Consider the following 55195-nt stretch of genomic DNA (forward strand, 5'->3'; position numbering starts at 1 on the left):
GCGACGCCCTGCGGTTCGAGATTGTCCCAGATGCACTGCGCGACTTCCGCCGTCAGCCGCTCCTGGATCTGCAGGCGGCGGGCATAGCCGTGGAGGACGCGCGCGAGCTTTGAAATACCGACGACCTTGTTGTTCGGCAGGTATGCGATCGCGGCCTTGCCGGTGATCGGCGCCATATGGTGTTCGCAATGCGACTGGAACGGAATGTCCTTGAGCAGCACGATTTCGTCATAGCCGCCCACTTCCTCAAACACGCGGCTGAGATGGATCGACGGGTCTTCCTGGTAGCCCTGGCAATATTCCAGCCATGCGCGACCGACCCGCTTGGGCGTATCGATCAGGCCTTCGCGTGCAGGATCGTCTCCCGCCCACTTGATAAGTGTACGGATCGCATCCTGCACGTCGTCGGGCACGTCGGGTTTGTTCAAGGGATTCTCCGGGTCAAACTCGTCGTGATCATGCACGTTCATATAGTTCATGGCCAATGTCTTTCTAGGCTGAAGAAACCAGGGCCTTCCCCGGCTTTTTCAATGTCCAACGCAATCCCGGACAGTTAACCGCCTGAGAGCAATACGGTTCCTTCACCGATCATCATTCGATCCTCGGCACATGCGCGCGACGATGGATGCCGGGCGAAATAAAGGCGCCTCCGACCACCGGGCCGGGGGCGCCTATCGAACAGGAGTACCGGCCTATTCCTTGGCGTTTTCTTCCTTTTCGGGCGTGATTTCGGCGGCTTGCTTTTCTGCGCTCTTACGCTCGTCGAACACCCTGGTCATTTGCCTGTCCCATTGCGCATCAATCTGGTCCTCGAAATCAGGGAAGTGATCTTCCTCTTCTTCGTCGATATGATGGCGGTAGCGGTGATCGAATTCCTTGAACTTGAGCAACCAGCCGGGGGAACTCATGTCTGTTGCGGCAAGATCGTTTAGCATTTCGTCGATTTCATGGTGCTCGGCAACCGAATGCCGGGTCTCGTCGGTCACCTCGGGCACGGCGAGCATTTCGGAATAGACCGCCTGCTCTTCGGCAGCCGCATGGCTCTTCAACTCCTTGGTCAGCTCCTCGAAGAGCTGACGGCGTTCTTCCGAATCGCCAGTGGTCTTGGCGATCTTGTCCAGCAGGTCGCGCTGGCGATCGTGATCGGTCTTGATGCGTTGGAGTACGGTGGCTGTCTCGGTCATTGCGGGCCCCTCGAATATCTTGCCTTATCAACGGGCATGTCATGCCCGTGTTCCCCGGTCTTGCCTCGCCTGCGACCAATCGCCACACCGGACAGATGATCCGTTCGGACCACAGCCCCGCCGATTTCGAAGCGACCGCGCGTCGCGTTCTGGCGCGCTTGCCGGCGGAATTTCGCGAGCAACTGGACAACATCGCATTGCGGATCGAGGAATTCGCCAGCAGCGAGCAGCTCGCTTCGGTCGGGCTGGAGGATCGCTGGGAGCTGAGCGGGCTCTATGAGGGCATACCGCTGACCGAGCAATCTTCATGGTCGAGCGGCGATATGCCGCCCATGATCAGCCTTTTCCGCCAACCGCTGCTGCTCGAAATGCGCGAGACCGGAGTCGAGTTCGAAGTGTTGGTACGGCACGTGGTTATCCACGAGGCCGGGCATCACTTCGGCTTTTCGGACGAGGATATGCACGCGCTCGAGGAACAGGCGGAGGACTGACCTCCAGACCAAGAAAGCCCACCCCCTGGAGGGATGGGCTTTCTTGGCGCGCCAGGAAGGATTCGAACCTCCGACCGCCTGATTCGTAGTCAGGTACTCTATCCAGCTGAGCTACTGGCGCACGAGAGAGGCGGCACATAAGGGGAGCGACGCGGCTTGGCAACCTCTGTTTACCGCATCGCACCCAAATCTTTACCCGTTCATGAAGAGCCGCAACGCCAGCGCGATATCGAGCGGCGGCTTATCCAGCGCGGCGATCTCTTCCGGCGAGAACCAGCCGATCGCTTCCCCTTCCAGGGCAGCCGGTTCACCCATCCATTGCTCGATTCTGTAAAGCAGGATGACAATCGCCGATCGGCCCGGAATTTTCGGCTCTTCGGCAAATGCAACTGGTACGCAATGCCGCGCGTCGATCTCGATCCCCAGCTCCTCGCGCAATTCGCGAACAAGCGATTCTATCGGGATTTCCGAAGGTTCGACCTTCCCGCCAGGGAATTCCCACAGTCCTCCATGATGCTTGTGCAGGGGCCGACGATGCATCAACCAGCGCCCGTCCACGCCCTTCAGAGCCCCGGCGACCACCGGTATCCAGCCCGCGCCGCTGTCGGAATTTTTTCCATCTCCGGTGCCGCTCTCAACCATTTCTTAATCCCCTGACACGATACCTCGACCTGTCAGGAACGAAATGACAGGTGACTCCATGAGTTTGACGACATTCCTTAAGCACATTGGAACGGACGACAAAGGCGCCACCGCTGTCGAATACGGCCTGATCGTAGCATTGATCGTGCTCGCGATGATCGGAGCTCTTCAAGGCGTTGCCGAGGAGACCGAGAGAACTTGGAGCGAGGTCGAGACTGCGTCTGTGGATGCGATGACCAATTAAGGTTTTTGAAAGGGTCCGAATTAGGAATTTCTCAAGAGCTGCAGATTACATCCACGAATGTCTGTTCGTTTGTTTGGACGGACAACGGGTACCGAAGACTGAAACCAGGAGACTAAAAATGAAATTCTTCAACAAGCTGGCTCGTGACGAGCAGGGTGCAACCGCCATCGAATACGGCCTGATCGCTGCTCTCATCGCAGTTGCTGCAATCACCGCCATGCAGAGCCTCGGCAGCACCCTTTCGGATACTTTCTCCGAAGTCGACACGCAGATGGCTAACTAATTAGTTTAGCGACTTGCAGAAGGAAGCGGCGGGGTTTTGCCCCGCCGCTTTTTTTGTGCCCGCAGCACATTTGCGATGCGGGACCCTCTGTTTGAAGACTGCCGCCGCGGCTAGCGCGCCCGCACCACCAGTTTCACTTTTTGTCCGGCACGCAAGATGTCGCTCGAACCGAGCGCATTGAGAACCCGGAACCGTTCTTCCTGCGCATTGTCATAGGCCATGCGCCGCGCAAGCGAAGCGATGGTATCGCCGCGCTGAACGGTCACCACATCGATGCGCCTCGGGACGATTGCGTTGGCCTCAGCCTGGCTGATCCGGCGCATCGACTGGAACATCAAGGAAAACGGGTTGGTCCGGCCCGCGGGCGAAATGGCCTGGAAGTGATACGCGCGATTGTTCGAAAACTCATAGGCGAACACCACCACATCGACCTGGCTGCCACCGTTGTTTACCCGCGCTGTGCCGTAGGCCGCGCGCAATCCGTTCACAGTCGTGCGCTGGATGCTCGAAGGCGCGAGCGTCTGCCCCTGCCCGGCCAGGGCGTTGAATTGCTGGCGGATATAGCTGTCGAGATCGCCGTTATAGGGCGCCAAAGTAAGCTGTGCCTTGCCGCTCTGCCCATTGATGCTGACCGCACGAGTGCCGTTGACCATGTAAAAGCCCTGCGGCGCGGTGAACGACAGCATCAATTCGGGGTGAATGAACCGGCTGCCCTCGACCACGCCCTGCTCCGGATCGTCGCCGTAGATCATTCCGTCGATGCGGGTGAGGAAAGTGTCGCGATTGGTCACGGAGCCCGGCAGTCCGGCGGCTGTGTTGCGCGCGGTCTGTACTCTGGTTGCCGGATCGGGATGGGTCATCGCCCATTCGGGGATCGTTGCATTGCCGCGCCCCTGCAGCCGGGCATCGAGCGTGTTCTGGGCAGCGAGACTGGCAAGCACGGTGCTCATCGCGTTGGGATCGTAACCCGCACGGGTGAGGTAGGTTATCCCGAGCTGGTCGGCCTCGAGCTCCTGCTTGCGCGAGAATCGCAGGGTGAGGAGCTGCGATCCCTGCAGGAACCCGCGCGAAATCGTGTTGCCCAGGCTCGAATCGCCCAGCAGCAACGAGCTGCCGATCGCGCCAAGCACGCCGAGGATCGAATTGCGCTGCGCCGCCTGTTGCCGACGCTGCGAATGGCGTGCGGCAACATGGCCGACTTCGTGCCCGAGCACGCCCGCCAGTTCCGCTTCGTTGTTCATCAGCGAGACCAGTTGCCGGGTGGAGTAGATATACCCTCCGGGGACCGCGAAGGCATTGTTGACCGGGCTGTTGAGCAGGCTGACGGTGAAGCTGTCGCGCGCGTTACCGAGGCCGGATTGCACCGCGATGTTCTTGCCCACCTGCTCGACATAGGCAGCTTGCGGACCCGTCATCGCTCCGCCGAATTCGGCGAGGAATTGCGGGTGATATTGCGCACCTTGCTGCGCTTCGGCCTGTGTGATCGGGGTGGAAGCGGAGGGAATCGATCCGCCGGCACCCATGCAGCCGCTCAGCGCCAGGGCAAGCGGGGCTGCACCGATGGCAAGGTGTTTGCGCGAAATCGTCGGCATGTCGTCTCTCCTCAGTCCGGCCGCCGCACCCCACCGCCAGCGGCTGTCTCAATATGCGAAGGGCAACTATCGGCCAAGCGTCCGCCAACGGCAAGCCCCTCTAGCGCAACACAAATTGTTGGAGAGAATTCAGCCGCCCAGCTCGAGGAACCGCTCCTCGCGGGTGCGGATAAGCGATTCGCTCGGAAGCTGGGCAAGTGCGTCGAGCTCTTCGCTGATCGCGTTGCCGAGCGCTATCGCTGTCGCCACCGGATCGCGATGGGCGCCGCCTGCCGGTTCCTTGACGATCCGGTCGATCACGTTGAGGCGCTTGAGATGCTGCGCGGTGACCTTCATTGCCTGAGCCGCTTCGGCGGCCTTCTCCGACGTGCGCCACAGGATCGAAGCACACCCTTCAGGCGAGATCACCGAATAGACCGAATGTTCGAGCATAAGCACGCGTTCGGCGCTGGCGAGCGCCACCGCACCTCCGGACCCGCCCTCGCCCACGATCGCGGAGACCATCGGCACCGGCAGCGCGAGACACGCCTCGGTCGAGCGGGCGATGGCTTCCGCCTGACCGCGCTCTTCGGCCTCGATCCCCGGAAACGCGCCCGAAGTATCGACCAGCGTCACAACCGGGAGGCCGAAGCGGCCCGCAAGGTCCATCAGCCGGATCGCCTTGCGGTAACCTTCGGGCTTGCCCATGCCGAAATTGTGTTTGAGGCGGCTCTGCGTGTCGTGGCCCTTTTCGTGCCCGATGAGCATCAACCGGCGGCCATTCAGGGTGGCGAAGCCGCCCATGATCGCGAGGTCGTCGCCGAAATAGCGATCCCCGCCAAGCGGCATGAAATCCTCGAACGCATGCTGCACGTAGTCGCGGAAATGCGGCCGGGCCGGATGCCGCGCTACCTGCGTCTTCTGCCACGGGGTGAGCGAGGCATAGGTGCTGGCGAGCAATTCGGCGCTCTTGGCTTCAAGCCGTGCGATCTCGCTGGAGATATCGACCGCATCGTCATCGCTCGCGTCGCGCAGCTGTGCGATGCGCTCTTCGAGCTGTGCGACGGGTTTCTCGAAATCGAGATAAGCAATCATCGGTCCGCGCTAGTCCGATGCGCGGCGTTGGGCAAGAGGATGACGCGTATTAACCAGCGACACGAGTCGTGCCTCATCGACATGGGTGTATATTTGCGTCGTCGCGATATCGGCGTGCCCCAACAGCGTCTGGAGCACGCGCAGGTCGGCCCCGCCCTCCAGCAGATGCGTCGCGAAGGCATGGCGCAGAACATGTGGGCTGATCCCGTCCGGATCGAGCCCGGCCCGCACCGCCAGCTCCTTGAGCAGCTGGTACAGCCGCACGCGGGAGAGATGCTTGCCGTTCCGCGAAGGGAAAAGGAAACGCGAGGCCGGTTCTCTCGGGCGCACCTTGAGCCATGCCTGAAGCGCCTCGCGCGCGCGATCGCTGAGCGGAACCATGCGCGCCTGGCCGCCCTTGCCCATGACAGTGATCAGCGGTGCGTCGCGCGGCACCGAACTCAAGGGCAGCGAAACAAGCTCGGTGGCGCGCAACCCCGAGCCGTAGAGCATCTCGATCAGCGCCAGCTGGCGCACACGGGCCGGTTTGCCGCTGCCCGCTTCGAGTTCGGCGCGCTCCAGCAATGCCTCGACTTCGCCGTGCGAGAGCACCTTGGGCAACGGACGTCGGGTCCGCGGATTGGGAAGCGCGCCGGACGGATCGTCGCTGCGCCAACCCTCGTCCACTGCAAAACCAAAGAATTGCCTCAGCGCCGATGCCTTGCGCGCAACTGTCGAAGGAGCGAGCGCGCTCCATTCCCCTGCGAGCTTTGCAATCCGGGCACGCGGTGCTTTCGCGAGGTCGCCGACCAGCTCTTCGGCACCCGCCAGGTCGCGGCGATAGGCCGCGAGCGTGTTCGCCGCCGCGCCACGCTCCGCCGCCAGCATGTCGAGAAACGCCTGCGTCGCCGCAGACATCAGGCCCGCGTGACCGCTTCCGCCGCGATCATCCGTGCTTCGGCTTCCAATCCCACACGGCGCAGGGCCGAGGTGATGTGATACAGATGTAGCGGGGTCATCTGCGACCAGTCATCGCCCTGCATTCCCAGCCCCGCCAGAAGCGCAACCAGTGCAGCGTTGTTGACCTCGGCAGCGCGCTCGATGGTCCGGGTCCAGCGGGTCTGGCGTCCGAAATCGACATCGAGCCGCCCTCCGAAAGCTTCGCGATCGTTCGCATCGATACGATCCAGACCGGCAAGTCCCGCCAACAGAAACGCGGAGGCACGCATGTCTTCGCTGTCGTCATTGTCGACAAACGTATCGAGAGCCTGCTGGTCGGCATTGCCGCTACCTGGCACGGCAACGGCCAGGAGGGCCCAGCCCAGACTGCCGTCCGCCATCACACCGCGCCAAGTCGCCGCATCGCGATCCAGTCCGGCGGTGAGCATCGAAGAGATCAATCCGCCGGCGAAGCCCGCATAGTCTTCGGAGGCGGGAACACGTGCGGCTGCATAGGCGGTTGTAACCTTGCCCGCATAATCGCCGGTTTCACCCCACAATTGCTGCATCGCGTTGATCCGCAGGCCGGGCTCGTCGGCGACATAGGCATCGCGCAGGAAAGCGGCACGGGCCGCCGCATCGCCGCCGATCGAATTGTCGGCATAGATCATGCTGTAGAAATCGACCATCGCGCTCGACGACAGGATTCCCTCGCTCGCTGCGCGCTGGGCGAGAGGCTCCCGGGTGGACAGCGCCACCATCGGTGCCGAAGTCGTCGCATAGGCATAATAAGCCCGATCGCCGCCTTCGAATGCGGCCTCGAGAAGGCCGTCCGGGATCGGCTCGCCCACTGCATTGGCCAAGGCAAAGCGCCACGGGTTCATATCCTCGACATCGTCCCATTCGATATCGACCGCCCGTCGCCCGCGTCCGGCCGCTCCGGCATAGCGCTGCGCCAAGAGGATATCGATCGGCGGTGCGATTTCTTCGCCAAGCGCCCGATCGAGCTGGTTTCCGGCGAGTGCGCCTTCACCGGCATAGGCGTTGCAGATCGCCTGGAGCATGATCCACTGCGCATCGTCGCGCACCGATCCCTGGAGCCGGACAGCCGGGCAGGCCCCGGTCAGGTCATTTGCGCCGATATAGGCGGTCAACGCCTCGCTGGTCAGCGCGGTGTCCCAATTGCCGGTATCGACATCCTGGACGAGCGCGCGGGCCACCGCGAACTCGCCCATGCGGTTGAGCACGGCTGCGCGCAGGCTCGCGAATTCGACCGGGCTCATACCGTCCGGCGCTCTCATCCGGCTCGCCAACGCCCGGCGCATCAGGATGTGGCCCCAACGCGAAACCATCGGGCGCTTCGTCCCGGCAAGGACCGCCCGCACGAGGCCCGCAGGTTGTCTTGCGAGCGAACCAGCAGGCAGCCCGCCCTCGCCGGCCGCCAGGACACCCACGCGTTCCATCGAGCGGCGCGCTGCGGGAGGAATATCGTATTTCGGCTTCAGTCCGAGCAGATCGTCGATCTCGTCGGTGGTCATCGCCTCGAGCTCTTCGAGCGTCGGAACGCCTTCGAGTTCTTCGCCCGAAATCGTCGGAACCGGCGGGAGATCGCTCGGAAGTGGTTGCACCACCGGCGCTCCCGGAGCCGCCGGTGTGCCTGGCGCGGCAGGGGCCGCAGTCGGCAAGGCACTCGGCGCGGCACTGGGCGTCGGAGCGGGCGCAGGATCGTCGAAGCCGGGTGGCAAGAGCGATTCCGGCTGGTCCTGCGCGGTTGCGAGACCGCTCACCAACATGCCCCCGGCCGCGCCAGCAAGGCCCAGCGCTCCAGCGCTCGCTAGCCACAAGGATCGCCGCATCATTCGTTCTCCGCCGTCACGCCCGGCACCTCGACCGCCTGCACGATCGGTCGGATCGGTTCCTCACCGCCGTCGATCCATGCGAGCACCAGCACCGCCAAAACAGCCAACCCGGCATAGATCGGCGCGCGTTTGCGCAAGCCGCTGTCCCCAGGCTGCCGTCCCCGTGCAGGAATTACGCGTGACAAGTTTGACATATTGCGCGCGCTCTACCCCATCTATAGGCCTTGCGGCAATGACTGCCGAAGCCTCTTTGAACGATCGCGACATCGCCCGGATCGCGGCCCGGATCGACCGCCCTGTCGTGCTTGTCGGGCTGATGGGTGCGGGCAAGTCGACCGTGGGCCGCCGCCTCGCCGCCATGTTGGGCCGCAGTTTTGTCGATGCCGACGACGAAATCGAGGAAGCCGCACAGCGCAAGGTCTCCGAGATCTTCGAGGAATTCGGCGAGGACTATTTCCGCGACGGCGAGCGGCGGGTGATCGCGCGGTTGATCGAGGAAAACGGGGGCGTGATTGCGACCGGCGGCGGCGCTTTCGTCGATCCCGAAACTCGGGCCCTGATCCTCGACCGGGCGATCGCGGTATGGATCGATTGCGACATCGATACGCTGGTCGAACGCACCTCGCGGCGCAACCACCGGCCGCTGCTCAAGACCGGCGACCCGAGGGAAATCCTGACCCGGTTGCTTGACGAACGGGGCAAGTTTTACAGCCAGGCGCAGATCCGCGTGTTGAGCGAGGACGGACCGCACAAGGACACTGCGCGTGCGATAATCGAGGCGATAGACCGATGGCTGTAATCCCCGTCGCGCTGGGCGGGCGCAGTTATGACGTCACGATCGAGCCCGGCTGCGTCCTGAAGGGATTCGCGGCCAAGGCGCGCCCCTATTTCGAGCAATATCATCCACAGGACGGGGCGAAGCATCGCAAGGTGCCGTTCGTCGGCGATACGAACACATATCGCCTGTTTCGAGAGCCGATCGAACAGAGCCTGGAAGCCGAGAATTTCGCCGCTGAATGGTTCGTGGTCGAACCGGGCGAAGGCGCGAAAAGCTGGGCGGTGCTGGAAAAGCTCTGCGACTGGCTGCTCGGTCTTGGTGTGACGCGTTCGGACCACGTGTTCGCCGTGGGCGGCGGGATCGTCGGCGACCTCGTGGGTTTCGCTTGCGCTATCACCAAGCGCGGCTGCGGCTTCGTGCAGGTGCCGACCACCCTGCTGGCGCAGGTCGACAGCTCGGTCGGCGGGAAGACCGCGATCAACACCCGCGCGGGCAAAAACCTGATCGGCGCATTCCACCAGCCGTCGGCTGTCCTGATAGACCCGCTGGTTCTCGACACGCTGCCGCCGCGCGAGATGCGCGCGGGTTACGCCGAGGTGCTCAAATACGGCCTGCTGGGTGATACCGCGTTCTTCGACTGGCTCGAAGCGAATGGCGGCAAGGTGCTGGCGCGCGAGCCGGACGACCTCGCCCACGCGATCGCCACCAGCATCCGCGCCAAGGCCCGGATCGTCGCCGAGGATGAGCGCGAAACCAGCGGGGTGCGTGCGCTGCTCAATCTCGGCCATACCTTCGGACATGCACTGGAAGCGGAAACCGGCTTTTCGGATAAGCTGCTGCATGGCGAGGCAGTCGCCACCGGCATGGTGCTCGCAGCGCGCTACTCCGCGCGGCGCGGCGATATGTCGCATGACGATGCCGAACGCACGGCAAAGGCAATCGGCGAGGCGGGACTTCCCGCCGAAATCGCGGCCATGGGGCTGGCATGCGACGGCGCGCGGCTCGTCGACCACATGCGGCATGACAAGAAGATGGAAGGAGGCACTCTGCCCTTCCTGCTGCTGAACGGGATCGGCAAAGCCTATCTTGCGCGCGACGTCGACCTGGAAGACGTCGCCGCCTTCCTCGACGAGCAGTTGCAGGCACACTGACATGACCCGTTTCATCGACCTCTCGATCCCGATCACCAACGAGGTGATTTCCGATCCCGAGGTGATGCGGCCCAAGATCACTTACATGACCCACGAAAACACGTGGGAGCAGATCGCCATGTTCTTTCCCGGGCTCGAAAAGAAAGACCTGCCCGATGGCGAAGGCTGGGCGGTCGAGATGCTCGAACTGTCGACTCACAACGGCACCCATATGGACGCGCCGTGGCATTATCATTCGACCACCGGCGCAGGCGATCCCGGAGGCGCTCGCCCGGCTCCGAGCATCGACGAGGCCCCGCTCGACCGGTTTTTCCGCCCCGGCGTAAGGCTCGATTTCTCGCACCTGCCGCACGGGCACGTGGTGAGCGCGGCGGAAGTCGAGGAGGCATTTGAGGCGATCGGATACGACCTCCAACCGCTCGATATCGTGCTGGTGCAGTCGGGAGCGGTCTACGGAACCGAGAATTTCACCGATCAGGGCGTCGGTTTGGGCGCGGAAGCAACTCTGTGGCTGACCGAGCACGGCGTCGAAGTGGTCGGGACCGATGCATGGAGCTGGGACGCGCCGTTCAGCCACACTGCGAAGCGCTGGGCCGAAACCCGCGATCCCTCGATCATCTGGGAAGGCCACAAGGCCGGGCGTATCCGCCCCTATTACCAGATCGAAAAGCTGACGAACCTGGAAAGCCTGCCCGCGCATGGTTTCACATTCAGCTGCTTTCCCGTGAAGATCGAGCGCGCCAGCGCCGGCTGGATTCGCGCTGTGGCGATGGTCGATTGATGGCCGGAAGCCTGATTGTCCTGAATGGTGTGAGCAGTGCCGGCAAGACGACACTGGCTCATGCGATCCAAACCATCTCTGGTGACGTGTGGCTGCATGTTGCGCTGGACAGCTTCATCGCCATGTTGCCGGACCAGCGCGAAATCGAACAGGACTGGTTCCCTGTCGTGAATGTGAAAGTGGACGGGAAAACTCTCCCGAGAATCTCGACGGGGCACTCGGGCGGCCTACTGTTGGGAGAGATGCGTGGATTTGCGCGGGGTCTGGTCGCGAGCGGGTTGAACGTCGTGGTCGACGATGTGTGCGAAGCCGCCGAGATCGCCGACTACCGCCGGATTTCGGGCTCAAAGCCTATCCTGCTCGTATGCGTGACAGCCCCGACCAATGAATTGGAACAACGGGAAGATGCGCGCGGCGATCGTCTTCACGGTCTTGCCCGCGAACAGAATTCACGGCTCCACAAGGGCATCGAATACGATCTGATTGTCGACACAAGCATCCTCGATCCGATTGATGCCGCCAATCGAATTCTCGAGGCCTTGCCGGTCCGAAACTAACCCGCCTCGCGTTCAGGCAGTTTCGCAACCCTCGAGCCGATGCTGACGAAGGTCGGGCCCTGTGCCGCCTCTTCATCGGCCATCATTGCGTCATGCTCGGCAAACAGAGCTTCGATTTCGGCGCGTTTTTCGAGCAGCGTATGGGCGATGCCCGGCGCGAGGCTTTCGCCGTCGCCGATCTGCCCAAGCGTCGCCGCCAGGTCGCTTACAGTCGCATCACGGGCCGTTTTGAAGAAGTGGCCCTTGCGGTCGAAATAGCCGGTTCCTTTCCTGGCCATTTTCAAGATCCCCCGATCAAGTGATTGCACCCGCCGACGAATCGGCAGGAAAATTGTCCCTAATGCGAGGGGGAATGGCGAGTCCGTAAACCGGTTTATTGCGGAGAAATCGCGATTTTGACGTTTGCATACAATGCGTTGGAAATTTCTTGCAACACGGGGTCGCAGTTTCTTTCCCTGCACATTGCGAATCGGATTCGCCCGAAAAGCCGTTAACCCTATTCGAGCTCGAGAATCACCGCATCGACGGCAAGGCTTTCGCCTTCTTCGGCGTTGATCTTGGCGATCGTGCCTTCCTTCTCGGCGCGCAGGATGTTCTCCATCTTCATCGCCTCGACAGTCGCGAGCGGCTGGCCCGGTTGGACTTCCTCTCCCTCGGCCACGTGCAGCTTCACCAGCATGCCGGGCATCGGGCAGATCAGCATCTTCGAAAGATCGGGCGGCTCTTTTTCGATCATCAGGCTTTCGTGGGGCGCCAGCCGCAGCGGAAGAGCCAGGGCACGATGGGAAGCGCCGCGCGTGGTGATCACCCAGTGGTTGCCGTCGCGCTCGACGATCAGGCCGTAGCGCTCACCACCCCCACCATCGGGCGATGTGGTCGCAACCGCCTCGACCATGCCGGGCAGCCAGTTGCAATTGCCTTCGACCATTTCGCCGTCGACAATCGCGTGCCCATCGCCCAGCACGACTTCGTGACGGGTGTCGCCGAGCTTCACCATCCATTCGCTGGTTACCGGCTGGTTGCCGTCAAGCTGGCCTGAAATGCGGCGGGCGCGCGCCTGCCAGGTGAATTCGTTGCCCGCGCATATCGCAGCCAGCATCCGCCGGAAGTCGTCGGTGACTGGCGCGCCTTCGAAGCCTTCGGGATATTCCTCGGCGATGAAGCCCGTCGTGAGCTCGCCCGAACGGAATCGCTGGTGTTGCATGATCGCGCTGAGGAAATCGACGTTGTGGCCGAGCCCCTTGATGCGGAACGCATCGAGCGCTTCGATCTGGAGATCGGCGGCTTCTTCGCGGGTCGGGGCCCAGGTGATCAGCTTGGCGATCATCGGGTCGTAGAAGATCGACACCTCACCGCCTTCGTAGACCCCGTCGTCGACGCGCACGCTCCCCGCGCCATGCGCAACTCCGCGCCGGGGCTTGCCTGCGATTTCGCCATCATCCGTCCAGCCATCGACCGGCGGCGAGTACTCGACCAGCCGGCCGGTCGAAGGCAGGAACCCGCGATAGGGATCCTCGGCATAGACACGGTTTTCGATCGACCAGCCGTCGATCCCGATGCCGTCCTGCGTCATGTCCAGCTTTTCGCCAGCCGCGACGCGGATCATCTGCTCGACGAGATCGATGCCGGTGATCGCTTCGGTCACCGGGTGCTCGACCTGGAGCCGGGTGTTCATCTCGAGGAAGTAAAAACTCTCCCCGGTCGGGTCTGCACCGCTTACGATCAACTCCACCGTGCCCGCGGAATGATAATCGACCGCCTTGGACAGCGCGACGCACTGTTCGCCCATCGCCTTGCGCATTTCATCGGTGACGAAGGGCGAAGGCGCTTCCTCGACCACCTTCTGGTGGCGGCGCTGGATCGAGCATTCGCGCTCGTTGAGATAGAGCGTGTTGCCGTGCTTGTCGCCGAGGATCTGGATTTCGATGTGGCGCGGGTTTTCGATGAATTTTTCGATGAAGACGCGGTCATCGCCGAACGAGCTCAAGCCTTCGCGCTTGGTCGCCTCGAACCCTTCGCGCACGTCCTTTTCGGACCATGCGAGCCGCATGCCCTTGCCCCCGCCCCCGGCGCTCGCTTTCATCATCACCGGATAGCCGATGTCGTTCGATATCTCGACCGCGTGGTCGGTATCGCGGATCTCGCCGACGAAACCGGGGACCACATTGACCCCCGCTTCCTTCGCCAGCTTCTTCGATTCGATCTTGTCGCCCATCGCCGCGATTGCGCCAGCGGGCGGTCCGATGAAGGTGATCCCTTCTTTCTCGAGCGCCTCGACGAAGCTCGCGCGCTCGGACAGGAAACCATAGCCGGGATGGACCGCCTCGGCCCCCGTTTCCTTGCACGCGGCGATGATCTTTTCGGGGAGCAGGTAACTTTCGGCAGCAGGAGCGGGGCCGATATGCACCGCCTCGTCCGCCATCCGCACGAACGGCGCGCGCGCATCGGCATCCGAATAGACCGCGACGGTTGCGATCCCCATCTTGCGCGCAGTGGTGATGACCCGGCAGGCGATTTCGCCGCGGTTGGCAATCAGGATCTTGGAAAACAAAGCGCGTCTCCGGAGGGTGTATTCTGTTTAGCCATGCCTATGCCGCCAACCGTGCGGGCAGGCAACCTATCGAAATCCCCTGTTCAGGCGGAGGAATCGGCGAGACTTCGCAACTGTTCTGTGCGTTCCTTGGTCAGAGCGGTCTTGCAGGTAGAGACGAGCAGCGGCTCGAGGCTGCCGCCGCGCGCTTCGTAGCCATCCACACGGCAATGCGCGTCGCGATAGGCAATCCACGCGCGCTGCGCTTCGAGCAGGCTGTCGAACCAGCCGGGGCGCTTGTCCCAGTCCATCGCGACGCTTTCGTCCCATCCCGCATCGCGCTCCTTCATCCGCGCCGAGGTTTTCGCCCACTGCCGGTTGAGCTCCGCATCGGCGGCGCGGTATTCCTCCGCTGCGCACCAGTTCATTTCCTGCTGCGCGATCGGATCGTCGCAGTTCCAGCCGGGATTGGGCGGAGCGGACTGGTGGCCTGGATGGGCGAGCACCAGCAGCGGCGCGAGGATCGGAAGCATCACGTGGTCCTTTCGGCGTAAGCGACGAGGCTTGCAGCATAGGCCGGAGCGCCGCGCCGGTCACCCTCCCCGCTGACGAGTGTCTGGACCGCCTTCGACAGCATCGAGACGTTCGCGGGCGAGAGCGTGCCAAGCGCGTCGACATAGATGCCGATCGTGAACAGGATCGCTCCGGTTTCCGGCAGGCGGCGCAAAGTCTGGCGTTCGGATCTCACGAACAGCGTTTCCCCCGCGTTCCCGGGCGTAACATGGGCGAATTGTTCATGCGGTTCACCGTCGGCCAGCCAGCGCCGTTCCCCGGTGGGCGCGATAAACCAGTTGCAGCGGCCATAGATCGCGCCGGGCTTGAGCGTCTCCATGAATGTGTCGACGCCAGTGGCAAGGTGCTCCTCATAGCCAGCGATCGGAGCATGAAGCGCGCGCAGCGGCAGGCCGATCTTGTCTTTGGGATGCCAATCCGAAGGCCAAGCAACCACCGCGCCGATCAGGCGGTAGACCTCCTCGCCCTCATGCTTGGTGAGAAGGCACATGTCTTCATGCGCGGCAAGCGCCGCTTCGGGAAGCGCGCCTGCAACGCCCAGCATCGCAGCCAGTTCGCGCCCCGGAGCCTCTGCCTCAGGCGTCAGTTGCACGCCCTCGGGCCATTCTCTGAAGCCTTCAGCCCTCGCCGACAGATCTGGTTCGGGCTGGAGCCAGTCCTCCTCGCTCAGTCGCACCAGCCCCATCCGGAGCTGCCCTCCCCCGCGCGCCTTCGGGAGCAGTTCGTCGACGGAAAAGCCGAGGGTCATTCCGGCACGGATTTCCCGCCTCGTTCGCAGCGAAGCCCAAGCCCGTATTCCTCAAGCCAATCGGCATCGGTGGGGAGGAGGTATTGCAGCGCTTCCGGCATCAGCCCGTGAAGCGCGTTGGCATGGACGAGATCGCTCCGCCGGTCTGAAAAGCAAAAATCCTGTTTTGACGAAATCGCATCGACAAGGCGGAGAATGCCGGTTTCGGTTGCTCCGCCCTCATCCGCCAGCGACAGGTAAAGCGGCGGCCTGCCTTCAAGCGTTTCAGCAATGCCCTGCGAGAGCGATTGGTTGTCCCACTGAAGCGCGGGCGAAATCGCCGCATAACCGTCGAACTGTCTATCGGCGCCGAGCCACGTTTCGACCACGAAATGCCCTGCTGCGCTCTCTCCGGCGAGGATGGCGGTCCCGTCGGTCCTGTAACGCGCTTCGATCATCGGCTTTACCGTGGAGACCAGCCAGTCGCGAAACTCGGAGCTGCTCCCGGCAGTTGAATAGCGCTCCTGCTCGGCGGGATCTCCTGTCGGCGGCAGGAGTTCGCGCTGCCGGTCTCTGGTCTCGATCCCGACGATGATCGCGTTTCGGCTACGTCCCCAAAGCCGGTTCCAGCGTTCGAGGCCGGTCACCAGCATCAGGTCCTGATCCATGCCGGCATCGAGCGCATAGATGACAGGCCATCGCGTATCGGGTTGCTCGGCATAATCGGGCGGGAGGATAACGTTGACCGCGCGCTCCGCCCCGACCGCTTCGAGCGTGTATTGCTCGCCGATCACGATAGGCTGCGGTTCGGCGGGTGTCAGAGAAGATGCCGCTCCCGCGAGGATGAGCGAAATCACTCCGCCGCCTCGTCCAGACCCTCGCCCAGCGGCGGCATATTGTGTCCGAGTAAAGTCAGGATATCCGCTGCGCATTCGACCACGTTCGAGCCGGGGCCGTAAATGCCCTGCACTCCGGCTTCGCGCAGGAAGTCGTAATCGGTCGCTGGGATCACGCCGCCAGCGGTGACCTTGATATCGGCGCGCCCGGATTCCTTGAGCAGGCGGATCAGCTCGGGGATCAGGGTCTTGTGGCCTGCCGCGAGTGAACTTGCGCCGATTACGTCGACATCGTGTTCCAGCGCCATGTCGCGCGTTTCTTCTGGTGTCTGGAACAGCGGGCCGGAGATCACCTCGAAGCCCATGTCGGAGAACGCGCTCGCGATCACGTTTGCACCGCGATCGTGCCCGTCCTGTCCCATCTTGGCGACCATGATCCGCGGTTTGCGCCCAAGCCGCCGCTCGACCGCCTCGACTCCATCGGTCACCTGCGCCCAGCGCCGGTCGAATTCGTAGGCGCTCTTGTAGACCCCGCTTACCGGCTTGGGCGTGGCATCGTGCCGCCCGAAAGCCTTTTCCATCGCCGACGAAATCTCGCCGAGCGTTGCATCGGCGCGCGCTGCCTCGACCGCCTTGGCGAGCAGGTTCACATCGCCTTTTGCCTTCATTTCGCCGAGCTTCGAAGGCGGGAGCGGAACGCCGCGCTCGTCGCGGCCATCGCCAAGCGCCGCGCGGGCCGCGACGGGGTCGGTCCCCGCCGCCTCCGTCAGCGCCGCAAGCGCCGCCTGCACCTTTTCATCGTCGCGCTCGGCCTTGACCCGCTCGATCCGCTCGATCTGGCCCTTGCGGACCTTGGCGTTGTCGATGTCGAGCGTTTCGATCGGGTCTTCCTTGTCCTTGCGGTATTTGTTGACCCCGACGATCACCGTCTCGCCCTTGTCGACGCTCGTCTGCTTTTCCGCCGCCGCGCGCTCGATCGCGGCCTTGGGCGCGCCGGTGGCGACATAGGCGGTCATCCCGCCTGCTGCGTCGACCTCGGCCATGAGCTTTTTCGATTCCTCGACCAGCGTCGCAGTCAGCGCTTCGATGTAGTGCGAACCGCCCAAAGGATCGACGACATTGGTGATGCCGCTTTCCTCCTGCAGCACCAGCTGCGTGTTGCGCGCGATGCGGGCGGAGAAATCGGTGGGGAGCGCGATCGCTTCGTCGAGCGCGTTGGTGTGGAGGCTCTGCGTGCCGCCCAGCACCGCCGCCATCGCCTCGACAGTGGTGCGGATGACATTGTTGTAGGGGTCCTGCTCCTGCAAACTGACACCGCTCGTCTGGCAATGCGTGCGCAGCATCTTCGACTTGGGGTTCTCGGCCCCCAGCCCGTCCATCACATCGTGCCAGAGCGTGCGCGCGGCGCGCAGCTTGGCAATCTCCATGAAGAAGTTCATGCCGATCCCGAAAAAGAACGACAGCCGCGGTGCGAACTTGTCGAGATCGAGCCCGGTTTCCATCGCCCGCTTGGCGTATTCCTTGCCGTCGGCGATGGTGAAGGCGAGCTCCTGCACGGCGGTCGCCCCGGCCTCGTGCATGTGATAGCCCGATATCGAAATACTATTGAATCTCGGCATGTTATCGCTGGTGTATGCGATGATGTCCGAAACGATCCGCATGCTCGGTTCAGGCGGATAGATATAGGTGTTGCGGACCATGAACTCCTTGAGGATGTCGTTCTGGATGGTCCCCGAGAGCTTGTCCTGCGACACGCCCTGCCGCTCCGCCGCGACGATGTAGAACGCCATGACCGGGATTACGGCACCGTTCATCGTCATCGAGACGCTCATCTGGTCGAGCGGGATCTGGTCGAACAGGATCTCCATGTCGCGCACGGTGTCGATCGCGACTCCCGCCTTGCCGACATCGCCGACGACGCGCGGATGGTCGGAATCGTATCCACGGTGGGTGGCGAGGTCGAAGGCGACACTCAGCCCCTTTTGCCCCGCGGCGAGGTTGCGGCGGTAGAAGGCGTTCGATTCCTCGGCGGTGGAAAAGCCCGCATATTGCCGGATGGTCCACGGACGCCCAGTGTACATGGAAGCGTAGGGCCCGCGCGTGAACGGCGCGAAACCGGGCAGGCCCGGATCGAAACCGGCGTGATCCTCGGCAGTGTAGAGCGGCTTGATGTCAAAGCCTTCGGGCGTCTCCCACGTGAGGTCGCGCCCTTTCACTTCCTTGTCGGCAGCGGCTTTCCAGTCTTCGGGGGTGGGTTTGTCGGTCATGTCGATGCCTATACACCAATCATCACCCCTGCGTAGGCAGGGGTCCAGAGAACGTTTCAATGAGAGGAGAGCTTAGCTGGATTCCCGCCTTCGCGGGAATGACGAAATTTGCTATTTTCCGCTAAATTCAGCCTTGCGCTTTTCAAGGAATGCTTTCCCGCCCTCCCGGGCATCGGCGCTGCGCCCCGCAATATGCTGCGCTTCCGCTTCGGCGAGCAGTACCTGCTGGAGCGAACCGTCGAGCGCGGTCGCGATATTGCGCTTCATCGCCGCGAGCGCGAGCGTGGGGCCGTTGGCAAGCTTGGCCGCAAGCGCTTTCGCCTCGTCCATCAGCAGCTCGTCGTCGACACACTTGTAAATCAGGCCCCATTCCTCGGCCTGTTCGGCGCCGATTTTCTCGCCCAGCATCATCATCCGGGTGGCACGCGCGCGGCCGATCGCGCGGGCGAGCAGCCAGGTCGAGCCGCCATCCGGCACGAGACCGATATTGACGAAAGCCTGCAGGAAATAGGCCGAGCGCCCCGCGATAGTGAAATCGGCAGCCAGCGCGAGGCTGCACCCGACACCTGCCGCCGGACCGTTGACCGCGCAGATCACCGGCACATTCGCGCGGATCAGGTGGCTCACCGCCGGGTTGTAATGGTTGTTGAGCGCCTCGTGGCTGCCGCCCTTGCCGGTCAAAGCGCTGTCGCTGCCTCGCGCAGACAAATCGGCACCCGAACAGAAGCCTTTGCCCTCACCCGTGATCAGGACCGCTCGGGCTTCACCGAGGTCATAGAACGCCTGCCCGATCTCGTCCGCCATTTGCGGAGGCATGGCATTGAGCCGTTCGGGCCGGTTGAGCGTGATCGTGGTCAGCGGGCCGTCTGTTTCGACGCGGATGGTTTCGTAGGACATTTGTTCTCTTTCCGGATTCGCAGGTCAGTTCGACCCCCAAGCAATTCGACCCCAAGTCAATTCGACCCCAAGTCAATTCGACCAATGCGCGCCTTCCCTTGGCGTTTCCATGATCTCTGTAAGCATGCCCTGCATGTCCTTGGGATGGACGAAAAAGATAGGCGTACCGTGGGCGCCGATGCGCGTGGGGCCGAGGATGCGCTTGCCCATCTCTTCGAACTCGGTGCGCGCTTCCCCAATGTCGGGCACCTCGAAGCAGACGTGATGCTGCCCGCCCAACGGGTTCTTCTCAAGGAAGTTTTGGATCGCGCTGTCGGGGCCGAGCGGTTCGATCAGCTCGATCTGGGTGCCGTCCATGCCTGAATGGTTGGGCGTATCGACGAAGCAAACCTTCACCCCCTGCTCGGGGAGGTCGAACGGAGTATGGATCTTCGTCGCGCCCATCACGTCGCGATAATGCGCGATCGAATCCTCGATCGATGGCGTTGCAACGCCGATGTGGTTAAGCCTGCCGAGTTTCATTTGTCGTTTCCTTCATCCCCTGCCCGCCAAGGTTGGTCTAGTGCAACCGCCAGTGCAAGCATCGAAAGGGCCAGCGCATTGCCGTACCACGGCGGGCTCGCAGGCGTGTGCTCCAGCACCGCAAGCGTCGCGAGCAGGATCGGCACATACATCAGCGTGTTGGCGATCGGCAGCGTCCACCTCGCCCATGTCTCGCGTTTTCGGAACGGGATTGCCGTCAGCACGATGGTCAGCAGGCCGACGGTGGCCCACGCCGCCCCGGCGACATCGAGCAACGCGTTGAAGAGGACCTGTTCGGCCTCGGGAAGCTCCTCCCACGAGCGCGAAATCGCGACCGCGTGGTAAGGCATGAAGGTGCCGCGAAAGAGATAGATCGCGCCCATAACGACGCTGACGACCCCGCAAGTGAGATAAATGAGGGCCGAGAGTCGAAATCTCAACGCAGCGCTATCCACGGTCCCAATAGCTCGTCAGTCACGCGAGGCTACGTCCAAAGGTGTCAATTTTGACGATGCTTGGATCACAGAATCTCAAGCCCGTATAGCAGATGAGCGAGTGGTCCTGTCCGCGTCTCAATCCGTTCTAAACACTCAGATCGTTCTACCGAATGTTCTGGTGACCAAGTCCCACAAATTTCGAGTTCAAGAGCATACCTCTGATTCTCCACACGAATGAGTGATGCGCCAAACCAGATGAGCAAGAGGCACAAGATGCCGATGGTGATATTCTTAGTCACAGCGGAATATTATCATGCTTCTTCCAGGGGTTCTCAAGCTGCTTCGTCCGCAGCTTGCGTAGCCCCAGCGCGACCCGCCGCCGTGTCGAGTGCGGGTAGATCACCTCGTCGATATAGCCGCGCTGCGCCGCCACGAAGGGGTTGGCGAAGCGGTCTTCGTATTCCTTAGTTTTCTCGGCGATCTTGTCGGGGTCATCGCGGTCCTGGCGGAAGATGATCTCCACCGCGCCCTTCGCGCCCATCACCGCGATCTCGGCGGTCGGCCAGGCGTAGTTGAGGTCACCGCGCAAGTGCTTTGACGCCATCACGTCATAGGCGCCGCCATAAGCCTTGCGGGTGATGATCGTGATCTTGGGCACGGTCGCCTCGGCATAGGCGAACAGCAGCTTCGCGCCGTGCTTGATGATGCCGCCCAGTTCCTGCGAGGTGCCGGGCAGGAAGCCGGGCACGTCGACGAAGGTCACGATCGGGATTTCGAACGCGTCGCAGAACCGTACGAAGCGCGCCGCTTTCTTGGACGAATTGATGTCGAGCACGCCCGCGAGCACCATCGGCTGGTTCGCGACCACGCCCACCGTGCGTCCCTCGACCCGGCCGAAGCCGCAGATGATGTTCGCCGCGTGCGCGGGCTGGATTTCGAAGAAACTGCCCTCGTCCAGTGTCTTACGGATCACCTCGTGCATGTCGTAAGGCTGGTTGGCATTGTCGGGGATCAGCGTGTCGAGGCTCGGCTCCTCGCGGTCCCACGGATCGTTGACCGGCAGTTCGGGCACGTCCTCGCGGTTCGACAGCGGCAGGTAATTGAAGAATTCGCGGGTCGCGAGCAGCGTCTCGACATCGTTTTCGAAGGCAACATCGGCCACCGACGTCTTGGTGGTGTGCGTCACCGCCCCGCCCAGCTCTTCCTGCGTCACGACTTCGTTGGTGACGGTCTTCACCACGTCGGGCCCGGTGACGAACATGTAAGACGAATCCTTCACCATGAAGATGAAGTCGGTCATCGCCGGGGAATACACCGCCCCGCCCGCGCACGGCCCCATGATCAGGCTGATCTGCGGAATGACGCCGCTGGCAAGCACGTTGCGCTGGAACACCTCGGCATACCCGCCAAGCGAGGCCACGCCTTCCTGAATGCGTGCGCCGCCGCTGTCGTTGAGGCCGATCACCGGCGCGCCGACCTTCATCGCGGTGTCCATGACCTTGCAGATCTTCTCCGCATGGCGTTTCGACAGACTGCCGCCGAACACGGTGAAGTCCTGACTGAAGACATAGACCAGCCGTCCGTTGATCGTGCCCGATCCGGTCACAACGCCGTCGCCGATGATCTTCTGGTCCTGCATGCCGAAATCGACGCAGTCGTGTTCGACATAGCGATCGAGTTCTTCGAAGCTGCCTTCGTCGAGCAGAACGTCGAGCCGCTCGCGCGCGGTCAGCTTGCCCTTCGCGTGTTGCGCGTCGATCCGCTTTTGTCCTCCGCCCAGTTCGGCGGCTGCACGGCGGCGTTCCATTTCGGCGATATTGGCGGACATGCGTCGGGCCCCTGCGTCGTTATCGGTTGCGCAGGTCGTTGCCGCAGCGGCGGCGCAGCGTCAACGTGTCAAAATCGCGGTGGCGCTCAGAATTTGAGCGTGACGCTGCGCGCTAGAGCAGGAGAAATCGCCTCGGCGATGCGCAGCGCCTTGGTCATACCAATATTGGCTTCATCGCGGTTCTTCTCGATCGCCTCGACGATCTGCCGCGCGCATTCATCGGCGGGCATCTTCTTCATCGGATTGCCATCGTTCATCTGGGTGTCGACCACCGGAGGCAGCGCCTCGAGGACATGGATGTTCGTATCCTTGAGCTGTTCGCGCAGGGTCAGCGAATAGAACCTCAGCCCGGCCTTGGTCGCACAGTAGACCGGCTGGCGCGCCGCCGGAGCAATGGCAAGGCCGCTGGTGACGTTGACGATCACGGCCTCCGGGCGCTGCCTCAATCGCTCGACGAACGCGGTGATCAGGCGGATCGGCGCAGAGAGGTTGGCGTAGATGCAATCGTCGGCCGCATCGGCATCGGGCGTGCCCTGGCGGAAGTCGTGATCGACGAGTTGCCCTGCATTGTTGATAAGGATGTCGAGTTCGCGCTGGCCCCATTCGGCAATAAGTGCGTCGACCCCTGCCGCGTTCGAAAGGTCGGCAGCAATCGTCTCGAAACCCTCGTCCTGCATTGCCGCGAGCCGTTCGGGATTGCGCCCGGTGAGGACGACCTGGGCACCTTTGCTCCTGAGCAGGCGCGCGATCTCGCTCCCGATCCCGGCGCTTCCACCGGTTAGCAGCACTGTCTTAGAGGCGAGATCCATCGCGCGCTCCTCTTACTTCATCAACACCAGCTCTTCGGCCATAGTCGGGTGGATCGCGGTGGTCGCGTCGAAATCGGCCTTGGTCAGGCCCGCCTTAACCGCAATTGCCGCAGCCTGCATCATTTCAGGCGCTTCGGGCGCGATCATGTGAATGCCCACGATCTTATCGTTCCCGGCATCGCAGACCATCTTGAACAGGCTTCGCTCGTTGCGCCCGGCGAGCACGTTCTTCATCGGTCGGAAGTCGGACTGGTAAACTTTGACCGAGCCAAGCTTGTTCTTCGCCTCGCCTTCGGTCATCCCGACCGCCGCGATCGGAGGATGGCTGAACACCGCGCTGGCGATGCAACTGTGATCGACCGCATAGGGCTTCCCCTCGCCGAACACGCTGTCGGCGAAAGCCTGGCCTTCGCGGATTGCGACCGGGGTCAGCTGTACCCGGTCGGTCACGTCGCCCACGGCATAGATGTAATCGACATTGGTCTTGCTGAATTCATCGACCTTTACCTCGCCGTTCTCGCCGAGTTCGACACCGACATTCTCGAGGCCCAGCCCTTCGGTGTTCGGCACACGCCCGACCGCGAACATGACCAGGTCAACGATTTCCTCTTCGCAGTCGCTCAGTTTCACGCGGTAGCGGCCATCGTCGCACGGTTCGATATATTCGAAGATCGTGTTGAACTTGAATTCGATGCCTTTCATCAGGCTGATTTGCAGCAGGCGGTCGCGCACCGCCTCGTCATAACTGCGCAGAATCGCGTCGCCGCGATTGACCAGCGTCACCTTGCTGCCGAATTCGTGAAATATCCCGGCGAATTCGTTGGCGATGTAGCCGCCGCCGGCGATGATGATGCGTTTCGGCACTTCGTCGAGATGGAACGCCTCGTTCGAACTGATTGCATGTTCGGCGCCCTTGCATTCGGGCATGCGCGGACGCGCGCCCGTGGCGATGAGGATGTAGCGGGCGGTGACGACCCTCCCGCTTTCGAGCGTGATCTCGTGATCGCCAGTAATGGTCGCGCGTTCCTTGAAGATCGTGACGTCGTGGTTTTCGAGCGTCTCGGTGTAAGCACCCTCGAGCCGATCGACATCGGCAAGCACGTTGTCGCGCAGGACTTTCCAGTCGAAGCTCTTACCTTCGATCTGCCAGCCGAATTTCTGCGCATCCACGAGGTCCTCGGCAAAATGCGCGCCGTAAACGAGCATCTTTTTGGGCACGCAGCCACGGATCACGCAGGTCCCGCCGACGCGGTATTCTTCCGCCGCGGCCACTTTTGCACCATGTGCCGCAGCGACGCGGCTGGCGCGGGTGCCTCCCGAACCGATACCGATGGTGAAAAGGTCGTAGTCGTACTCGGTATCGCTCATGAGGTTCTCCGTGCCTGTGTTGCGGGCGATATGGCGGCCCGTGCGGCCATTGCCAACCGTGAAGGAATACGTTCAGGGAAGTCCACCGGTTACTCGGCCTGGACTTCCTCGAGCCGTGCGGAAAACCATGCCCCTGCAAGGCAAAGCGCGGCCATGGACCCAAGCACCATCGCATTGCCGAAAAACTGCGCGAGCACCCCGAAGACACTGCCGCCGAGTAGGACGACACCGATTACCGTGTTGGAGAGCGCGGTGTAGGCGGCGCGCGTATCTTCGGTCGCCATGTCGACAAGGTGGGTCGAGCGCCCGAGCCGCACGCCCTGATAGGCGATCATCAGGCCGAGCAGGAGTGCCGGGAGCACCCAGATCGCTTCGAGCCACCCCAACACGCTCGCCACCGCCGTCGCAGCCAGAGCCGCCGCTCCGGCCAGCGCCGACACAAGCAGCACCTTGCGGCTCGACCGGTCGGCCAACCGCCCCCAAACCGCCGAGCTGACCAGTGCAGCTCCCGAGGACGCAAGGACGAGGAAGCCAAGGCCTTCGAAGGCTGACTGCGCATCGCTCGATGCAGCGGCAATCATAAAGGGCGGCGCGAGCGCGGTCGCGGTGAGACACCCGCGGGCAATGATGAAAAGCCGCAGCTGCCGGTCTTCCGACAGCAGCGAGAGGTTCTGGATCGCGACCTTGAACGCGGTTTCGCCGCCCTCGGTCGCGCCTTCATGCTCCTGCAGAGTGGCGAATAACAGACCGCCAGCGATCCAGCATGCGCTGGCGACCACCATGCCGCCCAGAACCAGCGTCCGCCGCTCGATCAGTTCGGTGACGAGAAGCAGCGCAAACATGATCACGAGCCCGGCGGCGATCGATCCGGCGGTACCGGTGGCGGTGCCTCTGCGCGATTTGGACACGGTCTTGCCGAGCACATCCTTGTAGGAAACCGAGCACACGCTGCGCGCCAGCGCCAGCACGGTCAGCGAGGCGAGGATTACCCAGCCCGCTTGTGCGCCATCAAGCATCAGAGCGCTCGCGAATATCCCGAGCGCGCCGAGCCCCTGCACCAGCGCCCCGCCCGCCCATGCATACTTGCGCAAGTGCATCCGGCGGATTGCGCCAGCGGTGAACATCTGCGGCAGCAGCGCTCCCGCTTCGCGCACCGGAACAAGCAACCCGATCAGGAAACCGGGCGCGCCCACACTGGTCATCAGCCAGCTCAGCACCAGCTTGGGATCGATCAGCCCGTCGGCCAGCTTGCTCAGCGAGAGCGAGGTGACGTGGGTGAGGAAATTGCGCGGTTCCTCGCGGCAAGCATCGTCCGGAATGTCACGGCACGCCCGGCCCTCGTCGTCGATGACGATCGCCTGGTAGACCTTTTCCAGCGTGCTTTGTTCTCCCGCCATGGCGACTGAACGCAGCAAGCGGGAGAAGGTGCCTCAAGAGGCGTGTGTTGGATCAGCCCTGCGCAGCACGCGGGCCACCCCCGCCGGGACGACCGCCACCCTTGCGGCGACCGGAACCGCCTCGGCGATTTCCGCCACCGGGACGACCGCCGCCCGAATTACCGGGCCTGCCCTTGCGCGATTGATGCTTCTGCTTCGGCTTGCGCGATCCTTCGCTCGGTCCATCGCTGCGCGGCTTGCCCGCGCCTGCCGGGCGCGGCTGCACCCTCTTGCGCGAAACCCGGGTTTGCCCCTTGGGCGGAGGTTTGGTCGGACCGACGCCCTCGACGACCGCACGGAAATTCTCCGGCAGTGCGAGCCGGTCGAGCTCGGCGTCGGTGTTGCGCTGGATATCCTTGAGATAGGCACGCTCGTCCTCGGCGCAGAATGCGATCGCGATCCCGTCCTTGCCCGCGCGCGCCGTGCGTCCGATGCGGTGCACATACTGCTCGGGCACGTTGGGCAGCTCGTAATTGATCACGTGGCTCACACCCGGGATATCGATCCCGCGCGCCGCGACGTCGGTCGCAACGAGAATGTGTGTCTTGCCCCGGCGAAATTCGTCGAGCGCGCGCTGGCGCTGGGGCTGCGACTTGTTGCCGTGGATCGCATTGGCGGAAATGCCCGCCTGCGAAAGCTTCTTCACCACGCGGTCCGCGCCGTGCTTGGTGCGAGTGAAGATCAGCACGCGTTCGAGTTCGCCGGGAGTATCATGGCGACCCGAAAGGATCAGTTCGAGCAGCGCCTGCTTCTCATCCTGCTGGACCATGAAGAGATACTGGTCGATCCGCTCCGCCGTTGTGGCGGCGGGGGTCACAGTGACGGTGACCGGGTTGTTGCAGTAGCCGGAGACCAGTTCCTTGATCTGCTTCGGCATGGTCGCGCTGAAGAACAGCGTCTGACGTTCCGGAGGCACGAGCTTGTTGATTGTGCGCAGCGCATGGATAAATCCGAGGTCGAGCATCTGGTCGGCTTCGTCGAGCACCAGCACTTCGACGCCCGAAAGGTTGAATGCCTTCTGGTCGATAAGGTCGAGCAATCGGCCCGGTGTTGCGATCAGGATATCGGTGCCGCGATGCAGCTTGTTGCGGTCCTTGTTGACCGAGGTCCCGCCGACGATGACCTGCACCTTGAGGCCCGCGAGCGCGCCGTAATCCTTCGCGCTCTGGGCGATCTGGGTGGCAAGCTCGCGCGTCGGCGCAAGCACCAGCATACGACACGATTTGAACGGGATGCGATTGTCGCTGGCGCGCAGCCGATCGATGCTCGGAAGCATGAACGCGGCGGTTTTGCCGGTGCCGGTCTGGGCGATACCGAGGAGGTCGCGCCCTTCGAGAACTGGCGGGATGGCCTGTTCCTGGATAGGAGTCGGCGTGTCGTAGCCCTTCAGGTCGAGGGCTTGCAGAACGGGCTGTGAAAGCCCGAGTTCATTGAATTTCATGAGTATTTTACTCGCAATACTTGCGATGCGTGCAGCCGGAATGGTGCACGGTTCGCGGGGTTGAAAACCGCCCGCGTGAAAAGGGAAGCTGTAGGATTGAACGAAACGCTGCCGGGGCGGATGGTATCAGAGCCGCCACTTCACGCTGGCAGTTGCATTTCGGTTGCGACGCATGTGGATGCTGCAGTGCAAAAAGTCAATCAGCGATCTTCTTCTTCGAGATAGCCGTCCTGCCCCATCCACATGTCGAAATCGATTCTGCTCGAGAATTCACCCTCGATCGCGTTGCCATCGGCATCAAGTGCAGGCTCGAAACGCGAATGCTTCATCAACGGTCGGCAGAGCGAGAGTGTCACTGCCTTGCGGCGGAACGAACGGGTAAGCTTGCAGTCGATCGGCGTGCCGGTTGGATCGATGGTCAGTGTATATCCGATCACCTCGGAAAGGAGACGCTGACGGCCCGCAGCTGCGGCCAGCTGGTTTATGCCGTCGAAGGAAATGCGCACTGGGCCGCGTGGACCGGTCGCCTTCATATCCGCGACGCAGGCATCATACGCTGCGCCTGCCCGGGAAAATCCTTCGAGCGGGATGGTTGTCTCCGACCCGTCGACGCTCAGAACGAATTCGCTTTCGCTTTCGGATATCGCGACGAATTTATCGACGGGATGCGAGCCGGACCAGCGCCTGGCTTGCTTACCGATCTCGTCCGGTGGACCGAGAAGCAGGATGGTGTTGTCGCCCACCGTCAATTCGACGCGCTCAGGCGGTTCACCCGTTGTGGTGTAGCGTTCGAACGCGAGGCCCGACATCGAATAGCTGAAATCGGGCCGACGCTGGAGCGAGAATTGCAGCCCGCCCTTCCCGTCCGCGAGGTAATATTCGACCGCACAATGGCCACCACGGTCGGAAATCGACCAGCTGGCGGGCGTCTGCACGAAAGCGGATGCGGGTTGTGATGCGAATGCGGCGATACTCGCAATTGCGCACGGCAAAAAGCGACGTAAATCGAACCCCGGCATCAGTTCTCTTCGCGAAGTTCCAGATAAGAAAGCTGATTGGTGAAACTGCCTGGAACCGGCGCATCCGTCGCGTCGCGCGCCGGTTCGAAGGTGTGCGTCTTCATCAGCACGCTGCACAGTTTCTTGTTCACATAAGCGCGGCGAAACTCTTGCTCGATCTCGCATTCGGTCGGCTTGCCCTCGGCATCTACCGCGATCGTGTAACCCAGATGCGATCGCCAGACCCGCAATTGCGAAGAGGTCTTGAGCACTTCCCAGCCGCCGTTGAATTCCACCAGCTTGACCGGTGTGACCTCGCCCGTGTCCGAAACCGTCTCCGCCTGATCGTTGGCACCCGACGCGGGGGCGAAAGCGAGCGCGGCGGCAGCGGCAGACAGCGAGAGAATGCGAACCATAAAGGGCCTCGAAAGAAGTGGAGTTAACGGGAGATGACGGCGCAACATACGCATAACGCGCCCAAGCGCAATTTTATCCCGGTCCAAATGCTGCAACGCATCATAGCGAATTTGGCGCAGCCTGCGGTTGAAATAAAGTTGCAAGCCTATCGAATAATAATCCAAGCGATTGGAATATCTTTCAGGCGCGGCAGAGAATCACTCGCCTTCTCAGGCAAGCCCGGCCGTAGCCATCAAAGCTGTTGTAGACGGGTCGAACTGACCCTCCCCTGAATCGATATCCTTGGCCATTTTCTTGCCGAGTTCGACCCCGAACTGGTCGAAGGGATTGATCCCCATCAGCGCCGCGTTGGCGAAGGTCCGGTGTTCGTGGAAGGCGATCAGCGCGCCCAGCATCGCCGCATCGAGATCGTCGACCAGGATCGTCGCCGAGGGCCGGTCGCCGGGGAAGGCGCGCGCGGGGTCTTTGCCATCCTTGCTCATGTTTCCACCTGCCATCAGCGCCGCTCCTTGTGCGAAGCAATTGGCCAGCAGCGCCTTGTGGTGCGCTGGATCGAGAGCGTCACCGGGGGCAATGCTGGCGATGAAATCGACGGGCACCAGTTGGGTGCCCTGGTGTAGCAGCTGGAACACGGCGTGCTGCGCATCGGTCCCTACCCCGCCCCATGTGATCGGCGCGGTCGGGCGATCGACAGGTGTGCCATCCGCGGTCACCCGTTTGCCATTCGACTCCATTTCGAGCTGCTGGAGATAGTCGGGCAGCAGAGCGAGCCGCTCGTCATAGGCGAACACCGCGCGGGTCTGGCAGCCGCGGAGGCGTGTGTAATACTGGTCGGCAAACGCGGCGAGCAGCGGTCCGTTCGCCCTGCCTTCGGTTTCGCGGAAGTGGTCGTCGACCGCCTTCGCCCCGGCGAGCATCGCGCGAAAATCGTCCATACCGACCGCAAGCGCGACCGGGAATCCGATGCTCGACCATAGCGAATAGCGCCCCCCGACGCTTTCGGGAAACGGGAGGATGCGGGTCTCGTCGACCCCCCATTCAACCGCGCGCTCCGGGTTCGCGGTGAGCGCGACCACGCGCCCGCTCGGGTCGACCACTCCGTTATCCGACAGCCATTTCAGCGCACTCTCGGCATTCGTCATGGTCTCGGTAGTGGTGAAGGTCTTGGAGGCAACCGCGATCAGCGTCGTCGCCGGATCGCACGCGCTAAATGCCTGTTCGAGCGCCAACCCATCGATGTTCGAGACGACATGCACGTCGACAAGCTCGAGGTCCCGCGTAAGCGCATCCACGGCGAGATCCGGTCCCAGCGCCGATCCGCCGATGCCGATATGGATGAGGTGTTTGATATCTCCGAGCGCGCCCTGGTGGATCGCCTCGACCAGCATGCCCATGCGCGCGAGCAGAGCTTCGCCCTCCTCGACGTCCGCATCGGTTCCGCTGCCGCGCATTGCACCGTGGGTCGCGGGGCGGCCTTCTGTCGGGTTGACGATCCCCCCGCCGAACAGCGCTTCGCGCGCCGACGCGAAACCTGCTGCATGTGCCAAGTCTTCGAACGCGTCCAGCAGCGCATCGTCGAGATGCGTCTTCGACCAGTCGAGCAGCAGGCCGTTCGTTCCATTTCCCGGCACGTCGAACTCGATCCGCTGGCTCAGCTTCGCAACCCGCTCGGGATCGCGTTCGAACAACTCGGCAAGGGGCGAATGCTCCAGCCCTTCGAGGCGAGCCCATGCGGCGGTCATGTCGGATCCGGTCATCTATGCAAACCCCTTTGCGCGTGTCGTGGCTGCGAGTAAGGGGCTAGGCGATGGATGTTAATACCCAAACTGCGACTTCTCCCGATGTCGGTGCGGATGGATCGGGCGATAGCTGGAAAAGCTTCGGCCTGTTCGTGCTCAAGGTCGTCGCGGTTGTGCTGGTGTTCCGTATCCTTCTGTTCTCGCCTTTCTCGATCCCCAGCGAAAGCATGCTTCCGCGGCTGATGAATGGCGATTACCTGCTCGCGGCCAAGTGGCCCTACGGGTATTCGCGCAACTCGCTGCCATTCGATCTCGGCCTGCCCGATGGACGCATCCTCGCCGGCACGCCCGAACGCGGCGACATCGTGATCTTCAAGCACCCGATCGACCGTACCGACTATATCAAGCGGGTGATCGGCCTGCCGGGAGACAGCGTCGCGGTGATCGGCGGGCAGATCGTTCTCAACGGGGAGCTCGTGCCGAGGGAGCAGATCGGCGATCTCGTCGTCCCCGAAACACCCAACACGGGGTGTGCCTGGGGAGGCGAAAGCATCCGCGATGGCGACGGGAACCGTTCGTGCAGCTATCGTCGCTTCCGCGAATCGCTTCCTGGAGGGCGCAGCTACGACGTGCTCGATTTCGGCCTCACACAGGGCGACAATTTCAGCCCGATCACCGTGCCCGAGGGTCGCATGTTCGTCATGGGCGACAACCGCGACAATTCACGCGACAGCCGCTTCGAGGCCATGTCGGGCGACGCGGTGGGCATCATCCCGCAGGACAATCTCGTCGGCCGGGCTTCGATCGTCATCTGGTCGACCGATGGCAGCGCCGAATGGATAAAGCCGTGGACCTGGTTCAGCGCGGCGCGCTGGAACCGGATCGGAAGGTCCATATGATGGAAGCAGCCTCATGACCGCACTGGATGCCGCAACCCGTAAATGGCTGCAGTCCACGGGCTTCCCCGTGGAGGAGGAGGCCCTTTGGCTCGAAGCGCTAACCCACGGCAGCTTCAATGGCAGCGCAACCGCCTCCAACGAAGCCGATTATCAGCGGCTCGAATTCCTCGGAGACCGCGTGCTCGGCCTGTCGGTGGCAGCATGGCTGTACCACGCGCATGACGGGCCCGAGGGGCGGCTGTCGCAGCGCCTGAACGCGCTGGTGAGCGGCGCGACCTGCGCCCGCATAGCGCGCACCATCGGCCTGCCCGACCACATCCGGCTGGGCAAGCAGGCGCGCGAGGATGGCGGCGCGGACAGCGACAACATTCTGGGTGACGTCATGGAAGCGCTGATCGGCGCGAGCTTCATCGAGCACGGCTACGACGCGACGCGCGAGACGATCTACCGCCTGTGGGAGGACGAACTGGCGGGCGATGCCGGCAAGGCCAAGCACCCCAAGAGCGCTTTGCAGGAATGGGCCGCCGGCAATCGCCGCGCGATGCCGCAATACGAGGTGATCGACCGCTCCGGTCCCGATCACGCCGCGCGCTTCACCGTGCGGGTCAGCATTCACAACGTCGGATCGGCCGAAGGGGTCGCGACGAGCAAGGGCGCCGCGGAAAAGCGCGCCGCAGAGGCATTTCTGGAGGAACACGGGTGAACATGAACGAAGCGCCCACGCAGTGCGGCGTCGTCGCCGTGATCGGCGCGCCGAACGCGGGCAAATCGACGCTGGTGAACCAGCTGGTGGGGCAGAAGGTGGCGATTACCAGCGCGAAAGCGCAGACGACGCGCGCGCGCATGCTCGGGCTTGCGCTGTTCGGGCCGGTGCAGATGATCCTTGTCGACACGCCCGGCATTTTCGAACCCAGACGCAAGCTCGATCGCGCGATGGTGAGCGCAGCGTGGGAAGGCGCCGAAAGCGCCGACGCGATCGTCCTGCTGGTCGATCCGATCAAGCAGCGTCGGCACGAGCTCGAACCGCTGCTCGAAGCGCTTGCGGGCCGCCCCGAGCGCAAGATCCTCGTGCTCAACAAGGTCGACAAGGCGAAAAAGGAACCGCTGCTGGCGCTGGCGCAGGAGCTGTCGGCCAAGGTCACCTTCGAGGAGATTTTCTTCGTCTCGGCCCTTACCGGGGACGGTGTCGACGAGCTCAAGGAGGCGCTGGCCAAGCTGATGCCCGAGGGCCCCTGGATGTATCCGGAGGATCAGGTCTCCGACGCGCCAGAGCGCCTGCTCGCCGCCGAAATCACCCGCGAGCAGCTCTACCAGCAGCTGCACGAGGAACTGCCCTATGACAGCGCGGTGCGGCCCGAGCAGTACAAGACGCGGCCCGATGGCAGCCTCGAAATCCACCAGCAAATCGTCGTCGCCCGAGACACGCAGCGCGGGATCGTGCTCGGCAAGGGCGGCCAGCGGATCAAGGCGATCGGCGAGGCCGCGCGCAAGGAGCTTTCGGAGATACTGGGGGTGAAGGTCCACCTGTTCCTGCACGTAAAGGTGCTCGAGAACTGGTCCGAGGACAAGGAAGTGTTCGAGGAAATGGGGCTCGATTGGGTGCGGTAATGCGTCGGTCCGCAATTCTCGCCCTCGCCCTTGTAGCTTCTGGCGTAGGCTATTGGTACTTCTTGGCCGACCGAAACATGACGTCGCTCGAAGGGGTGTCGGTCGGTATGACAATTGAACAGGCCAAGGCGGACTTGGAGGTCTCAGGCTATTTCTTGGTTGGCGACGGCGACGCGGATTGTGAGAAGGAAGACCGCGTGGACTCAACATGCCGAAGGTTCGTCAACGCACGAGACCCGAGCTTTAGCTACGCAATCCTGGTGGATGAAAACTGCCGCATAGAGAGCATGCGCCGAACGCGAAGAGGGATTGAATTGTAGCTGCGCTTCGCTGTGAGTCTCTCGTCATTCCGGACTTGATCCGGGATCTAGGGCCAAGCGGTGCGAGGCCGCAGACCTTGGCGATGGTTGCCCGAGACCCCAGCTTTCGCTGGGATGACGGTGAGAGAACTCAACCCCTGCCAAGCTTCTCCAGCTTCGCCCGCAGCGCCGCTTCGTCGAACGGCTTGACGATGTAGTCGTCAGCACCCGCACCGATGCCTTCGTGGATGTCCTTGGCCTCGCCGTTGGAGGTGCAGAAGATCACGATCGGTTCCTTCGGCGTCGGGATCGCGCGCAGTTTGGACACGAACTCGATCCCGTCCATCTCGGGCATGTTCCAGTCGGTAAGCACGATCGCCGGCATCTTCTGCTGGCAGCGCGCCAGCGCCTCTTCGCCGTTCTCGGCTTCGACCGGAACGTAGCCGAGGCTCTTGGCGATCTTCGAAGATACCTTGCGGATCACGCGGCTGTCGTCGACGATCAGGCACACCTTGGCGGTGTCCTGCGAAGCGGGCGCGCCGTCATAGCGGTCGCGGATCGCCTTGGCCTGCCGGATGACCGCATCGATATCGGCATCGCTTCCCTCGGCCTGCTGCGCCTCGCGGATCGCTTCTTCCACGTCCTCGGGTGCTTCGACCGGCTCGGCGCCCTCACGCGCCTGTGTCAGCCGCTCGGCGAGCGTCTTGCCGTCCGAGCCCTTGTTGCGGTTCGGACCGGTGTTGCGTTTGATCAGATTTTGAATGGCTCGAGCTCCCCTCCATGGGCGGCGAAACCCGAGTCGTAGATGTCGGCCTCGTCGCCGTTGCGACCGCCGTCGCCCGACCCCTCGCCGGGGGTCATGCGAACATGCAGGTAGGGCATCCAGACGTCGCCGAACTCGGCTTTCTGGTACCAAACGTCGATAACGTCGTAGCTCGCCCACATGCCATCCGGCTCGCGCAGGCGGATGCCCTCGCCGATCCGCGGCACCGCCGCAAAGCGGATGCGCGCCTGGTTCTGGTGCGTTTCGTTCTGGACTTCGATTTCGATCACGTCAGTGCGTCCCCAAGGTCTCTGCCGAATCTTGATAAGCGACAATGCTTGACGATTTACCAACGCGGAGCGCGTTTCTCCCCTCACACCCCTTCCAGCGGTGTGAAGCCGGATTTCAACTACTTGGCGGCGGATTTCTTCTTTGCCGCAGGTTTCTTCTTCGGCGCGGCCTTCTTGCGTTTCTTCTTGGCCGGGCCCTTGGCCGCACGGGCATCGATCAGCTCGATCGCCTTGGCCGCCTCGATATCCTCGGGCTTGATATCCTTGGGTATCGTCGCGTTAACGTTACCGTCGGTGACATAGGGGCCATAGCGGCCCGGCATGACCTTGATCTCGCCGCCGCTGGTCGGGTGCTCGCCTAGCGTCTTGATGGGTTCGGCCTTGGCGCGACCGCCACCCTTGCGATTCGCCGCTTCGGCCAGCAGCGTGACCGCCGCGTTCATCCCGGTGTCGAACACATCGCGGGTGCTCTGCAGCTTGGCGTATTTGCCGTCGTGGCGGAGATAGGGGCCATAGCGCCCGATCGCCGCCTCGATCTCCTTGCCGGTTTCCGGGTGTGCTCCGATGATGCGCGGAAGGTCGAGCAGCTTGACCGCCCATTCGAGATCGAAGTCGTCGACGTCCTTCGGGATCGAGGCGCGCTTCTTCTTCTCGTCGACCTCCATTTCGACATAAGGCCCGAAGCGACCCGATTTGCGATGAATTTCCGCGCCGGTTTCGGGGTGCGTGCCCATCAGCCCATCTTCGGCCGGGTCGGAGCCATCCGCGCCCGGCTGGGCGAAGCGGCGGGTGTATTTGCACTCGGGATAGTTCTGGCACGCGACGAAGGCACCGAACCGCCCCCCGCGCAGCGACAGCTTGCCGCCTTCGCGCCCTTCCTGCTCGCACAGCGGGCAGAAACGCGGATCCTTGCCATCCTCGCGCGGCGGGAAGAGATAATCGGAAAGGTATTCGTCGAGCACCTCGGTGACTTCCGAGGGGAGCTTCTCCATCACCTCTTCGGTCTTGGGTTTGAAGTCCTTCCAGAAGTTGGCGAGCAGTTCCTTGTAGTCTTCGCGCCCGTCGGAAACGGTATCGAGTTCCTCTTCCATGCCTGCAGTGAAATCGTAGGCGACATAGGTCGGGAAGAAGCGTTCGAGGAAAGCGGTGAGCAGGCGCCCCGATTCCTCGGCGTGGAAGCGGCTTTTCTCCATCCGGACATAGTCGCGGTCGCGCAGCGTCTGGATGGTCGAGGCATAGGTCGACGGACGACCGATGCCGAGTTCCTCTAACCGCTTGACCAGACTCGCTTCCGAAAAACGCGGCGGCGGCTGGGTGAAGTGCTGGTTCGCCTCGACCGCGTTCTTGGCCGGAACGTCGCCCTGTTTCATCGCGGGAAGCAGGCCCTCCTCGTCGTCTTCCTTGTCGTCGAACCCTTCCTGGTAGACGGCGAAGAAGCCGGGAAACTTGATGACCTGGCCGGTCGCACGCAGCTCGTGCTGGCCGGTGGCATCGCGCAGCGTCACGGTGGTGCGCTCGAGTTGCGCCGCGGCCATCTGGCTCGCCATCGCGCGCTTGAAGATAAGGTCGTAGAGCTTGGCCTCGTCGCCCGTGCCCGCCTTTTCGCGGCTGAAATTGGTCGGGCGGATCGCTTCGTGCGCTTCCTGCGCGTTCTTCGCCTTGGTCGAGTAGAAGCGCGGTTTCTCCGGACGGTATTCGGCAGCGAAGCGTTCTTCGATCGCATCGCGGCATGCCATGATCGCGCCCATGTCCATCTGCACGCCATCGGTACGCATGTAGGTGATCGCACCCGCTTCGTAGAGCGACTGCGCGAGCCGCATCGTGTGGCTGGCCGAGAACCCGAGCTTGCGCGCGGCCTCCTGCTGCATGGTCGAGGTTGTGAACGGCGGCGCGGGGTTTCGCTTGAGCGGTTTGGTCTCGACGCCTTCGACGGTGAACTTGCCGCCTTCGACAGCCGCCTTCGCCTCGTTGGCGATGCCTTCGTGGCCAAGGCTGAGCTTTTCCAGCTTCTCGCCCTTGAAGCGCACCAGCCGCGCGTCGAATTCGGTCCCGTCGTGCTGGAGCTTGGCGAGCACCGACCAGTATTCGTCGGGCCTGAATGCCTCGATCTCGCGTTCGCGATCGACGATCAGCCGCAGCGCCACGGATTGCACGCGGCCCGCCGATTTCGCCCCGGGCAGCTTGCGCCACAGGACCGGCGAGAGTGTGAAACCGAACAGGTAATCGAGCGCGCGGCGCGCAAGATAGGCGTCGATCAGCGGCTGGTCGAGCTCGCGCGGCCTCTTCATCGCCTCGCTCACGGCGCTTTTTGTGATCGCGTTGAAAGTGACGCGGTCGACCTTCGTCGGCAGCGCCTTACGCTTCTTTAGCAGTTCCTGCACATGCCAGCTGATCGCTTCGCCTTCGCGGTCGGGGTCGGTCGCGAGCACCAGCCGCGACGCATCCTTGGCCGCGTCGGCGATTTCCTTGAAGCGCTTTTGCTTGTCGCGATAAAGCTCCCAATCCATCGCGAAATCCTCGTCCGGGCGGACACTGCCATCCTTGGGCGGCAGGTCGCGGACATGGCCGTAGCTGGCGAGGACCTTGAAGTCGTCGCCCAGATATTTCTCGATTGTCTTCGCCTTGGCCGGCGACTCAACGATGACGAGTTGCATGATTGTGGTCTGATTTCCCTACACGTGTACGTACGCGCGAGAGTGGGGTCGGGTTTCTACAGGCGTCAAGCGCGGAATTTCACAGCCGCCGAAAATGCGAAATCACTCGAAAACCTCGGCCAGTTCCCCGGCGTCGTCGCGAAGCAGGCGGTAGGCGCCGACCGCGAAAGCGGCGAAGATGATCGTCGAGATCGCTTCGGAGATTGCCGAGACGACAGCGGCACCGATGGAAGCTGTCCCCCCAAAGAGCAAGGTCGATCCACCCAGGATTCCGCCGATGACCATTTTGATAATCAACAGGATCAATCCCGCCCCGAAGATCGACCAGCTGCGTCCACGCGTCATTTCCCAGCTGGCGCCGAAGGTATCCATCGCCGGCAGCCTGCCTTCGATGACGAGCGGCAGGGCGATGAGCCAGCGGATTGCGAGAATAACACCCGGCACGATCAGGAACACCAGGCCGAACAGGATCCCCAGCATGGTCAGGATGTATATCCCAATCCACGGCCAGAACCGGTTCAGATCCAGCGCCGTGGTTCGCCGGACCATCCCGGCATAGAGCCAGAACTGGAGAACGATCGCTGCGATGACGACGGCCAGGACCACGACCACCGCAAGCGCACCCAATGCCAGCAGGTTCTCGCCTACGCCGAAGCCGAAATCGAATCCCGATATCGTGGTGTCTCCGCCCTGGAAGAAATACCCGACCGCACTCAGCGGGATGGTGACGGCAAGGTAGATGCCGATCAGTTGGGTGTTCGCGCCGATCTCCGCAAAAGTCTGGCTCAGCAGGTTTGAAAGCGTTGCTTCGCGATTCATGGTGTCGGTCAGTCCCTTTGAGAAATCTCGATTATCGGCTTGCACCGCTCAGGCTGACCAGTCCACCCGCATGGCGCTCCAGTTCCCCGGCAATTTCGAGTTCCAATAAGGCCATATGCACGGCGGGCGCGCTCGCGCCGGACTGGCGAATGAGTTCGTCCACGGCAATGGGCGCGGTCGAAAGCAGGCCGGATATCGCTTCGCCGCCTTCGACCGGATCGGCTTCCGCCAATTCGCTGTAATCGAATTCGGGCGCATCCTCGGCGACCCGAAAGCTCGATCGCGGCGCGCCTGTGAAGCTCTCGAGCAGTTCGATCACCTCTTCAGGCGATTGCACCAGCACCGCGCCGTCGCGGATCAGCTGGTTGCAGCCGAGCGATCGCGTGTCGAGCGGCGAACCCGGGATCGCCATCACTTCCCTGCCCGCCTCGCCCGCCAACCGCGCGGTGATGAGCGATCCGGACTTGGGCGCGGCCTCGACAACCAGCGTGCCGCTCGCGAGGCCCGCGATGATACGGTTGCGGCTCGGAAAATGCCGCCCGCGCGGCTCGGTGCCGGGCGGCTGTTCGGCGATGAGCAAGCCCTCTCTGGCGATCTGCTCCTGCAAGTCGGCGTGCTGGGGCGGATAGGCGATGTCGATCCCGCTTGCGATCACGCCGATGGTGCGCGGGAAAGCGCCCTCGTGGGCCGCGCCGTCGATACCGCGGGCAAGGCCGGAGACGACGGTAAAGCCCGCTTGCGCCAGCTCGGATGCGAAGTTGCGTGCCAGCTTGGCCGCCGCTGCGCTGGCATTGCGCGCACCGACCATCGCCACGCAAGGTGCGCTCGCCAGCGACAGGTCGCCACGACAGGTGAGGATCGGCGGTGCGCTCTCCAATTCGGCGAGCAGTTCGGGATAGTCGGGCTGGTCATGGAACAGATAGCGCGCGCCAGCCTTGCGCACCTCGGCGACTTCGCGTTCGATCCGGTCGGCGTGGGCCGGTGTGTAACCGCCCTTCCCCTTGCGCGCGAGATCGGGCAGCGCTTCCAGCGCCGCTTCGGCCGTGCCGAACCGCGCCAGGAGCTGCGTGTAGCTGACCGGGCCGATGTTCGGAGAGCGCAGCAGCCGGATGCGGGCGAAGGCTTCGGGCTGCGACAGCGCCTGTCCTGAGCCCGTCGGACCGGTCACTTCTTGCTGCCGACTTTCGGTTCTTCGCCGCGCATCAGCCGCCCGATATTGGCCCGGTGGAGCCAATAGACGAGCACGGTCGCAATGCCGATTATCACCCCGAACCGCCACCATCCGAGATAGACCGCGGCGCCGATCGCCGCGAGCGGCGCGGTCAGTCCGGCAACCGAGCTGATCCGTGTCACAGCGAGCATCGCCACCCATGTCAGCGCATAGGCGAGCCCGACAGGCCAGAGCAGGCCGAAACACGCGCCACCCAGCGTCGCGACGCCTTTCCCGCCCTTGAACTTCAACCAGACCGGAAAGCAGTGTCCGAGCACCACGCCGAGCAGCGTCCATCCGGCAGCCGGGGGAGAAATCGTCCATGCGAACCAGACCGGGAAGAACCCTTTGAGCATGTCGAACAGCAATGTCGCCGCCGCCAGCCCCTTGTTCCCGGTGCGAAGCACGTTGGTCGCGCCGATATTGCCGCTGCCGATGCTGCGGACATCGCCCATCCCGGCCGCCTTGGTCAGCAGCAGGCCGAACGGGATCGATCCGATCAGATAACCCGCAAGCATCGCGAGCAGGGTTTCGGTGTTGAATGTCATACAAGCGGCCTTCGAAAGATCCCGGGCAAGGCGATTGCAAAGCCCCGCTTCCCTTTTTTCAATGCCTAAGTAAAAGACCGGCCCACCACAAGTTCACATCGAGCGATTGCAACCATTACCGAGGCATCCTCCCCCATCCTTGTTTTCGATTCCGGCGTCGGCGGGCTCTCGGTGCTCGCCGAGCTACGCACGGCGTTGCCCGATGCCCCGGTCATCTTCGCCGCCGACCAGGCGGGCCTGCCCTATGGCGCCAAGTCGGAGGCCGAAGTTGCTGCACGGGTGTGCGGATTGCTGGGGCGGATGGCGGAGCGTTATCGCCCTCGCCTCATCTGCATCGCCTGCAACACCGCCAGCACGATCGCGCTCGGCATGGTCCGCGATGTGCTCGAGATACCGATCGTGGGCACAGTCCCCGCGATCAAGCCGGCTGCTGCGCTGACGAAAACCGGCGTGATCGGATTGCTCGGCACCGAGGCGACGATCCGGCAGGCCTATGTCGATAATCTTGAACGCGAATTTGCATCGGACAAGCTGCTATTGCGCCATGCGGCGCCGGGCCTTGTCGATCCGGCTGAAGCCAAACTGCGCGGACAGCCGGTAAACCCCTCCGATGTCGAGGCGGCCGTGGCGGGCCTTCTCGCCAAGCCCGAGGCGGACAAGATCGATACGGTCGTGCTCGCCTGTACTCACTTCCCGTTGCTGCGCGATGAACTTGCCGCAGTGCTTGGCCCCGAGGTGGCGCTGGTCGATGGCGCAGCAGGTATTGCGCGACGCATCGTCTCACTCACGCAGGGCCAGGACTTCGAGCGCAGCGAGCGCAGCCAGCCCGATTTTGCCGTAACCACCGGAGCAATCGAGGATTTTGATGCCCTGCAATCCGAGCTCAGGCGATACGGCATCGAGGAAATTCGCGCGTTTTAGCTGCGAATGGCTCGCAAAGATCGATGTGGCAAAATCGATCACGGTTTCCTAGATAACCGCGAAACATTCGGGCGCTTTCTGGGTTATTGACGCAAAGTGCCGGTGAGGAAGCAGCAGACCAAGAGCGTGCCCAAGTGAATTACGATCACATCTTCGACCAGGCGATCGACCGCCTTCACGAGGAAGGCCGCTACCGCGTCTTCATCGACATCTTGCGCAACAAGGGCGCCTATCCCAACGCACGCTGCTTCCACGGGCACAACGGGCCCAAGCCGATCACTGTGTGGTGCTCGAACGACTATCTGTGCATGGGGCAGCACGAAAAAGTGATCGGCGCGATGGAAGAGGCGCTCCACGATGTCGGCGCGGGCTCCGGCGGCACGCGGAATATCGGCGGCAACACCCACCTGCACGTCCAGCTTGAGAATGAACTCGCCGATCTCCACCGCAAGCAAGGCGCGCTGCTGTTCACCAGCGGTTACGTCTCGAACGATGCGACGCTGTCGACACTCGCCAAGCTGTTGCCGGGCTGCGTGATCTTTTCCGACGAACTCAACCACGCGAGCATGATCGCAGGCATCCGCAATTCGGGCTGCGAAAAGCGCGTTTTCCGTCACAACGATCTGAAGCACCTCGAACAGCTGCTCGCGGCCGAGGATGCTGACACGCCCAAGGTTATCGCCTTCGAGAGCGTCTATTCGATGGATGGCGACGTCGCCCCGATCCACGCGATCTGCGACCTTGCCGAAAAATACAACGCGCTGACCTATATCGACGAGGTCCATGCGGTCGGCATGTATGGTGCGCGTGGCGGCGGGATTTCGGAGCGCGACAACGCCGCACACCGGATCGACATCATCGAAGGCACGCTGGGCAAAGCGTTTGGCGTGATGGGCGGTTACATCGCCTCGAGCAAGCGAGTGATCGACTGCATCCGTTCCTACGCGCCCGGCTTCATCTTTACGACCTCGCTGAGCCCGGTTCTGGTCGCAGGCGTCCTCGCATCGGTCCGCCATCTCAAGGAATCCTCGGTCGAGCGGAACGCCCAGCAGCAGGCCGCAGCGATGCTCAAGCTGAAATTCGCCGAAGCCGGACTGCCGGTGATGGACAGCGTTACCCATATCGTCCCGCTGATGGTGGGCGACCCGGTGCGCGCGAAGAAGATCAGCGACATCCTGCTCGCCGAATACGGCGTTTACGTGCAGCCGATCAACTTCCCGACCGTCCCGCGCGGCACCGAGCGCCTGCGCTTCACCCCCGGCCCGATGCACTCCGAAGAAATGATGGACGAGCTGACGGAAGCGCTGGTCGAGATCTGGGACCGGCTGGATATGGAACTGGCCGAGGCGGCATAACCGCTCCTATTGCTCTCCCCGCCCGCACGGGTTTCACCAATACCTGCCTCCAGACGATGGAGCCTGAAACGCGGCCATGCGGCGGTTGAAACCGTCGCGACATGACGCTGGAATACAATTGCCCACTGGGCAGCTTGGCTAATCCTGTGGCTCGGGGCTTGCAGGAGTGATTCATGAAATTTGTACGTTTGTTGGGCGCAGGCGCGCTCGCACTGGCTGTTGCTGCATGCGGTGGAGGAGGCGGTTCGGCGCCGCCGCCCACGACTGGCGGTGGTGGGGGAACGCCTGCACCATCGCCATCGCCATCGCCTACGCCTACATCGGTCAGTTACACCAAATTCGACGATCTGACCGGTGATCGGGAGTTCAACACTGCCTGTTCGCTCAACCCCACGATAAGTGGCGGTCAGGGATTCGGCGGTATCACGCTTTTCACCGACTTCTTCACCTTCGCGTTCACCGAGGCTTCCGAGACATGGAGAGTGGCAGGTCCGACGTTGTCTGACACTTTCGATTCCAGTTTCGGTCCGTCGGACATTTCGTCCCAACAAGCAGGCGAATTTACCCTCTACCGACGCGAAATCACGGTGAATGGTAATAGCGTTCCCGAATTTTTTGTTCTTATTACTCCGCAGCTTGCAAACGGATCTGTCGATTATGTGCGCGGGGGAGATGCGGTCCTGTTCGGGATCAACAGCCAGACACAGGCATTCTATCGCTGCGTATTTGGCGTGCCGACGGAGCTGGATGACGCATTACCGGCCAGCACAGTCAGCTACGATCAGTTCGTTTCGGCAAACGGCAATGCAAGGGTGACCGATGGCGCGGGCGTGGTAACCCAGTACAACATCGAAGACACGCAGATCGAAGTCACGGCAAACCCCGCCAATGGCGAAATCACGGTAACTCTGGATGTGCGCGGTCGGGAAGTCACGCGCGATCCGACCACCGGCCAGATAACGACTTCGAGCACCGTGACGCAGCTTGGCACCTTTACCGGCAATACCGCTATCGATGGCACAATTCAGGGATTCGAAGGGGGACTGTCCGACAGCAACGGCCAGTTCGTTGGGGAATATTCCGGCTGGTTTTTCGGCCCGCAAGGGATCGAGCTGGGCATCGCGCTCCACGGCACGCAAAACCGCAATGATGCCTCCACCCTGACCTTTGGCGTTTCGATGGCAGGCCCACGAGGCTGAGCGCCCTAGTGTTCTTTGCCTCACTGGCGACATGGGCTAGCAGTCTGTCCAACCAGTAGGGGAGAGAATTGTGGGCGGGAACGAGAAGCAGACGTTTGAAGAGGTGGTGCGCGGGCGGCGTTCGATCCGCGGCTATCTCGACAAGCCGGTGCCGCGCGCGCTGATCGAGGAGATTCTCGAGATGGCGATGCGCTCGCCGACCTCGATGAACACGCAGCCGTGGCACTTCCACGTGATCACCGGAGAGCCTCTCGATCGTATCCGCAAGGGCAACACCGAGAACATCCTCGCGGGCGTCCCCGACAGCCGCGAGTTCCGCCGGGGCGAGCCCTTCGCGGGGGTCCATCGCGAGCGGCAGGTAGAAGTCGCCAAGCAGTTGTTCGGCGCAATGGGGATCGAGCGCGACGACAAGGAAGGTCGGCAGGACTGGGTGCTGCGCGGCTTCCGCCAGTTCGACGCGCCGGTGTGCGTGATCGTGACCTACGACAAGGAACTCTCCGGCAGCGACGACACCGCCTTCGATTGCGGTGCGGCGACAACCGCGCTGGTCAACGCCGCCTGGTCGCGCGGGCTCGGCTGCGTCATCAACTCGCAAGGGATCATGCAATCGCCCGTGGTGCGCGAACATGCGGGCATTCCGGACGATCAGGTGATCATGAAAGCGGTTGCGATGGGCTGGCCCGATCCGGACTTCCCCGCGAACCGGGTCTACACCAACCGCAAGCCGAAAGAGGATGCGGTGCGATTTGTGGGGTTTGGGTAGAGCTACCCCAACTCGCACCTACCGCAACTATCGTCTTCCGGTGGCGCTGCTCTCGAGGATGGTGAGTTCCTCGCAGCATTCCCGATCTTATTCAGCGATTGCTTCGCTAGCGGCTGCAGCGCCGAGCACGTAAGGCATGGCATCAACGAGCTCGTATCCCGGCATCCGGCGCACGAAATGCCTCAGCCACGTTGCGTGTCCGCTGCCCACGATCAGGAAGACCCGGTCGCCCGGCTCGGCCACCAGATCGAGTTTGGCGAACATTTTCGCATTGCGCATGTACCAATAGGCGTTGAGCTCCGCGCCCGGCTGCTCATCGCCGTTGCCAATGCTCAGCATCGGGTAATAAACTGCGTCATGACCGGCATCGACAACGGCAGCGTCGTTGTGAAAGATCAGGCTTTCGGCGATGGACTGCCGGGGTAGCTTGGCCTGTTCGGCTCCGATGCGCTCCTGCACCACCGAGAATAACTGTTCGAGCAAATCGCCCTGTCCATTGGCTTGCGCGTAGGCCTGAACCTTGCCGATCGGGAAGTAGTCCGGCTCGCCCTCGCCCGGTTGCTCGTCGATCCCGTAAACTGTCTTGAGGCCGATAGTGTGCGCGAGCCGGAAACCGATCTGCACACTCTCGTTGCGCGTCGATGCGAGAAGCTCCTGGACTTCGTCAAAGCCTTCAAGCTCGAGCCCCGGAGCGGCAGCGCGCGATTCGACCGCAACCTTGGTTGGATTCCACTGAGCGAGGGTCTGCACGAGAACTTCGATCTCGCGCTGGCGCTGCGGCGTCAGGACGTCGTCCACTTCCAGATTGATCACATCGCGGCCGGGATTGGCGAAATGGTAGGTCCCAAACACCATTACCTGGATGGCATCGGGCGTGGGCTCTGGAGTGTCCTGAGCGCTGGCGGCAACGCTGGTCAGCGCAAACGCTAGGCCGGTTATGATCGTACGGAACATGCAATCCTCCTTGGTGTGTTACTACACTAATTCACCAAGACTTGGGTCGCAAGCTCTTACCGCAGGTTCACAACGTTATCGCTCGCCTCGCGCACGCGGGTGCCGTTGAACAGGCTCAGCATCGGCTCGTCGGTCACGATCACCTGCTCGGCGTCGCCGAAACCGTTGAAGCCGGTCTTCATCGCAGCGCCATAGGCGCCGAGCATCCCGATCTCGATATAATCGCCCGCCTGGATATCTCCGGGCAGCGGAAACGGGCCGGCCATGTAGTCGGCATCGTCGCAGGTCGGGCCGTAGAACGCGAAATCCTCGAGCGGGTCGCGCAAATCGTCTTCGAGCGCGTTCACAGGGAAGCGCCAGGCGACGTGCGCGGCATCGTAGAGCGCGCCATAGGCCCCGTCGTTGATGTAGAGCTCGTTCCCGCGGCGCTTTTCGACCTTCACGATCATGCTCGAATATTCCGCGCACAGCGCGCGGCCGGGCTCGCACCACAGCTCGGCGTTGTAGGCGATCGGCAGCGCGTAGAAGTGCTGGTGAATGATCGCGAAGTAATCCTCGAGCGGCGGCGGCTCCATGCCCGGATAAATCGACGGGAAGCCACCGCCGACATCGATCATGTCGATCACCACCGAAGCCTCGGCAATCGCCGCGCGAGTGCGGTCCAATGCCTGCACGAAGGCGAACGGCGTCATCGCCTGGCTGCCGACGTGGAAACACACGCCCAGCCAGTCGCAATGCTGGCGGGTCTGCTGGAGCAACTGCGGCGCTTCGAGCAGGTCGCAGCCGAACTTGCTGGCCAGCGAAAGCTCGGAATACTCGGACGAGACGCGCAGCCGCACGCACAGTCGCAGGTCGGTCGCGGCCTCACCGGTCTCGGGATCGCGGCAGGCTTCGACGATCTTTTCGAGCTCCTCGACGCTGTCGAGACTGAACGTCTTTACGCCGTGCTTGAAATAGGCTTCGCGGATCGCGCTTGGCGTCTTGATCGGGTGCATGAAGCACAGCGTCGCATCGGGCAGGCGCTCGCGCACCAGCCGCACTTCTGCGATCGAGGCGACGTCGTAATGCGTGACGCCCGCGTTCCACAGCACCTCGATGAGGTCGGGCGCAGGATTGGCCTTTACCGCATACAGCACCTTGCCCGGAAACCGGTCGACAAAGAACTTCGCCGCGCGCGTCGCCGCGTGCGGACGGTTGAGGATGACGGGTTCGTCGGGCTTGAGAGCCTGAGCTACAGCCTTGGCGTCAGTGTGTTGGAGCAATTCAAGGGACCCCCTAAGGTTCAGTGTTCAACCAAACGGTTACGAGCCTGCCTTGCGGTATCGTCCCTTGGGGCAGAAGAAGGGCGCATATAGTGCCTTCGCGCCTGAGCGCAAATGAATTTCGCGCGGCAGATTGCAATCCGTCGGTCGCCGGTAACCGGCGTTCTGATAATCAACGGAATGTCAGCTGAATGTTCCGAAAAACTCCGCCGCTTCGGCGGGCCGTGCAGCCTGTTCGTCAGAATGCGACCGCAGGAGTTTGGTCGACCGTGCCTTTCTCGCTGTCGTCGAGCCGATGGAAATCGGCCTCCGAAAAGCCCAGGGCTCCGGCGAACACTACCGCAGGGAAGCTCTCGCGGGCCGTATTGAAGCGCGCGACCGCAGCATTGAGCGCGCGGCGCGCGGCCGCCAGTTTGTCCTCGATATCGGCGAGTTCGCGCTGCAATTCCTGGAAATTGGCAGAGGCCTTGAGGTCAGGATAGGCCTCTCCCAGCGCCAGCAGGTTGTCGAGCGCGATCTTGAGGCCCTGTTCCGTCTCCGAGGAGGGATTGCCCTTGGCGGCGGTGTTGCGCGCCTGGATCACCGCCTCGAGAGTCGAGCTTTCATGCCCGGCATAGCCCTTCACCGTCTCGACGAGGTTGGGGATCAGGTCGTGCCGCTGGCGCAGTTGGGCGTCGATATCGGCGACCCCCTGACGCACATTCTGTCGCAGCCCGACAAGGTTGTTGTAGATCCCGATGACAAGGACGACGAGCACCCCGACGACACCGAGAACGATCCAGAACCACAATCCCATGAGTTTCTTCCCCTGCTGTGTTGGGCAACCTTATACTAACCTCAATTGGTTAAGGGAACACATCGCGCTATAGCGCGCGTGGACGGGGTATATGCAGGCAGACGTCACAGCATTGATGCAGGGGGAGCTGGGCGACTGGCTCCGGCAGCAATCCGCCATGCGCGCCGAGGCGAAGAAAGAGGCGTTCTCGCGCTGGATCTGGGGCGGCGCTGCGCTTCTGCCGATCCTTGCCTTTCTGTGGTTCGCACCGCTCGGCCTGGGCGGCTGGCGGATGATCATCACCGTGCTCGCCTTCTCAGGGGTTTCCGCGTGGGGCTATGTCCCGATCAACAAGGCCCGGCGTGCGATCAAGATCGGGATCAATTCGGCGATCGCCCGCAGCCTCGGCATCGAATACGAACACGATGTCGAACCGGGCGGCGAATTCCATGCGTGCAAGACATACGGCCTCGTCCCGTCCTACGATCGTGACAGTTTCGAGGATCGCTGGTTCGGCCAGATCGAGGGCCACGGGTTCGAACTGTATGAGAGCCATCTCGAAGAGCGGCGCGGATCGGGCAAGAACCGCCGCTGGGTGACGGTGTTTCGCGGAGCGATCGTCAACATGGAATTCGGCCGTCCGTTCCACTCGACGACGCTGCTGCAACGGGCGGGCAAGCACAAGAAGTGGTTCGGACTCGGAGGTCGCAAGGACAGCGTGAACTTCGGCGGTCACCGGCTCGACTATGTCGATCAGGTGCACCCCGCATTCGACGACGTGTTCGAGCTGTGGAGCGACGATCAGGTCGAAGCCAGGGTGCTGGTCCACCCTTCCTATGTCGAACACCTGCTGGCACTCGAAAAGGCATTTCGGGGCGAGGCGGTGCGCGCGCTTTTCTCGCGCGGGTCGGTGGTAATCGCGGTGCAGAGTGGCAACCTCTTCGAAAGCGGCTCGCTCAGCGCCTTTGGCGACGAGCAACGTGTGGCCGAAGCGGCGGCCCAATTCGGCTCGCTTGCGGAACTGGCTCTGGCGATCAACCAGAACGAGCGCGGCCGGGTGATGGGCGCGGGCGCGAACGAAATCACCCCGGGAGACCGTCGGCGGGTGCGACGCCAGAGCGGTTTCGGGCGCAAGGACGCCTAGCTGAGCCGATTGCGGAAATCCTCATAATCGAAGCGCTTGACGCATTCGAGCGCGTCCGTCTCGCTGTCCCAGAGCCAGATGCTCGGCAGCTGCACCCCGTTGAAGGTGTTGGTTTTCACCATCGAATAATGCGCCTGGTCGAGAAAGGCGAAGCGCGCTCCGGGTTCCGCGGGGACCGGCAAGCGATAGTCGCCGATTACGTCTCCTGCGAGGCACGACGGGCCGCCCAGCCGGATCGGGATTTGCCCCTCGTCGGTGACCTCGCCCAGCATCGCCGGACGGTAGGGCGCTTCGAGAACGTCGGGCATATGACAGGTTGCGGAGATATCGGTGATGCCGATCGGAACCTCGTTGAAACCGGTATCGAGCAGCGTGCCGACCAGAATGCCCGCGTCGAGCGCCACGGCCTCGCCCGGCTCGATGATGATCTCCGCGCCGGTGTCTTCCGCCGCATCGCGCAGGAATTCGACCAGTTCGTCGCGCTCGTAATCGGCGCGGGTGATGTGGTGCCCGCCGCCCATGTTGATCCACTTCAGTTGCCCGAACCAGGGTTCGATCGCATCGAACACGCGGTCCCAGGTCTGGCGCAGCGGCTCGAAGGTCTGCTCGCACAGATTGTGGAAGTGGATGCCCTCGACGCCCTCCATGTGGTCCTCGGTCAGCTGGTCGAGAGGGAAGCCCAGCCGCGAACCGGGGGCGGAAGGATCGTATTTCGCCACTTCGCCGGTCGGCACCTGCGGATTGATGCGCAGGCCCACCGAGACATCGCCGCCGGTCACCGCCGCCTGATCGAGGATCAGCGCGGCGCGCTGCATCTGGCCGGGCGAGTTGAAAATCACATGGTCGGACAGGCGACAGATTTCCTCCAGCTCCTCCGGTTTGAAAGCTGCCGAATAGGTCGCGATTTCGCCATCGTAGAATTCGGACGCCAGCCGTGCTTCCCATAGCCCGCTGGTCGAGGCGCCATCGAGGTACTCGCCGATGATGTGCGCCGTCGACCACATCGAGAAAGCCTTGAGCGCAGCGAACACCTTGATGCTCGCGCCGTCGCTCGCCGCGCGATCGCGAATGTCGGCGAGGATCTGGCAATTGGCGCGCAGCTTGGCCGCGTCCACCACGAAGGCGGGGCTGTCCACGCGGGAAAGGTCGAAATGGGCGAACGCGCCCGGATCACCGGCTTTTGTTTCCATGCGCGCCAGATAGTCACAAAGCGGCCCCGCTGGAAGGTCCAGCGAGGCCGCCGCCCACCATTTGCCACCCGCCTACTTGCTGGCCGACCGCTCCTTGCGGAATTCATAGGTGCGGTGGAAGTCGTTGAGATCCTCGAGATAGCTCGGATACGAAGTGCCGAAAGCGAAGTCGGAATTGTCGCCGTAGAGCACCAGGATGCCCTCGAGCGGTTCGTCGCCATCGTTGACGATCCTGTGCTTCACGAATTGCGGGATGAAGATGCTCATCCCCTTGCTGATTTCGACCGGGCCGTCGTCACTGTAGAGCGTGGCCTTGCCGCTCGTCACCACGAACAAGTTGGGCATCTGACCGAATTCCATGCGCGGATCGTCGTTTGCGGTTTCCTGCGGCCCGATGCTGAAATGCATGATGCGAAAGCCCTTCATCATGTGCAGCGCGGTCGCTTGGGCGCCATGCGTCATAAGCGAATTGTCGCGCCCGAACCGGGTGATCTGCGGCTTGCCCTTGGTGAAGAAGTGCGACAGCGCGAGATACATGTCGCCCTCGTCGCCCGAGGTCGATTTGAAGCCGTCCATATCGCGCGTTTCGACACCGACGCGGTCGCTCCCGAAGCTCTGCATCGCCGCCGTGCCGGCATTGACCTCGCCAGAGGCAATCTTTTCGAGCACATCGAGGCTCGCGAGCTGGAAATACCAGGTCGGCGAAGCTGGTTCGCCGCGCGCAAGGGTTACATCATGCGGCCCGAAACTGTGATCGGTCAGGCGACCACGCGGCGAAGCCACTTCCTTGTGTTTCACCTCGACGCTCCACCATTGCTGGCCAAGCTTGATTCCGAAGCTCGCATCCAGCGCCATCGGATCGGTGCGGTAATCCTCAACAAAGTCGCGAAGGATCGTTTCCGCCCGCTCGATTTCGGCGTCACTGATCGCCTCGACGCTTTCGACCTGATTGTTGTGCTGAGCCATCGCCACTCCCGGTATCGCCAGCGCTGCAAGGCCCGCCAGCATGATCGATTTGATACGCATAATCCACTCCTCCTGTATTGGTGTCATAAATAAGCAATACACATGCGCAGTATCTTAAGCAAACGTTTAATTTAAGGGTCGCCGGTTCTCCCCCTCAGCGCGCGGGAAAACATAGCGGCGAGCGTTTCCGTGAAGGTCTCGAGGTCGGGCGTACTCATCGGCGAATCGAGCTTGCTTGCCGTCGCCTCGCGCATCCGGGTCGCAACGATGTAGTGGATCAGTGGGCCGACGATGGCGAGGTGGACGATTTGTGGATCCCAGCCCCGCGCTTCGGCATCGAGCGGCAGCACATCGAGCACACTTTCGGTCAGCGCCATGAAACTGCGCAGCGTGTTGGCAGTGTCGGGGTTGAGCAGTCGGTCAGGGTCCATCTGCTCGCGCAGGATCATCGGCGCAAGATGCGGCTGCGAGGCGATCGCGCGCGACAGGATACGCACAAGTTCGCGCTCTGGATTGGTCGCGTTGGCAAGATCGCCCTCGCTCGCCAGCCTTTGCGCTTCGGTCACGGCATCGGCGAGGATCTCGTCATAGAGCCCACCCTTGCCCTTGAAATGATACGAGACAAGCGCCTGGTTGCCCCCGGCACGCTCGGCAATGTCGCGCACGCCGGTTGCGCGATAGCCGCGTGTCGCGAATAACTCCGCCCCCGCCTCCTTGATTGCGGCGCGGGTGTCGAGCGTGCGCTGCTGGGTCGCGCGAGACTTGGTCTTGGTGGAAGCCATACGCGCGAGCTTAAACGCGCGTTTAATTTGGGTCAAAAAGCCCTGAACGCGCCCGGATCACCGGCTTTCGTTTCCATGACGGCGAATTTGGGGACGAGGCAAGGATTAGCCAGTCCCGCTTGGGGATTGGGACGTCAATCGCAACAAGGGGCGCCCCGATTTGAGGCGCCCCTTGGCGAGTTTGGATTGTCAGTCACGATCCTCGGGGCGAACCATGACGCGGGCGCGCAGCTCTCCCGCATAGGAATACCCGCGGTCCATCGCGGCCTCCGATCCGCCGAACCAGATGAAACCGCCATAGCCGGTGGCGATATAGGTGCTCGATATGCCTGTTTCGACACCCTGAATCCCGTCGCCAACCATCGCGTTGTTGGTGGTGACAAGCGCATAGGCTTCGCCGACTTGAGGTTCAAACTGCACCGAAAGCATTCCGGAACGGAAGTTGTACTGATCGCGATCGAACTCGCGAAGCATCTCGCCCTCGCTGTCGAGCAGAGCGACATTGACCGCCATCACCCGCGCCGCCTCGAGCTGCGACCCGATTTCGACTACCCCGCGAGTGGGCAGGCGATAGACGACATAAGGCCCGCGCTCCCCCGCCAGCTCCAGACACGGCGTTTCGGCATGGATCCGCGTCTTCTCGTTCAGCGAATTCTTGCCCTCAGCAAGTGTCAGATCGATCGGCTCGGCAAAGGACGGCGTGGTGACGCAATCTGTCACTTCATAGGTTGTGACGGCTGCTGGCGGCGTTGTCGTGCAAGCGCACAACAACGCCGAAGCGCCGGCGATGGTTACGATACGAACACCGCTCATCGCGATCACCGCAACAGATTGATCGCCGCGTCAACCGTGCTGCGCAGCGCCATGTCGAGACCTTCGGCAAGGCGCTCGGGATTTTCGACCATGTCTTCGCGATCTTCGAAACCGTATTCGCCATCCGGCGTCAGTGTAATCGCGCCGTCCTGTCCGCCGAGCGAGTTGAAAACGATGCGGTTTTCCATCAGCAGATTTCCGGTCCCGACTTCGACAAGGCGAACGTCGGCGGTGACATGCGGGCGCCAGGTCTGGCTGCCTGCGGTGACATAGCCGAAGCTCGTTACCACGAAGTCGAGATTGGCCTGGGCCCCATCGCCCGCAGCCGGATAATCGACCAGAAATTCGCGCTCCTCACGCTCCCCCGACTGCGCAACGGTCGCTGCGAGGCCGCGCTCGGCAAGCTTTTCGACCAGATACGCTTCGATTTCGGCTTCCGGTGCGTAACCGATCCCGTCAAGCGCTTCGTTGAGAGCCTTCTTTCGGCTCGACTACACGCCGGAATCGATCAGCGCTCCGAGCAGTCCGAAGTTCGAACCGACCGACGCGGCTTCGTAAGCGACGACTTCCTCTGGTAGGATATCGCCAGCAACGGCGACTTCGGTAAGAGGTGTGGCAGGAGCCGAATACGGCTTGCCAACATAAGGAGACGCACACGCGCCAAGCGATAGCGCGACAGCCGCCGCAACCAATCTCTTCATGAAAATTTCCCCTGTAGTACGACCCTTGCGCGAGACCCCTCACCGCAAGAACGTCCGGACGGACGCGAATCAATATCTGCCAGACAAATCGCTCCAAATAAACAGAAATGTCAGCACCGGACGACCGCAAGGGCTGGTGTCATTGCCGTGTCAAAATTCCACCGGCCCGTCCAGCTCCTTGACCTGCCACGGCAGGCCGTGCGCGTTGAGCATCTCCATGAAGGGATCGGGGTCCATCTGCTCCATGTTGAACACGCCCTCGCCCGACCATTTGCCGGTGACCATCATGGCCGATCCGATCATCGCTGGAACGCCAGTGGTGTAGGAGACCGCCTGATTGCCGGTCTCTTCATATGCTGCTTCATGCGAGCAGATATTGTTGATGTAGAACGTCTTTTCGCCCGACCCGTCGAGCGCTTCTCCGGTCGCGATGCAGCCGATATTGGTGTTACCCTTGGTCGTCTCGCCCAGCGTCTCGGGCTTGGGCAGCACCGCGGCGAGGAATTGCAACGGGATGATTTCCTTGCCCTTGTACTTGATCGGATCGATCCGCGTCATGCCGACATTCTGCAGCACGGTGAGGTGCTTGATGTACTCATCGCCGAAGGTCATCCAGAAGCGCGCACGCTCCATTTCGGGGTTGAACTTGGCGAGGCTTTCCAGCTCCTCGTGATACATCATGTACATGTTCTTGGGGCCGACGCCCTCGAAGTCGAATTCGACCTTTTTGCCCATCGCCGGGGTCTCGACGAACTCGCCATTCTCCCAATGGCGCGCGGGCGCAGTCACTTCGCGGATGTTGATTTCCGGGTTGAAGTTGGTGGCAAACGCCTGACCGTGATCGCCGCCGTTGCAATCGAGGATGTCGAGCGTGCGAATGGTCTTGAGCTTGTGCTTCTTGAGCCACATGGTGAACACGCTGGTCACGCCCGGATCGAAACCCGATCCCAGCAGCGCCATCAGCCCCGCTTCCTTGAAGCGGTCGTGATAGGCCCACTGCCACTTGTATTCGAACTTCGCTTCGTCCTTGGGCTCGTAATTCGCGGTGTCGAGGTAATGCACGCCCGCTTCGAGGCAGGCGTCCATGATCGGAAGGTCCTGGTATGGCAGCGCGAGGTTGACCACCAGGCTGGGCTGCGTCTTCTTGATGAGGTTGACCATCGCCGGGACTTCCTCGGCGTCGATTTCATAGGTGGAGATCTCGACCCCGGTGCGCTCTTTCACACTTGCGGCAATTGCGTCGCACTTCGATTTGGTGCGGCTGGCGAGATGGATTTCGGAAAAGATATCCGCATTCATCGCCATTTTGTGGACGCAGACCGAGCTCACCCCGCCTGCTCCGATTACCAGAACTGTCGACATGTTTGTCACCTTTCGAATTCGAATCTTGTGCGCGCATTAGGGCAATGCGCTAATGCAAACAAATGATCCGAGAAGACATGAGAAAACCGACCGCCGAAGGCGTCGCCGCCGCGCTGGAAAGCCTTAAGGCGATCCCCCTTCCCCCGACCCCGCTGCTGCCGGTCGAGATCGACGGCGTGCGGTGCCATGTGAAAGCGGAGAACCTGCAACCGATCGGCGCCTTCAAGATCAGAGGCGCGTGGTGGAGGCTCAATAATCTCGAGGGCGATCATGCGGTCGCCGTGTCGAGCGGCAACCACGCGCAGGGCGTCGCCTTTGCGGCGAAGCGGCTGGGGCTGAAAGCGACCATCGTGATGCCGCACGATGCGCCCGAGGTGAAACTCGCCAACACCCGCGCGCTGGGAGCCGAAGTCGTACTCTACCAGCGCCCGGGCGAGGATCGCGACGAGGTTGCCGCCAGAATCATCGCGGAAAGCGGCGGAGTTCTGGTCCATGCCTTTGGCGATCCGTGGGTGATGGAAGGGCAAGGCACGGCAGGCCTGGAAGCCACCGAACAACTCGGACGCGAGCCGACCCGCGTCATCACCTGCTGCGGGGGCGGAGGACTGGCGGTGGGTCTTTCGCTCGCCTGTCCGAACGCCGCGATCCATCTGGTCGAGCCCGAAGGCTGGGACATGGTCGGGCAGGCGCTAGCCGCTGGCCAGCTGGTACACGTCGCCGCCGATCCGCCCAAGACCATCTGCGATGCGCTCCAGCCCAACGTGACCAAGCAGCTCAATCTCGACATGCTTGAGGGCCGCGCCGAGCCGGGGGTAACGGTGACCGACGAGGAGGTCCGGCAAGCGCAGCGCTGGGCCTTCGCAAACCTGCGCCTCGTGCTCGAACCGGGCGGCGCGGCTGCGCTCGCGGCGGCGCTGGCTGGCAAGGTGCCGCTCGATGAAGGCACGGTCATCATGCTCACCGGCGGCAACGCCGATCCCGCGCGCTTTGCCGAGACGATCGCCGCCTGATAGGTTGCATTTGACAATCTGTCTTGGCTCTCGCAGGTAACGCCACAGGAAAAAGAGGGATCGTTCCGATGCAAGCTCAGATACTCGCCCCCGCCGCAGTGCTCGTGGTCTGGTCGCTCGTCATGCTCTACTGGATGGCGCTGACCCGCCTGCCCGCGATGAAGAAGGCGGGTGTCGACATGGGAGCTAGGCCTGGCGGACGTGGGCAGGACCTGGAAGGTCAGATCGACCAGAAGGTGCAATGGAAATCGCACAACTACTCGCACCTGATGGAGCAGCCGACGCTGTTCTACGCGACCGTCGTGATCCTTGCGCTGGTAGGAGCAGGAGCGATCGACGTAATGCTCGCATGGGCTTATGTCGGGCTTCGGATCATCCATTCCCTGTGGCAGGCGACGGTGAACAAGGTTCCCGTCCGGTTCCTGCTGTTCGTGGCGTCAAGCGCCGCACTGACCATCCTCGCCATTCGCGCAGCTGCGGTCACCCTGTTCGCAGACCCCAGCGCCGTCTCGTAAACAACAACGGAAGT

General features: G+C 62.5%; 59 protein-coding genes and 1 tRNA gene (1 of these 60 only partly in view). 18 read left to right on the forward strand and 42 right to left on the reverse strand.

Annotated elements, in window-relative coordinates; translation table 11 throughout:
* A protein-coding gene (folE, locus tag ACI5KX_RS10250) for a GTP cyclohydrolase I FolE (protein WP_406810561.1) crosses the window boundary here: on the reverse strand, nt 1-479 show its 5' portion. The gene continues 145 nt to the left of window position 1, outside the view; 479 of the gene's 624 nt are visible here — the first part of the coding sequence; it begins with the start codon at nt 477-479; the stop codon falls past the left edge of the window.
* Between the two features lie 213 nt (nt 480-692).
* On the reverse strand, nt 693-1184 hold the full coding sequence (locus tag ACI5KX_RS10255; RefSeq protein WP_406810562.1) for a hemerythrin domain-containing protein: 492 nt from the start codon (nt 1182-1184) through the stop codon (nt 693-695).
* Between the two features lie 41 nt (nt 1185-1225).
* Here ACI5KX_RS10255 and ACI5KX_RS10260 point away from each other — a divergent pair, with 41 nt between their 5' ends.
* Entirely contained in the window at nt 1226-1675 is a 450-nt protein-coding gene (locus tag ACI5KX_RS10260; protein ID WP_406810563.1) for a metallopeptidase family protein, read from the forward strand.
* Nucleotides 1676-1719: 44 nt separating this feature from the next.
* On the opposite strand, the gene ACI5KX_RS10265 is transcribed toward ACI5KX_RS10260, so the two are convergent.
* Both ACI5KX_RS10265 and ACI5KX_RS10270 read right to left on the reverse strand, forming a co-directional pair.
* Nucleotides 1720-1796 (reverse strand) — tRNA-Arg (locus ACI5KX_RS10265).
* A 71-nt stretch (nt 1797-1867) separates the two neighbouring features.
* Entirely contained in the window at nt 1868-2317 is a 450-nt protein-coding gene (locus ACI5KX_RS10270; protein ID WP_406810564.1) for a (deoxy)nucleoside triphosphate pyrophosphohydrolase, read from the reverse strand.
* Nucleotides 2318-2375: 58 nt separating this feature from the next.
* Here ACI5KX_RS10270 and ACI5KX_RS10275 point away from each other — a divergent pair, with 58 nt between their 5' ends.
* Both ACI5KX_RS10275 and ACI5KX_RS10280 read left to right on the forward strand, forming a co-directional pair.
* A complete protein-coding gene (locus ACI5KX_RS10275) occupies nt 2376-2561 on the forward strand; it encodes a Flp family type IVb pilin (RefSeq protein WP_406810565.1) in 186 nt (61 codons plus the stop codon).
* 118 nt (nt 2562-2679) lie between these two features.
* Nucleotides 2680-2844: a Flp family type IVb pilin gene (locus tag ACI5KX_RS10280; protein WP_406810566.1), complete on the forward strand. Its 165-nt coding sequence runs from the start codon at nt 2680-2682 to the stop codon at nt 2842-2844.
* A 110-nt stretch (nt 2845-2954) separates the two neighbouring features.
* Here the strand turns inward: ACI5KX_RS10280 and ACI5KX_RS10285 are convergent, their stop codons facing one another.
* The 5 genes from ACI5KX_RS10285 to ACI5KX_RS10305 all read right to left on the reverse strand — a co-directional run bounded on the left by ACI5KX_RS10285 (nt 2955) and on the right by ACI5KX_RS10305 (nt 8424).
* Nucleotides 2955-4436: a M48 family metalloprotease gene (locus ACI5KX_RS10285; protein WP_406810567.1), complete on the reverse strand. Its 1482-nt coding sequence runs from the start codon at nt 4434-4436 to the stop codon at nt 2955-2957.
* A gap of 129 nt (nt 4437-4565) precedes the next feature.
* Nucleotides 4566-5510 (reverse strand): acetyl-CoA carboxylase carboxyltransferase subunit alpha, encoded by a 945-nt coding sequence (locus ACI5KX_RS10290; protein ID WP_406810568.1) that lies wholly within the window; start codon nt 5508-5510, stop codon nt 4566-4568.
* Nucleotides 5511-5519: 9 nt separating this feature from the next.
* Entirely contained in the window at nt 5520-6407 is an 888-nt protein-coding gene (locus tag ACI5KX_RS10295) for a tyrosine recombinase (RefSeq protein ID WP_406810569.1), read from the reverse strand.
* Nucleotides 6407-8221, reverse strand: coding sequence for a hypothetical protein (locus tag ACI5KX_RS10300; RefSeq protein ID WP_406810570.1), 1815 nt, complete (start codon nt 8219-8221; stop codon nt 6407-6409). The genes ACI5KX_RS10295 and ACI5KX_RS10300 overlap by 1 nt, the downstream gene beginning before the upstream one ends.
* Nucleotides 8222-8283: 62 nt before the next feature.
* Nucleotides 8284-8424, reverse strand: coding sequence for a hypothetical protein (locus ACI5KX_RS10305; protein ID WP_406810571.1), 141 nt, complete (start codon nt 8422-8424; stop codon nt 8284-8286).
* Nucleotides 8425-8519: 95 nt separating this feature from the next.
* Between ACI5KX_RS10305 and ACI5KX_RS10310 the strand changes: the two genes are divergently transcribed.
* Genes ACI5KX_RS10310 through ACI5KX_RS10325 form a run of 4 tightly spaced genes read left to right on the forward strand, consistent with a single transcriptional unit; the run spans nt 8520 to nt 11554 of the window.
* Nucleotides 8520-9086 carry a shikimate kinase gene (locus ACI5KX_RS10310; protein ID WP_406810572.1) on the forward strand — a complete coding sequence of 189 codons (567 nt, stop codon included), beginning with the start codon at nt 8520-8522 and terminating at the stop codon, nt 9084-9086.
* Complete coding sequence (gene aroB / locus ACI5KX_RS10315; RefSeq protein WP_406810573.1) at nt 9077-10216, forward strand: 3-dehydroquinate synthase; 1140 nt, start codon at nt 9077-9079, stop codon at nt 10214-10216. Before ACI5KX_RS10310 ends, aroB begins: the two co-directional genes overlap by 10 nt.
* A gap of 1 nt (nt 10217) precedes the next feature.
* Nucleotides 10218-10997 (forward strand): cyclase family protein, encoded by a 780-nt coding sequence (locus tag ACI5KX_RS10320; RefSeq protein WP_406810574.1) that lies wholly within the window; start codon nt 10218-10220, stop codon nt 10995-10997.
* Nucleotides 10997-11554 carry a phosphotransferase-like protein gene (locus ACI5KX_RS10325; protein WP_406810575.1) on the forward strand — a complete coding sequence of 186 codons (558 nt, stop codon included), beginning with the start codon at nt 10997-10999 and terminating at the stop codon, nt 11552-11554. Before ACI5KX_RS10320 ends, ACI5KX_RS10325 begins: the two co-directional genes overlap by 1 nt.
* On the opposite strand, the gene ACI5KX_RS10330 is transcribed toward ACI5KX_RS10325, so the two are convergent.
* The 17 genes from ACI5KX_RS10330 to pgi all read right to left on the reverse strand — a co-directional run bounded on the left by ACI5KX_RS10330 (nt 11551) and on the right by pgi (nt 30397).
* Nucleotides 11551-11832, reverse strand: a complete 282-nt coding sequence (locus ACI5KX_RS10330) for a hypothetical protein (RefSeq protein ID WP_406810576.1) — start codon at nt 11830-11832, stop codon at nt 11551-11553. The genes ACI5KX_RS10325 and ACI5KX_RS10330 overlap by 4 nt on opposite strands.
* Nucleotides 11833-12050: 218 nt before the next feature.
* The gene (locus ACI5KX_RS10335; protein ID WP_406810577.1) at nt 12051-14105 is read right to left on the reverse strand and encodes a biotin carboxylase N-terminal domain-containing protein; all 2055 of its coding nucleotides are present in this window, start codon (nt 14103-14105) and stop codon (nt 12051-12053) included.
* Between the two features lie 83 nt (nt 14106-14188).
* A complete protein-coding gene (locus ACI5KX_RS10340; protein WP_406810578.1) occupies nt 14189-14617 on the reverse strand; it encodes a lysozyme inhibitor LprI family protein in 429 nt (142 codons plus the stop codon).
* Nucleotides 14617-15405, reverse strand: a complete 789-nt coding sequence (locus ACI5KX_RS10345; RefSeq protein ID WP_406810579.1) for a heme-dependent oxidative N-demethylase family protein — start codon at nt 15403-15405, stop codon at nt 14617-14619. The genes ACI5KX_RS10340 and ACI5KX_RS10345 overlap by 1 nt, the downstream gene beginning before the upstream one ends.
* Complete coding sequence (locus ACI5KX_RS10350; protein ID WP_406810580.1) at nt 15402-16241, reverse strand: alpha/beta hydrolase; 840 nt, start codon at nt 16239-16241, stop codon at nt 15402-15404. Before ACI5KX_RS10350 ends, ACI5KX_RS10345 begins: the two co-directional genes overlap by 4 nt.
* Nucleotides 16238-18487 (reverse strand): methylmalonyl-CoA mutase, encoded by a 2250-nt coding sequence (gene scpA / locus ACI5KX_RS10355; protein WP_406810581.1) that lies wholly within the window; start codon nt 18485-18487, stop codon nt 16238-16240. Before scpA ends, ACI5KX_RS10350 begins: the two co-directional genes overlap by 4 nt.
* A gap of 111 nt (nt 18488-18598) precedes the next feature.
* Entirely contained in the window at nt 18599-19384 is a 786-nt protein-coding gene (locus ACI5KX_RS10360; RefSeq protein ID WP_406810582.1) for an enoyl-CoA hydratase-related protein, read from the reverse strand.
* Nucleotides 19385-19456: 72 nt separating this feature from the next.
* On the reverse strand, nt 19457-19906 hold the full coding sequence (gene mce, locus ACI5KX_RS10365) for a methylmalonyl-CoA epimerase (RefSeq protein ID WP_406810583.1): 450 nt from the start codon (nt 19904-19906) through the stop codon (nt 19457-19459).
* Entirely contained in the window at nt 19903-20289 is a 387-nt protein-coding gene (locus ACI5KX_RS10370; protein WP_406810584.1) for a hypothetical protein, read from the reverse strand. Before ACI5KX_RS10370 ends, mce begins: the two co-directional genes overlap by 4 nt.
* 349 nt (nt 20290-20638) lie before the next feature.
* Nucleotides 20639-22171, reverse strand: a complete 1533-nt coding sequence (locus tag ACI5KX_RS10375) for an acyl-CoA carboxylase subunit beta (RefSeq protein ID WP_406810585.1) — start codon at nt 22169-22171, stop codon at nt 20639-20641.
* Between the two features lie 86 nt (nt 22172-22257).
* Nucleotides 22258-22980: an SDR family oxidoreductase gene (locus tag ACI5KX_RS10380; RefSeq protein WP_406810586.1), complete on the reverse strand. Its 723-nt coding sequence runs from the start codon at nt 22978-22980 to the stop codon at nt 22258-22260.
* A 12-nt stretch (nt 22981-22992) separates the two neighbouring features.
* Nucleotides 22993-24348 carry a glutathione-disulfide reductase gene (gorA, locus tag ACI5KX_RS10385; RefSeq protein ID WP_406810587.1) on the reverse strand — a complete coding sequence of 452 codons (1356 nt, stop codon included), beginning with the start codon at nt 24346-24348 and terminating at the stop codon, nt 22993-22995.
* An 89-nt stretch (nt 24349-24437) separates the two neighbouring features.
* A complete protein-coding gene (locus ACI5KX_RS10390; protein WP_406810588.1) occupies nt 24438-25745 on the reverse strand; it encodes a hypothetical protein in 1308 nt (435 codons plus the stop codon).
* A 52-nt stretch (nt 25746-25797) separates the two neighbouring features.
* Nucleotides 25798-27225 carry a DEAD/DEAH box helicase gene (locus ACI5KX_RS10395; RefSeq protein ID WP_406810589.1) on the reverse strand — a complete coding sequence of 476 codons (1428 nt, stop codon included), beginning with the start codon at nt 27223-27225 and terminating at the stop codon, nt 25798-25800.
* A gap of 200 nt (nt 27226-27425) precedes the next feature.
* Entirely contained in the window at nt 27426-28160 is a 735-nt protein-coding gene (locus tag ACI5KX_RS10400) for a hypothetical protein (protein WP_406810590.1), read from the reverse strand.
* A gap of 83 nt (nt 28161-28243) precedes the next feature.
* The gene (locus ACI5KX_RS10405) at nt 28244-28804 is read right to left on the reverse strand and encodes a hypothetical protein (RefSeq protein WP_406810591.1); all 561 of its coding nucleotides are present in this window, start codon (nt 28802-28804) and stop codon (nt 28244-28246) included.
* Between the two features lie 45 nt (nt 28805-28849).
* Complete coding sequence (pgi, locus tag ACI5KX_RS10410) at nt 28850-30397, reverse strand: glucose-6-phosphate isomerase (protein WP_406810592.1); 1548 nt, start codon at nt 30395-30397, stop codon at nt 28850-28852.
* Between the two features lie 50 nt (nt 30398-30447).
* Between pgi and lepB the strand changes: the two genes are divergently transcribed.
* The 4 genes from lepB (at nt 30448) to ACI5KX_RS10430 (ending at nt 33206) form a co-directional block, all read left to right on the forward strand.
* The gene (lepB, locus tag ACI5KX_RS10415) at nt 30448-31278 is read left to right on the forward strand and encodes a signal peptidase I (protein ID WP_406810593.1); all 831 of its coding nucleotides are present in this window, start codon (nt 30448-30450) and stop codon (nt 31276-31278) included.
* A gap of 13 nt (nt 31279-31291) precedes the next feature.
* The gene (gene rnc, locus ACI5KX_RS10420; protein WP_406810594.1) at nt 31292-31981 is read left to right on the forward strand and encodes a ribonuclease III; all 690 of its coding nucleotides are present in this window, start codon (nt 31292-31294) and stop codon (nt 31979-31981) included.
* A 2-nt stretch (nt 31982-31983) separates the two neighbouring features.
* A complete protein-coding gene (gene era, locus ACI5KX_RS10425) occupies nt 31984-32886 on the forward strand; it encodes a GTPase Era (RefSeq protein ID WP_406810595.1) in 903 nt (300 codons plus the stop codon).
* Between the two features lie 77 nt (nt 32887-32963).
* Nucleotides 32964-33206, forward strand: a complete 243-nt coding sequence (locus tag ACI5KX_RS10430; RefSeq protein ID WP_406810596.1) for a hypothetical protein — start codon at nt 32964-32966, stop codon at nt 33204-33206.
* Between the two features lie 130 nt (nt 33207-33336).
* Here ACI5KX_RS10430 and ACI5KX_RS10435 read toward each other — a convergent pair whose 3' ends face one another.
* From ACI5KX_RS10435 to plsY, 6 genes are all read right to left on the reverse strand, one after another.
* On the reverse strand, nt 33337-33825 hold the full coding sequence (locus ACI5KX_RS10435) for a PleD family two-component system response regulator (RefSeq protein WP_406810597.1): 489 nt from the start codon (nt 33823-33825) through the stop codon (nt 33337-33339).
* A 110-nt stretch (nt 33826-33935) separates the two neighbouring features.
* Nucleotides 33936-34238, reverse strand: a complete 303-nt coding sequence (locus tag ACI5KX_RS10440) for a hypothetical protein (RefSeq protein ID WP_406810598.1) — start codon at nt 34236-34238, stop codon at nt 33936-33938.
* A gap of 119 nt (nt 34239-34357) precedes the next feature.
* Complete coding sequence (topA, locus tag ACI5KX_RS10445; RefSeq protein WP_406810599.1) at nt 34358-36892, reverse strand: type I DNA topoisomerase; 2535 nt, start codon at nt 36890-36892, stop codon at nt 34358-34360.
* A 102-nt stretch (nt 36893-36994) separates the two neighbouring features.
* A complete protein-coding gene (locus ACI5KX_RS10450; protein ID WP_406810600.1) occupies nt 36995-37711 on the reverse strand; it encodes a glycerophosphoryl diester phosphodiesterase membrane domain-containing protein in 717 nt (238 codons plus the stop codon).
* Nucleotides 37712-37742: 31 nt separating this feature from the next.
* Nucleotides 37743-38879 carry a DNA-processing protein DprA gene (gene dprA / locus ACI5KX_RS10455; RefSeq protein ID WP_406810601.1) on the reverse strand — a complete coding sequence of 379 codons (1137 nt, stop codon included), beginning with the start codon at nt 38877-38879 and terminating at the stop codon, nt 37743-37745.
* A complete protein-coding gene (plsY, locus tag ACI5KX_RS10460; RefSeq protein ID WP_406810602.1) occupies nt 38876-39469 on the reverse strand; it encodes a glycerol-3-phosphate 1-O-acyltransferase PlsY in 594 nt (197 codons plus the stop codon). Before plsY ends, dprA begins: the two co-directional genes overlap by 4 nt.
* Before the next feature lie 105 nt (nt 39470-39574).
* Here plsY and murI point away from each other — a divergent pair, with 105 nt between their 5' ends.
* From murI to ACI5KX_RS10480, 4 genes are all read left to right on the forward strand, one after another.
* Nucleotides 39575-40390, forward strand: a complete 816-nt coding sequence (gene murI, locus ACI5KX_RS10465; RefSeq protein WP_406811359.1) for a glutamate racemase — start codon at nt 39575-39577, stop codon at nt 40388-40390.
* A 134-nt stretch (nt 40391-40524) separates the two neighbouring features.
* Nucleotides 40525-41745, forward strand: coding sequence for a 5-aminolevulinate synthase (hemA, locus tag ACI5KX_RS10470; protein WP_406810603.1), 1221 nt, complete (start codon nt 40525-40527; stop codon nt 41743-41745).
* Between the two features lie 191 nt (nt 41746-41936).
* Nucleotides 41937-42944 (forward strand): hypothetical protein, encoded by a 1008-nt coding sequence (locus tag ACI5KX_RS10475; RefSeq protein WP_406810604.1) that lies wholly within the window; start codon nt 41937-41939, stop codon nt 42942-42944.
* Nucleotides 42945-43014: 70 nt separating this feature from the next.
* Complete coding sequence (locus ACI5KX_RS10480; protein ID WP_406810605.1) at nt 43015-43707, forward strand: nitroreductase; 693 nt, start codon at nt 43015-43017, stop codon at nt 43705-43707.
* An 87-nt stretch (nt 43708-43794) separates the two neighbouring features.
* On the opposite strand, the gene ACI5KX_RS10485 is transcribed toward ACI5KX_RS10480, so the two are convergent.
* From ACI5KX_RS10485 to ACI5KX_RS10495, 3 genes are all read right to left on the reverse strand, one after another.
* A complete protein-coding gene (locus tag ACI5KX_RS10485) occupies nt 43795-44661 on the reverse strand; it encodes a DUF5694 domain-containing protein (protein ID WP_406810606.1) in 867 nt (288 codons plus the stop codon).
* Between the two features lie 56 nt (nt 44662-44717).
* On the reverse strand, nt 44718-45923 hold the full coding sequence (locus ACI5KX_RS10490) for a type III PLP-dependent enzyme (RefSeq protein WP_406810607.1): 1206 nt from the start codon (nt 45921-45923) through the stop codon (nt 44718-44720).
* A gap of 238 nt (nt 45924-46161) precedes the next feature.
* Nucleotides 46162-46719: a LemA family protein gene (locus ACI5KX_RS10495; protein ID WP_406810608.1), complete on the reverse strand. Its 558-nt coding sequence runs from the start codon at nt 46717-46719 to the stop codon at nt 46162-46164.
* A 91-nt stretch (nt 46720-46810) separates the two neighbouring features.
* On the opposite strand from ACI5KX_RS10495, the gene ACI5KX_RS10500 reads away from it, so the two are divergent.
* Nucleotides 46811-47842, forward strand: coding sequence for a DUF3137 domain-containing protein (locus ACI5KX_RS10500; protein ID WP_406810609.1), 1032 nt, complete (start codon nt 46811-46813; stop codon nt 47840-47842).
* Here the strand turns inward: ACI5KX_RS10500 and ACI5KX_RS10505 are convergent.
* The 7 genes from ACI5KX_RS10505 to ACI5KX_RS10535 form a co-directional block, all read right to left on the reverse strand.
* Nucleotides 47839-49032 (reverse strand): carboxynorspermidine decarboxylase, encoded by a 1194-nt coding sequence (locus ACI5KX_RS10505; protein ID WP_406810610.1) that lies wholly within the window; start codon nt 49030-49032, stop codon nt 47839-47841. The two genes, ACI5KX_RS10500 and ACI5KX_RS10505, sit on opposite strands and share 4 nt — an antisense overlap.
* A gap of 72 nt (nt 49033-49104) precedes the next feature.
* Nucleotides 49105-50058, reverse strand: a complete 954-nt coding sequence (locus ACI5KX_RS10510; protein ID WP_406810611.1) for a cupin domain-containing protein — start codon at nt 50056-50058, stop codon at nt 49105-49107.
* A gap of 71 nt (nt 50059-50129) precedes the next feature.
* The gene (locus ACI5KX_RS10515) at nt 50130-50780 is read right to left on the reverse strand and encodes a TetR/AcrR family transcriptional regulator (RefSeq protein ID WP_406810612.1); all 651 of its coding nucleotides are present in this window, start codon (nt 50778-50780) and stop codon (nt 50130-50132) included.
* A 189-nt stretch (nt 50781-50969) separates the two neighbouring features.
* Entirely contained in the window at nt 50970-51593 is a 624-nt protein-coding gene (locus ACI5KX_RS10520; RefSeq protein ID WP_406810613.1) for a hypothetical protein, read from the reverse strand.
* 5 nt (nt 51594-51598) lie between these two features.
* Nucleotides 51599-51883, reverse strand: coding sequence for a hypothetical protein (locus ACI5KX_RS10525; protein ID WP_406810614.1), 285 nt, complete (start codon nt 51881-51883; stop codon nt 51599-51601).
* 201 nt (nt 51884-52084) lie between these two features.
* Nucleotides 52085-52294: a hypothetical protein gene (locus ACI5KX_RS10530; RefSeq protein WP_406810615.1), complete on the reverse strand. Its 210-nt coding sequence runs from the start codon at nt 52292-52294 to the stop codon at nt 52085-52087.
* 150 nt (nt 52295-52444) lie between these two features.
* A complete protein-coding gene (locus ACI5KX_RS10535; RefSeq protein WP_406810616.1) occupies nt 52445-53656 on the reverse strand; it encodes a saccharopine dehydrogenase family protein in 1212 nt (403 codons plus the stop codon).
* Between the two features lie 77 nt (nt 53657-53733).
* Between ACI5KX_RS10535 and ACI5KX_RS10540 the strand changes: the two genes are divergently transcribed.
* On the forward strand, nt 53734-54666 hold the full coding sequence (locus tag ACI5KX_RS10540) for a threonine/serine dehydratase (protein ID WP_406810617.1): 933 nt from the start codon (nt 53734-53736) through the stop codon (nt 54664-54666).
* A 68-nt stretch (nt 54667-54734) separates the two neighbouring features.
* Nucleotides 54735-55181 carry an MAPEG family protein gene (locus tag ACI5KX_RS10545; protein WP_406810618.1) on the forward strand — a complete coding sequence of 149 codons (447 nt, stop codon included), beginning with the start codon at nt 54735-54737 and terminating at the stop codon, nt 55179-55181.
* Nucleotides 55182-55195 lie beyond the last annotated feature (14 nt).

It is taken from the genome of Erythrobacter sp. GH1-10 (assembly GCF_045363165.1).
Classification (GTDB): Bacteria; Pseudomonadota; Alphaproteobacteria; order Sphingomonadales; family Sphingomonadaceae; genus Erythrobacter.

Excerpts from the sequence above, each read along its gene's own strand:
- ACI5KX_RS10280 (WP_406810566.1), top strand. The coding sequence starts at position 2,680 with ATGAAATTCTTCAACAAGCTGGCTCGTGACGAGCAGGGTGCAACCGCC.
- ACI5KX_RS10505 (WP_406810610.1), bottom strand. The coding sequence starts at position 49,032 with ATGGAAACAAAAGCCGGTGATCCGGGCGCGTTCGCCCATTTCGACCTT.
- ACI5KX_RS10320 (WP_406810574.1), top strand. The coding sequence starts at position 10,218 with ATGACCCGTTTCATCGACCTCTCGATCCCGATCACCAACGAGGTGATT.
- ACI5KX_RS10255 (WP_406810562.1), bottom strand. The coding sequence starts at position 1,184 with ATGACCGAGACAGCCACCGTACTCCAACGCATCAAGACCGATCACGAT.
- era (WP_406810595.1), top strand. The coding sequence starts at position 31,984 with ATGAACGAAGCGCCCACGCAGTGCGGCGTCGTCGCCGTGATCGGCGCG.
- ACI5KX_RS10390 (WP_406810588.1), bottom strand. The coding sequence starts at position 25,745 with ATGGCGGGAGAACAAAGCACGCTGGAAAAGGTCTACCAGGCGATCGTC.
- ACI5KX_RS10380 (WP_406810586.1), bottom strand. The coding sequence starts at position 22,980 with ATGGATCTCGCCTCTAAGACAGTGCTGCTAACCGGTGGAAGCGCCGGG.
- ACI5KX_RS10270 (WP_406810564.1), bottom strand. The coding sequence starts at position 2,317 with ATGGTTGAGAGCGGCACCGGAGATGGAAAAAATTCCGACAGCGGCGCG.
- ACI5KX_RS10375 (WP_406810585.1), bottom strand. The coding sequence starts at position 22,171 with ATGTCCGCCAATATCGCCGAAATGGAACGCCGCCGTGCAGCCGCCGAA.
- ACI5KX_RS10260 (WP_406810563.1), top strand. The coding sequence starts at position 1,226 with ATGCCCGTGTTCCCCGGTCTTGCCTCGCCTGCGACCAATCGCCACACC.
- ACI5KX_RS10450 (WP_406810600.1), bottom strand. The coding sequence starts at position 37,711 with ATGAATCGCGAAGCAACGCTTTCAAACCTGCTGAGCCAGACTTTTGCG.
- ACI5KX_RS10530 (WP_406810615.1), bottom strand. The coding sequence starts at position 52,294 with ATGAAGAGATTGGTTGCGGCGGCTGTCGCGCTATCGCTTGGCGCGTGT.
- lepB (WP_406810593.1), top strand. The coding sequence starts at position 30,448 with ATGGATGTTAATACCCAAACTGCGACTTCTCCCGATGTCGGTGCGGAT.
- ACI5KX_RS10370 (WP_406810584.1), bottom strand. The coding sequence starts at position 20,289 with ATGGGCGCGATCTATCTCTTTCGCGGCACCTTCATGCCTTACCACGCG.
- ACI5KX_RS10360 (WP_406810582.1), bottom strand. The coding sequence starts at position 19,384 with ATGTCCTACGAAACCATCCGCGTCGAAACAGACGGCCCGCTGACCACG.
- ACI5KX_RS10395 (WP_406810589.1), bottom strand. The coding sequence starts at position 27,225 with ATGAAATTCAATGAACTCGGGCTTTCACAGCCCGTTCTGCAAGCCCTC.
- ACI5KX_RS10515 (WP_406810612.1), bottom strand. The coding sequence starts at position 50,780 with ATGGCTTCCACCAAGACCAAGTCTCGCGCGACCCAGCAGCGCACGCTC.
- aroB (WP_406810573.1), top strand. The coding sequence starts at position 9,077 with ATGGCTGTAATCCCCGTCGCGCTGGGCGGGCGCAGTTATGACGTCACG.
- scpA (WP_406810581.1), bottom strand. The coding sequence starts at position 18,487 with ATGACCGACAAACCCACCCCCGAAGACTGGAAAGCCGCTGCCGACAAG.
- gorA (WP_406810587.1), bottom strand. The coding sequence starts at position 24,348 with ATGAGCGATACCGAGTACGACTACGACCTTTTCACCATCGGTATCGGT.
- ACI5KX_RS10290 (WP_406810568.1), bottom strand. The coding sequence starts at position 5,510 with ATGATTGCTTATCTCGATTTCGAGAAACCCGTCGCACAGCTCGAAGAG.
- pgi (WP_406810592.1), bottom strand. The coding sequence starts at position 30,397 with ATGACCGGATCCGACATGACCGCCGCATGGGCTCGCCTCGAAGGGCTG.
- rnc (WP_406810594.1), top strand. The coding sequence starts at position 31,292 with ATGACCGCACTGGATGCCGCAACCCGTAAATGGCTGCAGTCCACGGGC.
- ACI5KX_RS10300 (WP_406810570.1), bottom strand. The coding sequence starts at position 8,221 with ATGTTGGTGAGCGGTCTCGCAACCGCGCAGGACCAGCCGGAATCGCTC.
- ACI5KX_RS10500 (WP_406810609.1), top strand. The coding sequence starts at position 46,811 with ATGCAGGCAGACGTCACAGCATTGATGCAGGGGGAGCTGGGCGACTGG.
- ACI5KX_RS10345 (WP_406810579.1), bottom strand. The coding sequence starts at position 15,405 with ATGACCCTCGGCTTTTCCGTCGACGAACTGCTCCCGAAGGCGCGCGGG.
- ACI5KX_RS10540 (WP_406810617.1), top strand. The coding sequence starts at position 53,734 with ATGAGAAAACCGACCGCCGAAGGCGTCGCCGCCGCGCTGGAAAGCCTT.
- mce (WP_406810583.1), bottom strand. The coding sequence starts at position 19,906 with ATGAAACTCGGCAGGCTTAACCACATCGGCGTTGCAACGCCATCGATC.
- ACI5KX_RS10430 (WP_406810596.1), top strand. The coding sequence starts at position 32,964 with ATGACGTCGCTCGAAGGGGTGTCGGTCGGTATGACAATTGAACAGGCC.
- ACI5KX_RS10285 (WP_406810567.1), bottom strand. The coding sequence starts at position 4,436 with ATGCCGACGATTTCGCGCAAACACCTTGCCATCGGTGCAGCCCCGCTT.
- ACI5KX_RS10485 (WP_406810606.1), bottom strand. The coding sequence starts at position 44,661 with ATGTTCCGTACGATCATAACCGGCCTAGCGTTTGCGCTGACCAGCGTT.
- ACI5KX_RS10495 (WP_406810608.1), bottom strand. The coding sequence starts at position 46,719 with ATGGGATTGTGGTTCTGGATCGTTCTCGGTGTCGTCGGGGTGCTCGTC.
- ACI5KX_RS10330 (WP_406810576.1), bottom strand. The coding sequence starts at position 11,832 with ATGGCCAGGAAAGGAACCGGCTATTTCGACCGCAAGGGCCACTTCTTC.
- ACI5KX_RS10510 (WP_406810611.1), bottom strand. The coding sequence starts at position 50,058 with ATGCGTATCAAATCGATCATGCTGGCGGGCCTTGCAGCGCTGGCGATA.
- ACI5KX_RS10340 (WP_406810578.1), bottom strand. The coding sequence starts at position 14,617 with ATGCTTCCGATCCTCGCGCCGCTGCTGGTGCTCGCCCATCCAGGCCAC.
- ACI5KX_RS10275 (WP_406810565.1), top strand. The coding sequence starts at position 2,376 with ATGAGTTTGACGACATTCCTTAAGCACATTGGAACGGACGACAAAGGC.
- ACI5KX_RS10325 (WP_406810575.1), top strand. The coding sequence starts at position 10,997 with ATGGCCGGAAGCCTGATTGTCCTGAATGGTGTGAGCAGTGCCGGCAAG.
- plsY (WP_406810602.1), bottom strand. The coding sequence starts at position 39,469 with ATGACATTCAACACCGAAACCCTGCTCGCGATGCTTGCGGGTTATCTG.
- ACI5KX_RS10310 (WP_406810572.1), top strand. The coding sequence starts at position 8,520 with ATGACTGCCGAAGCCTCTTTGAACGATCGCGACATCGCCCGGATCGCG.
- ACI5KX_RS10520 (WP_406810613.1), bottom strand. The coding sequence starts at position 51,593 with ATGAGCGGTGTTCGTATCGTAACCATCGCCGGCGCTTCGGCGTTGTTG.
- ACI5KX_RS10295 (WP_406810569.1), bottom strand. The coding sequence starts at position 6,407 with ATGTCTGCGGCGACGCAGGCGTTTCTCGACATGCTGGCGGCGGAGCGT.
- ACI5KX_RS10535 (WP_406810616.1), bottom strand. The coding sequence starts at position 53,656 with ATGTCGACAGTTCTGGTAATCGGAGCAGGCGGGGTGAGCTCGGTCTGC.
- ACI5KX_RS10545 (WP_406810618.1), top strand. The coding sequence starts at position 54,735 with ATGCAAGCTCAGATACTCGCCCCCGCCGCAGTGCTCGTGGTCTGGTCG.
- topA (WP_406810599.1), bottom strand. The coding sequence starts at position 36,892 with ATGCAACTCGTCATCGTTGAGTCGCCGGCCAAGGCGAAGACAATCGAG.